This is a genomic window from Kitasatospora xanthocidica (genome assembly GCF_014656195.1).
Lineage (GTDB): Bacteria > Actinomycetota > Actinomycetes > Streptomycetales > Streptomycetaceae > Kitasatospora > Kitasatospora xanthocidica.
Genome location: NZ_BNBY01000013.1, coordinates 55,566 through 113,236, shown reverse-complemented (window position 1 = coordinate 113,236; position 57,671 = coordinate 55,566). Strand labels below are relative to the sequence as shown.

Annotated in this window: 25 protein-coding genes (2 of these 25 cut by a window edge); 16 read left to right on the top strand and 9 right to left on the bottom strand. The window is 76.3% G+C overall.

Features of this window, described 5'->3' with window-relative positions:
- From IE332_RS23150 to IE332_RS23140, 3 genes are all read left to right on the top strand, one after another.
- Positions 1–1,583, top strand: the 3' portion of a protein-coding gene (locus tag IE332_RS23150; protein WP_189919641.1) for a phosphocholine-specific phospholipase C. The gene continues 478 nt to the left of window position 1, outside the view; 1,583 of the gene's 2,061 nt are visible here — the last part of the coding sequence; the start codon falls outside the window, past its left edge; its stop codon occupies positions 1,581–1,583.
- 325 nt (positions 1,584–1,908) lie between these two features.
- The gene (locus IE332_RS23145; protein ID WP_189919639.1) at positions 1,909–3,120 is read left to right on the top strand and encodes an MFS transporter; all 1,212 of its coding nucleotides are present in this window, start codon (positions 1,909–1,911) and stop codon (positions 3,118–3,120) included.
- Between the two features lie 108 nt (positions 3,121–3,228).
- The gene (locus IE332_RS23140; protein WP_189919637.1) at positions 3,229–3,963 is read left to right on the top strand and encodes a class I SAM-dependent methyltransferase; all 735 of its coding nucleotides are present in this window, start codon (positions 3,229–3,231) and stop codon (positions 3,961–3,963) included.
- 34 nt (positions 3,964–3,997) lie between these two features.
- Here the strand turns inward: IE332_RS23140 and IE332_RS23135 are convergent, their stop codons facing one another.
- The 8 genes from IE332_RS23135 to IE332_RS23100 form a co-directional block, all read right to left on the bottom strand.
- Entirely contained in the window at positions 3,998–4,984 is a 987-nt protein-coding gene (locus tag IE332_RS23135; protein ID WP_189919635.1) for an aKG-HExxH-type peptide beta-hydroxylase, read from the bottom strand.
- Entirely contained in the window at positions 4,984–5,976 is a 993-nt protein-coding gene (locus IE332_RS23130; protein WP_189919633.1) for a JmjC domain-containing protein, read from the bottom strand. The genes IE332_RS23135 and IE332_RS23130 overlap by 1 nt, the downstream gene beginning before the upstream one ends.
- A gap of 1 nt (position 5,977) precedes the next feature.
- On the bottom strand, positions 5,978–7,237 hold the full coding sequence (locus IE332_RS23125; RefSeq protein WP_189919631.1) for an MFS transporter: 1,260 nt from the start codon (positions 7,235–7,237) through the stop codon (positions 5,978–5,980).
- A gap of 2 nt (positions 7,238–7,239) precedes the next feature.
- Positions 7,240–8,364 (bottom strand): 2,5-dihydroxypyridine 5,6-dioxygenase NicX family protein, encoded by a 1,125-nt coding sequence (locus IE332_RS23120; protein ID WP_505744307.1) that lies wholly within the window; start codon positions 8,362–8,364, stop codon positions 7,240–7,242.
- Between the two features lie 101 nt (positions 8,365–8,465).
- Positions 8,466–8,615: a hypothetical protein gene (locus IE332_RS23115; protein ID WP_189919626.1), complete on the bottom strand. Its 150-nt coding sequence runs from the start codon at positions 8,613–8,615 to the stop codon at positions 8,466–8,468.
- A gap of 149 nt (positions 8,616–8,764) precedes the next feature.
- The gene (ddaH, locus tag IE332_RS23110; RefSeq protein WP_189919624.1) at positions 8,765–9,622 is read right to left on the bottom strand and encodes a dimethylargininase; all 858 of its coding nucleotides are present in this window, start codon (positions 9,620–9,622) and stop codon (positions 8,765–8,767) included.
- Between the two features lie 121 nt (positions 9,623–9,743).
- Positions 9,744–10,574 carry an ABC transporter permease gene (locus IE332_RS23105; RefSeq protein WP_189919622.1) on the bottom strand — a complete coding sequence of 277 codons (831 nt, stop codon included), beginning with the start codon at positions 10,572–10,574 and terminating at the stop codon, positions 9,744–9,746.
- Between the two features lie 63 nt (positions 10,575–10,637).
- The gene (locus IE332_RS23100) at positions 10,638–11,549 is read right to left on the bottom strand and encodes an ABC transporter ATP-binding protein (protein ID WP_229928841.1); all 912 of its coding nucleotides are present in this window, start codon (positions 11,547–11,549) and stop codon (positions 10,638–10,640) included.
- A 450-nt stretch (positions 11,550–11,999) separates the two neighbouring features.
- Between IE332_RS23100 and IE332_RS23095 the strand changes: the two genes are divergently transcribed.
- Both IE332_RS23095 and IE332_RS23090 read left to right on the top strand, forming a co-directional pair.
- Positions 12,000–12,476: a GNAT family N-acetyltransferase gene (locus IE332_RS23095; RefSeq protein ID WP_189919620.1), complete on the top strand. Its 477-nt coding sequence runs from the start codon at positions 12,000–12,002 to the stop codon at positions 12,474–12,476.
- Between the two features lie 146 nt (positions 12,477–12,622).
- A complete protein-coding gene (locus IE332_RS23090) occupies positions 12,623–19,831 on the top strand; it encodes a non-ribosomal peptide synthetase (RefSeq protein ID WP_189919618.1) in 7,209 nt (2,402 codons plus the stop codon).
- Between the two features lie 83 nt (positions 19,832–19,914).
- Here the strand turns inward: IE332_RS23090 and IE332_RS23085 are convergent, their stop codons facing one another.
- On the bottom strand, positions 19,915–20,721 hold the full coding sequence (locus tag IE332_RS23085) for a thioesterase II family protein (protein WP_189919616.1): 807 nt from the start codon (positions 20,719–20,721) through the stop codon (positions 19,915–19,917).
- Between the two features lie 327 nt (positions 20,722–21,048).
- Here IE332_RS23085 and asnB point away from each other — a divergent pair, with 327 nt between their 5' ends.
- From asnB to IE332_RS23030, 11 genes are all read left to right on the top strand, one after another.
- On the top strand, positions 21,049–22,932 hold the full coding sequence (asnB, locus tag IE332_RS23080; protein WP_189919613.1) for an asparagine synthase (glutamine-hydrolyzing): 1,884 nt from the start codon (positions 21,049–21,051) through the stop codon (positions 22,930–22,932).
- Between the two features lie 47 nt (positions 22,933–22,979).
- Positions 22,980–23,729 (top strand): aspartate/glutamate racemase family protein, encoded by a 750-nt coding sequence (locus IE332_RS23075; RefSeq protein WP_189919611.1) that lies wholly within the window; start codon positions 22,980–22,982, stop codon positions 23,727–23,729.
- Positions 23,726–25,504 carry a non-ribosomal peptide synthetase gene (locus IE332_RS23070; RefSeq protein WP_189919609.1) on the top strand — a complete coding sequence of 593 codons (1,779 nt, stop codon included), beginning with the start codon at positions 23,726–23,728 and terminating at the stop codon, positions 25,502–25,504. Before IE332_RS23075 ends, IE332_RS23070 begins: the two co-directional genes overlap by 4 nt.
- A complete protein-coding gene (locus tag IE332_RS23065; RefSeq protein ID WP_189919607.1) occupies positions 25,501–32,094 on the top strand; it encodes a non-ribosomal peptide synthetase in 6,594 nt (2,197 codons plus the stop codon). The genes IE332_RS23070 and IE332_RS23065 overlap by 4 nt, the downstream gene beginning before the upstream one ends.
- Positions 32,095–32,098: 4 nt before the next feature.
- Positions 32,099–32,839 carry an aspartyl/asparaginyl beta-hydroxylase domain-containing protein gene (locus IE332_RS23060; RefSeq protein WP_189919605.1) on the top strand — a complete coding sequence of 247 codons (741 nt, stop codon included), beginning with the start codon at positions 32,099–32,101 and terminating at the stop codon, positions 32,837–32,839.
- An 86-nt stretch (positions 32,840–32,925) separates the two neighbouring features.
- Positions 32,926–37,407, top strand: coding sequence for a type I polyketide synthase (locus IE332_RS23055; protein ID WP_189919602.1), 4,482 nt, complete (start codon positions 32,926–32,928; stop codon positions 37,405–37,407).
- On the top strand, positions 37,404–46,067 hold the full coding sequence (locus tag IE332_RS23050) for a non-ribosomal peptide synthetase (protein ID WP_189919601.1): 8,664 nt from the start codon (positions 37,404–37,406) through the stop codon (positions 46,065–46,067). The genes IE332_RS23055 and IE332_RS23050 overlap by 4 nt, the downstream gene beginning before the upstream one ends.
- Before the next feature lie 96 nt (positions 46,068–46,163).
- Positions 46,164–51,722 carry a type I polyketide synthase gene (locus IE332_RS23045; RefSeq protein ID WP_189919599.1) on the top strand — a complete coding sequence of 1,853 codons (5,559 nt, stop codon included), beginning with the start codon at positions 46,164–46,166 and terminating at the stop codon, positions 51,720–51,722.
- Positions 51,719–54,847 carry a non-ribosomal peptide synthetase gene (locus tag IE332_RS23040; RefSeq protein ID WP_189919596.1) on the top strand — a complete coding sequence of 1,043 codons (3,129 nt, stop codon included), beginning with the start codon at positions 51,719–51,721 and terminating at the stop codon, positions 54,845–54,847. Before IE332_RS23045 ends, IE332_RS23040 begins: the two co-directional genes overlap by 4 nt.
- 72 nt (positions 54,848–54,919) lie before the next feature.
- Positions 54,920–56,758 carry a non-ribosomal peptide synthetase gene (locus tag IE332_RS23035; RefSeq protein ID WP_189919594.1) on the top strand — a complete coding sequence of 613 codons (1,839 nt, stop codon included), beginning with the start codon at positions 54,920–54,922 and terminating at the stop codon, positions 56,756–56,758.
- A protein-coding gene (locus IE332_RS23030) for an argininosuccinate synthase-related protein (protein WP_189919592.1) crosses the window boundary here: on the top strand, positions 56,755–57,671 show its 5' portion. 286 nt of this gene lie beyond the right edge of the window; 917 of the gene's 1,203 nt are visible here — the first part of the coding sequence; the start codon lies at positions 56,755–56,757; its stop codon lies beyond the right edge, outside the window. Before IE332_RS23035 ends, IE332_RS23030 begins: the two co-directional genes overlap by 4 nt.

The window sequence follows — 57,671 nt, the reverse complement described above, 5'->3', positions numbered from 1 at the left end:
CCCTCTGCGACGCCTACCACTGCTCGTTCATCGGCTCCACCGACCCCAACCGCTACTACATGTGGACCGGCTTCACCGGCAACGACGGCACCGGCGGCGGCCCCGTCCTCGGCAACCAGGAGGCCGGGTACGGCTGGACGACCTACCCCGAGCGGCTGGAGAAGGCCGGGGTCTCCTGGAAGATCTACCAGGACATCGGCGACGGCCTGGACGCGGCCGGCTCCTGGGGCTGGATAGGCGACGCCTACCGCGGCAACTACGGCGACAACTCGCTGCTCTACTTCAACAACTACCGCAACGCCAAGCCCGGCGACCCGCTCTACGACAAGGCCCGCACCGGCACGAACGCCAAGGCCGGCGACGGCCTGTTCGACGGCCTGCGCCGCGACGTCCAGGCCGGCACCCTGCCGCAGATCTCCTGGATCGCCGCCCCCGAGGCCTTCACCGAGCACCCCAACTGGCCCGCCAACTACGGCGCCTGGTACGTCTCGCAGGTCCTGGACGCGCTCACCTCCAACCCCGACGTGTGGGCCCGCACCGCGCTGTTCATCACCTACGACGAGAACGACGGCTTCTTCGACCACGTCGTGCCGCCGTTCCCGCCCTCCTCCGCCTCCCAGGGCCTGTCCACCGTCGCCACCACGGCCGACCACTTCGCCGGGAACGCCTCCAACGCGGCCGGCCCCTACGGCCTCGGCCAGCGGGTGCCGATGCTGGTCGTCTCGCCCTGGAGCACCGGCGGCTACACCTGCTCGGAGACCTTCGACCACACCTCGATCATCCGCTTCATGGAGCGGCGCTTCGGCGTGCTGGAGACCAACATCTCGCCGTGGCGGCGCGCCGTCTGCGGCGACCTGACCTCCGCCTTCGACTTCACCGCCTCCAACCCCGCCCCGGCCTCGCTGCCCTCCACCGCCGGCTACCTCCCGCCGGACCGCAACCGGCACCCCGACTACGTGCCCACCCCGCCCGCCACCGGCACCATGCCCAAGCAGGAGCCGGGCGCCAAGCCCACCCGCCCGCTCAAGTACGCCCCGTACACGGACGGCGCGGCCGACACCGCCGCCGGCAAGTACCGGCTCACCTTCAGCGGCGGCGCGGCGGCCGGCGGCCAGTTCCTGGTGACCTCCGCCAACCGCACCGACGGCCCGTGGACGTACACGGCCGAGGCGGGCAAGTCGATCTCCGACACCTGGAACACCACCTACTCCAAGGGCGTCACCGACCTCACCGTGCACGGCCCCAACGGCTTCCTGCGCCGCTTCCGCAACCCCGGCAAGACGGCCGGCCCCGAGGTCACCGCGCGCCACAACCCGACCACCGGCAACCTCGACCTCACCCTCACCAACGCGGGCACCGCGGACGCCGTCCTCACCGTCACCAACGCCTACGGCGGCGCCCCGCAGACCGTCACCGTCCGCCGGGGCGCGACGGTCACGTGCACCGTCGACCTGAGCGGCTGCCGTCGCTGGTACGACGTCAGCGTCACCTCCACGGCGACGGCCGACTTCGTCCGCCGCCTGGCCGGGCACGTCGAGACCGGCGCCCCGGGCCTGTCGGACCCGGGCCTCCTCACCTACTGACGCCGCCCGCCCCGGCACCGGCGGCACCGACACCGGCGACCCGCCCCTGGCCCCCTCACCGGCCCGGGGCGGGTCCCCGGGCCGGTACTGGCCCGCTCGCCTCCGGGCGCTCGGACCCGGCGCCGACACCCGTCGCTCCGGCGCTCCCTCCTCCGTCGGTCGCCGGTCGCTCCTCACTTTCGGCACCGGCGCGCCCTTCGGCTCGGGGCGGAGGGCGGCCGGCCGGGTCCACACCGCCCGCGGCGCCGGCCCGCCGACCGCCATTCGGCCCAGCGCCCGTCGCGCGGTGCCCGGCCCGGCCGGGCGGGGTGCCTATCGTGGGCGGATGACCGACCGTCGGACCGCCCGGCCGACCACGGGCCGCTTCCACTACCTGGTGGCCGCCGCCGCCTTCGCCGTCTGCATGGCCGGCACCACCCTGCCCACGCCGCTCTACGGGCTCTACCAGGACGAGATCGGCTTCTCCGAGCTGACCGTGACGGTCGTCTTCGCCGTCTACGCCCTCGGCGTCATCGGCGTCCTGCTGCTCGTCGGCAACGTCTCCGACACCGTCGGGCGCCGGCCCGTGCTGCTCTGCGGGCTGGGCTTCGCCGCCTGCAGCGCCGGCGTCTTCCTCGCCGCGGACGACGTGCCGCTGCTCCTGATCGGCCGGCTGCTCTCCGGCTTCTCGGCGGGCCTGTTCACCGGCACCGGCACCGCGTACGTGCTGGAGCTCGCCCCGCCCGGGCGGCGGGCCCGGGCGGGCTTCGTCGCGACCGCCGCCAACATGGGCGGGCTCGGCTGCGGGACGCTGCTGTCCGGCGTGCTCGCCGAGTACGCGCCCGACCCGCTGGTGCTGCCGTTCGTGGTGCACCTGGTGCTGGTCGCCGGGTCCTTCGCCCTCACCCTGCGCCTGCCCGAGACGGTCGCCGGGGCCCGCCCGCTGCGCACCGCGCGGCCCGACCGGCCGTCGCTGCCGCCGGAGGTCCGCCGGGTGTTCGTCCCGGCCGGGATCGCCGCGTTCGCGGGCTTCGCCCTGCTGGGCGTCTTCACCTCGGTCAGCCCCGCGTTCCTCGGCACCGACCTGGGCGTCCACAACCACGCGGTGGTCGGCCTGATCGTCTTCACGGCGTTCTTCGCCTCCACCCTGGGCCAGCTGCTGGTGCCCCGGCTGGGCACCGCGCGGGCGATCCCGCTGGGCTGCCTGGTGCTGATCGCCGGACTGGCCCTGCTGGCCGTCTCGCTCGCCTGGACGGTCCTCGCGCCGCTGGTGCTCAGCGCCCTGGTGGGCGGCGCGGGCCAGGGCATGGCGCTGCGCGGCGCGGTCGGCGAGGTCGCCGCCGCGAGCCCGGCCGAGCACCGCGGCGGCGCCCTCTCGGCGCTGTTCGTGGTCGCCTACTTCGGCATCTCCGTCCCGGTGATCGGGGTGGGCCTGCTGACCGGTCCGGTCGGCCTGGCCCACGCCGGCCTGGTCTTCGCCGCCTGCATGGCCGTCCTGGCCGCCGCCTCCGGCGCGTACCTGCTGCGCCTGGCCCGGGCCGGGGCCGCCGGGGCCTGAGACCTGGGGCCGTGTTGCGCCGAACGGTGCTTGCCGCCGGGGCCCGGGACCGATAGACACGGTCCCGGCACTGTGAGTGACGACGCGTGACAGCTGGAGGTCTCCGCCATGAGCGTGACGAATCGGTACCGGGACGCCTGGGAGGGGTTCTGGCGGGACGCGCCGGAGGAGCCGGGCGGGGTGATCTGGGACGCGTCGCCCGCCCTGACGGCGGAGCGCCACCTCGCGCTGTTCGACCCCCACCTGGCCGACCCGGAGCTGCCCGTCGTCGACCTGGGCTGCGGCAACGGCACCCAGACCGGCTTCCTGGCCGAGCGGTTCGCCCGGGTCCTCGGCGTCGACCTGTCCGCCGCCGCGCTCGACAAGGCCAGGCGCCGGGATCCCGCCGGGCGGGCCGAGTTCGCCCCGCTGGACGCCACCGACGCGGAGGCCGTCCGGGCGCTCCACGACCGCATCGGCGACGCCAACGTCTACCTGCGCGGGGTGATCCACCAGAGCGAGCCGGCCGACCGCCGCCCGGTCGCCGAGGCCGTCGCCGCCCTGGTCGGCGGGAGCGGCCGGGCCTTCGTGGTCGAGCTCCGCGCGGCCGCGAAGCAGGTCCTGTCGGACCTCGCCCAGGGGCCCGCCGGGCCGCCGCCGAAGCTGCGCCCGGTCTTCGCCCACGGCCTCGCCCCCGGCGAGGTCGCCGACGAGGCCTTCGCCGAGCTCTTCCGGGCGGCGGGCCTCACCGTCCTCGCCTCCGGGGACCTTCCGCTGGCCACCACCGAGTCCGCCCCCGACGGCCGGCGGATCGACCTCCCGGCCCAGTGGCTCGTCGTGGGCGCGCGTCCGGCCCGCCCCTGATCCCGGGGCGGGCCGGGCCACAGGTGCGCCGGCGTCAGAGCGGGTGCGCCGCCGTCAGTTCCTTCTCCCAGCGGAGCAGGTCGTCGAACCAGGCGCGGCCCCGGTCCGTCCACTCGGCGGCCGGCTCCAGCGCCTCGACCGTCCCCCGGAGCCGCCGCAGGGCGTCGTCGCGGCGCGCGGCGGCCTCCGGCGGCGCGTCCGGCTCGGCCGACCAGCGGGCGAGCCCGTGGGCCATCCGGGCGAGCACGTGCGCGGCGTGGACGGCCCCGCTGACCGGCCGCGGGTCGGGGCGCAGCGGGTGGCTGACCAGGACGTCGCCGTTGGTCACGTACGTCTCGAAGAAGTTCCGCAGGTAGAGCGCGTGGTGGCCGGTCTCGTGCAGCAGCGCCTCGAAGGCGGCGGCGGGGCTCTCGACGCTGGAGGTGCCGAGGTAGACGGCGCCGAAGGTCGGGCGGAGCGTGGCGGAGCGGAAGGCGCCGCCGCGCACGTACACGATGACGCGGATCAGCAGGTCCGTCTCCAGGGCGGCCTCCGGCCAGACCCTGCGCAGGGTCTGGCGGGCGGCTTCCAGGGTGGCGATGCCCTCGGTGGGGTCGAGCGTGCCGAAGTCGGCGTCGCCGGTGCCGCCGGTCCGCCGGATGTCGGCCTGGAGCTGTCCGGTGCCCCAGCGGCACCAGTCGGGGTCGGCCGCCGTGCCGTCCGGGGTGAGGTGGCGCAGCGGGGGCATCAGACCGGCGGTGGAGAGTTCCCGCACCAGCTCGGCGGTGCGGGCGGGGTCCGGGGCGGGTCCGTCCGCGGGGTCCTCCGGCCTGCCGTCCCCGGCGGCGGGCCCGGCGGCGTCCCCGGCGGCGGGCCGGGTGGCGGCCCAGACCAGGCCGGGGTGCAGGCAGGTGGGCGCCGGTCCGTCGCCCAGCAGCGGTTCGAGGCGCCGGAGGACCTCCCGGTGGTAGCTGCGGACCAGGGTCATGGTGCCGTCCGGGGTCATGCCGACCCGGACGGCCTCGTCCCGTCCGGTGCCCATCAGGCCGCGCCGGAGGACGGTCCGGCGCCGCCCGCGCCGCCGACGCCCGTGCCCCCGACCCCGAGGATCTCGGTGAGCGAGGACTCCTCCGCCTTCTTGAGCTGCTGCTCGCGGGCCTGGAGCCGGCGCACGATCAGGGCCGAGATCACCTCGTCGCCCAGGTTCTCCAGGGTGTGGAAGACGTCCTTGCGGACCTCCTGCCAGATCTCCTTCGACTGTCCGCTCAGCGCCTCGGCCTTGCTGGGCAGCCGTCCGCGCAGCGCCGCGCTGCGCTCGACCGCCAGGTCCAGCACGTCGTGCAGGATCTGGGTCCAGGTGTCCTCGACGCCGTCGGAGAACGCGATGTGCACGGAGCCCTCGTCCGCCGTGGTGCCCTCGTGGTAGAAGCCGCGCGGCAGGTAGAGGCAGTCCCCGGCGTGCAGGGTGACCTCCAGGGCCAGCGGGGTCTTCGGGGTGACGCCCGGCTTGGAGCGGTTCACCGGCCACTGCATCGGCGGCTCGTGCAGCCGCCAGGTCTTGGAGCCGGCCAGCTGCCGGAGGAAGATGCTGGCCAGGTCGTAGTGCGCCTCGGCGCCCTTGGAGTGCGGCGGGGTCAGGAAGGCGTTGGCGGCGACGGGGACGCCGATCTCGCCGGACAGTTCGGTGCAGAAGGCCTCCACCTCGGGGCAGTAGGTGGACATCGCCTGGAAGACCAGGGTCGCGCCCTGCCCCATCTGCGCCACGGCGTACCGCGGGTCGACGAGCCCGGACAGCACCCGGCGCTCGTCGGAGCCGTCGTCCCCGGGTTTGGCGGCGTTGCGGACGCCGATGTCCTGGCCGTGGCGCCACAGCCGGATGTACGGGGTGCGCAGTCCGCGTTCGAAGAGCAGCCGCTGCGCGAGCTCCGTCGAGAACACGTCGTCCAGTGCGCCCATGTCCCTGCTGACGTAGGGCTCGGTGTCCCGTATGGACGCCAGCTTCGACGGGTCGTCGAGGAGCTTCTCCACCGCCATGTCATACCTCCGCGTCTTCGAGAACGGGCTCATCTTCCTGGTGGAAATCGCGCACGCCGGGCACGGTCAGGGCCAGCAGTGCGGTGCCGAGCTGGACGACCGCGGCGGTGACGAGCACGGTCGTGCGGCCCACCGCGTCGGCCAGCGGCCCGATCAGGGCCAGGCCGAGCGGCAGCAGGGCGAGGCTGCACAGCCAGTCGACCGAGCTGACCCGGCCGAGGATCGACGGGGCGAACTGGCGCTGGAGCGCGGTGTGCAGAAGGGTGTTGAAGGGCATCATCGCGAAGCCCGCGATCATGTAGCCGGCCACCACCCACCAGAGCGAGAACGGGCTGAGCAGCACCAGCGGCACGGTGGTGAAGAGCGCGTTGAAGACCATCGCGCTCGTTCCCGGCCGCTTCAGCTTCACCCGCCCGACGACGATCGTGCCGACGAAGCCGCTCAGGCTGAACAGGGCGATGACCAGGCCGTAGGTGGAGGGCCCGGCGAACCTCTCCTGGGTGATGACCGGCAGCAGGACCATGTGCGGGGCGACGACCAGCATGGTCTGCACCGCGGTCATCGCCAGCAGGGCCGAGGTCCAGCGGACCCGGCGCACCGCCGCCAGCCCCTCCTTGGCCTCCCGGAGGATCGAGGAGCGGGCCTCCGGCCGCCGCAGCGGCGGCTCGGTGACGGCGAGGACGCAGAGCAGGCTCACCGCGAAGGTGGCCGCGTTGGCGGCGAAGGCCACCCGGGTGCCGACGGTGGCCACCAGCACGCCGCCGAGCGCCGGCCCGATCACGGCCGCCGCGCTCTCCGTGCTGCCGCGCCAGACGTTGGCGCTGAGCAGCCGGTCCTCGGGGACGAGGGAGGGCACCAGCCCGCCGTACGCGGGGCGGAAGAACGCCTCACCGCTGCCCACCAGGAAGGTCATCACGGCGAGCGAGAGGGTCGCGGTGTCGAACGCCCCCAGCACCACCACCGTGATGGCCACCAGCCGGAAGCCGTCGGCGAGGATCATCGCCCGCCGGCGGGGCACCCGGTCCGCCCAGACGCCGCCGAGCAGCGCGAACAGCACCGTGGCGAGCATCCGGGCGCCGATCACCAGCCCGACGTCGCCGGCGTCGCCGCCGCGTTCGAGCACCCGCAGCGAGACGGCCACGTTGAACAGCTGGTCACCGACGGCGCTGACCGCCTGGCCGGCCCAGAGGAAGCGGAAGTCGCGCAGTTCCATGGCGCTGCCGGCCAGCCGGCCGGTCAGCGCGGTCTTCAGGTCGGACATGCTCAGCCGATCGCGCTCGCCGCCACCGGGTCCGTCAGCTCCCCGTAGCCGAACCCGCAGCAGTCACCGGTGATGTCCTCGTCCCGCACCAGCGCGGGGTGTTCGTCACCGGTCGGCCGGAGGTCCGCCAGGTCGACGGGTTCGGTGTCGTCGTCGATGAAGAGCTCGGCGCCGTCGGTGATCAGGTCGAGGTGGACCTTCTCCTCGTAGCCGACCACCGCGCGGTCCTGGTTGTGCTGGCCGAACCCGATGTGCACGCCGACCCGTCGCTCGTTGATGTGCGAGTTGGCCGGGATGAACAGGTCGATGCCGGAGTTGGTGCCGAAGCCCAGCTCGCCGACCCGGGTGCCGTGCGGCTGCCTGAAGCAGAGTTCCACCAGTTCGCGGACCTCGTCGGAGCCGCCGGAGAAGCCGGTGGCGCGCCCGTCCGCGATGTCGACGGTCAGCGGCCGCTCGCCCAGCCGGGTGTCGATCCTGGTGATGACGTTGCAGTTGAGCGCGCCGTCCGCGACCAGCCGCCCCTCGATGCCGGCCGGGAAGGTGGCGATCTCCCCCGCCGGGAGGATGGTGAAGCCGCCGGGGCGCCACACCCCGCGGTTGCTGATCCAGTCGTAGCGCTCGGCGTCGAGCCTGATCCGCAGGTCGGTGCCGCCCTTGCTGCGGACCCGGACGCTGCGGGCCTTCGTCAGCCGGGTGAGCAGCGTGGCGTTGCGGGCGCTGAGCTCCTCCGGCCCGAGGTTGAGGGCCTGTTCGAAGAACTCCCGCGAGGCGCTGATGATCCGCACCACCATGCACCGGTCGCTGCCGAACTGCTGCATGACGTGCAGGAGTTGCGCGAAGTGGGACATGGTGTCGCGTTCGAGCGTGAAGATCACGAGCCGGCCGGTGAAGGACTCCGGGTCCGGTACGGCGGCCTTCAGACGGGCGGCGAAGCCGTAGTCCACCAGCGGGCGCATGCCGATGACCTGGGTGCCCAGCCCGCGCTGCTTCAGTCCGGCGACCAGCCAGGCGGCCGCCTCCCGGCTGTCCGGGGAGAAGACGACGACGCAGTGGTCGCGCTCGGAGAGGCCGGCATAGCGGTCGAGGAGCGCGTCGACTCCGTCCCGTACGTCGCGGCTGGACTGCACATCGGTCAAGACTCGCTCCCCTGGCTGTCGGTGGTGTCGGGAGGAGCTCCGGCCGCGGCGAGCTGCCGCGGCCGGAACTCCCGAGGGCTCTGCCGGACCTGTCAGGTCGCGACGAACCAGGCCATCAGCGGGCCCTCGTCACCACTGCCCACCGGCACGAGCACCTCGGCCGACTCGGCCGCGGAGAGCTCCCGCAGCGCGTCCTCGACCAGCGACTCGTAGCTGGGCGCCTCTATCGTGTTTTGCGTCATCCTTGACTCCTCTCAGACAACAGCTTTACCTCGACCCTAGGCGCCATGCTCATGCAAGGTCAACGCGATCGAGATCGCAACTTCCGTTTGTTTTCGCCCACTTGGGGTATAGGCGCGGCGCCGGAATCTCCCGTCTGGGCGCCGGACCGTCAGCGTCCGCGCAGCTCCAGGGTGCAGCACTTGACGCTGCCGCCCGCCTTGAGCAGTTCGGTGAGGTCCACGCCGATCGGCTCGAAGCCGCGCCGGCGCAGTTCGCCGGTCAGGTGGGTGGCCGATTCGGGCAGCAGGACGTGCCGGCCGTCGGAGAACGCGTTGAGGCCGAAGACGGCGGCGTCCTCGGCGGTCGCCAGGACGGCGTCCGGGAACAGCTCGCGCAGCACCGCCCGGCTGCCCGGGGTGAAGGCCTCCGGGTAGTACATGACCTCGTCGTCGGAGAGGACGGCGAGGGCGGTGTCCAGGTGGTAGAACTCCGGGTCGACCAGGGTCAGTCCGGTCACCGGGACGCCGAAGAACTCCTGGGCCTCGGCGTGCGACCGCGGGTCGGTGCGGAAGCCGGTTCCGGCCAGCAGCCTGCGCCCGGCCAGCAGATAGTCGCCCTCGCCCTCGTTGATGTGCTCGGGCCACAGGAGTTCGGTGAAGCCCTGCGCGCGGAACCAGGAGAGGTAGGCCGGGCCCTCGGCCGTGCGCTCGGCGTGGCGGAAGCGCGCGCCGAGGACCTTGCCGTCGATCACGGTGGCCCCGTTGGCGGCGAACACCATGTCGGGCAGGCCGGGCAGCGGGTCTATCTCCTCGACGGTGTGGCCGAGTTCGCGGTAGAGGTCGCGCAGCCGGGTCCACTGGGCGAGCGCCAGCCCGGCGTCGACCGGCTTCTCCGGGTGCATCCAGGGGTTGATGGAGTAGTGGACGTCGAAGTGGCTGGGCCGGCACATCAGGAGGCGGCGCGGGGTCGCGGTGCGGACCGGCGCCCGGTCGCCCGGGCCCGGCCCGGCGGTGTCCGTGTTCGGCATGGTTCTCCTTGGTCGGGGTGGTACCCGGGGCAGGGACGGTGCCCGGGGACGGCGCTCGGGACGGGCGCGAGGGAGCGAGGGAGCGAGGGAGCGAGGGAACGAGGGGTCGCGGCCGGGCGGGTCAGTCGATGAGCCGGCGCCGCATCCCGCGGACGGCCAGGAACCAGGCGAGGACGGCGAACCCGGCCAGCACGGCCCCGTGCAGCGCGTCGCCCGCGCCCAGCGCCCCGAACGCGGCGTGCCGGACCAGCTGCATGCAGTGGTAGATCGGGTTGACGGCGGCGACGCCCTGGACCCAGCCGGGCAGCCCGTCCAGCGGGAAGAACACGCCCGCGGCCATCACCAGCGGCGTCAGCACCCCGGAGACCACCAGCCGCAGCCAGTCGATCGCCGGCACCAGGCAGGACACCCACATGCCGAGCAGCGCGAAGGCGAAGCCGGAGACCAGCGCCACCAGCGGCACCAGCAGCAGCTCCGGCCCCGGCGGGAGGCCGATGGCGAGGGTCACCAGCAGCGGCGCGGTGCCGTACACGGAGGACTTGACGGCGATCCAGGAGGCCTCGGCGGTGGCCAGTTCCCAGACGTCCACGGGCTGGCAGAGCACGGCGTCGTAGATCTTCTGGTACTTGCGGCGGTTGAAGCTCTCGAACATCCCGGCGAAGGCCGAGGCGAAGAGCACCGAGGTGACCACCATGCCGACGCCGACGAACTGGGGGTACGGGTGGCCCTGGACCTGGTCGATCAGCCGGCTGAAGCCGAGGCCGAAGCCGGTCATGTAGACCAGTGGCTCGATCAGCGAGCCGAAGGTGATGGCGGGCCAGTAGCGGCGGAAGAGCAGCAGTTCGCGCAGCCAGACCGCCCGCATGGTCGGCCACAGGGCCGGCGGGCGGCCGGGGGCGGGGGCGGGGCCGGCCCGCTCCTCGGTGCGGGGCGTGGGCGTCGCCGTGGTCATCGGGTGTCCTCTCGGTGGGGGCGAGCCGGCGTGGCTCGGCCGGCGTGGCTCGGCCGGCGGCGCTCAGCCGAACAGCTCTCCGGTCAGCGCGACGAAGACGTCCTCCAGGGAGGTCGGGCGCAGCACGTCCGGCGGCCCGAGGCGCTCGTGCAGCTCCGGGGTGACGGTCTCGGCGCGCAGCACGGAGACGGCCGGCCCGGTGCGCCGGCTGGGCAGTCCGGCCCGGGCGGCCTCGGCCTCGACCAGTTCGCGGCGGGCGGCGTCGCCCCGGTACTCGGCGGCCTGGGCGCCCGCGTGCTCGCGCAGCAGCTCCGCCGGGGTGCCGCGGGCGATCATCCGGCCGCCGAAGACCACGGCCACCTCGTCGGCGAGCCGCTCCGCCTCCTCGATGTAGTGGGTCGACATCACCACCGTGGTGCCGGCCTCGCGCATCCCGTCGATGACGTCCCAGAGGTCCTGGCGGATCTGCGGGTCCAGGCCGACGGTGGGCTCGTCCATGAGCAGCAGCCGCGGGTTGTTGACGATGCCCCGGGCGAGCAGGACCCGGCGGCGCATGCCGCCGGAGAGCGCGTCGGCCCGGGTGTCGGCGCGGTCGGTGAGCCGGACCGCGGCCAGCGCGCGGTCGACGGCGTCCCGGTAGCCGGAGCGCGGCAGGGCGGTGAAGCGGACGAAGACGTCCAGGTTCTGCCGCACCGTCAACTCGGGGTCGACGTTGTCGTGCTGCGGGACGACGCCGACCAGGGAGCGGGCCCGGCGGGAGTCGTCCGGCATCCGGTGCCCGAAGACCTCCACGGTGCCCGCGTCGGCCCTGGTCTGGCCGGTGAGCATCCGCATGGTGGTGGACTTGCCGGCGCCGTTGGGCCCGAGCAGGCCCAGGAACATGCCGGCCGGCACCTCCAGGTCCAGGCCGCCCACCGCCGTGGTGGCGCCGAACGACTTGACCGCACCGCTGATTCGGACGGCAGGGGTGTCCACGCGGGGCCGCTCCTTTCGGGAAGGGTCTGGGAAGTCGCACTGCTCGCCGTCCCGGACGGGTATTCGCGGGACCGGAGAACCGGTCCGGCGCCCGGCCCGGGACGGATCGTGTCCGATCGGAAGGACATCCGTTCGAGCTTATTGACGGCGAACGCCGGGGTGTCGGTTCACGTCCGACCGCACGCACGGCACGCGCTCATCTAACCGCAGAATCGCCTTGTCAGGAACCCGCCCAAGGGGGTTCCCATGGCCATGACCAGGGTGTTAGGTTGACGGAAGATCAGCCACTGGGTCCGCGTCAGGTCGGCCCGTCCGGGGGGACATTCGGCTCGGTCACCCCTTATCCGACCGACTTCCGGGCCGGTGCGCGAGGGGTGCCGATCACGCGAACCGATCTCGGTGACAACGTTCGGCAGCACGGCCCGTGAGGCCCCGATCGAGGAGTTGTGGATGCCATCCGACGCACCGTTCAGCGGGAACGTCCACCTGCGGGCCGCGGAAGCCGGGGACGCCGGAGCCGTCACCGAGGTCTTCCTGGCCTCGCGCACCGCGACCATGCCGTACCTGCCCCGGCTGCACAGTGACGAGGCCACCCTGGGCTGGATCACCCACGTGGTGCTGCCGGACACCCGGGTCTGGCTGGCCGAGGACGCCGGCACCGGGGCCCTGCTGGGCTTCGCCTCGCTCGACGGCACCCTGCTCGACCACCTCTACCTGCGGCCCGACGTGCGCCGCCGCGGCATCGGCACGCTGCTGCTGGAGGCGGTCAGGTCGGCCAGTCCGCGGGAGCTCTCACTGCACGTCTTCCAGAAGAACACCGAGGCCCGCGCCTTCTACGAGCGGCACGGCTTCGTCGTGGTGGAGACGAACGACGGCAGCCGCAACGAGGAGAACGAGCCCGACATGACCTACCGCTGGACCGCGTGACACCCGCCCGCGCCCCACGGTAGTACCCCGCCCGCGCCCCATCGAGCGCGTCGGCGGGCCCCAACGGCCACGAGCCACCGGAAACCACCGCCGGCCCGCCCCGCCCCACCCGGCCGGCGGGGCGGGTCCACCTGGAGGGATGCCCCGTGCTGGGCGAAAACAGCCTGCCCGCGGAAACACCGCTGTCGTACGCGCAGTTGGCGCTCTGGTTCAACGACCGCCTCCAGGGCGGCGACGCCTCCTACAACGTGCCGGTGGCGCTGCGGCTGACCGGCGAGGTGGACCACGAGGCGCTCGGCGCCGCCCTCGCCGACGTGCTGGAGCGGCACGCGGCGCTGCGCACCCTCTTCCCCGAGCGGGACGGCGTGCCGCGCCAGCACGTGCTGCCCGTGGCCGAGGTGCCCCCGGTGCTCACCGTGGTGCCCGCCACCGAGGCGGAGCTGCCCGCCCTGATCGGGGCCGAGTCCGCCCGGGTCTTCGACCTGCGGGCCGAAGTCCCGCTGCGGGTACGGCTGTTCGCGCTCGCGCCGCGGAAGCACGTGGTGCTGATGGTGCTGCACCACATCGCCGGGGACGGCTGGTCGCTGGCCCCGCTGGCCCGCGACCTCAGCACCGCCTACCTGTCCCGGAAGCAGGGCCGGGCGCCGGTCTGGTCCCCGCTGCCCGCCACGTACGCCGAGTACGCGGTGCGCCAGCACCAGAACCTCGGCGACCTCGACGACCCGCAGAGCAGCGGCGGCCGCCAACTCGCCTACTGGCGCCAGGCCCTGGCCGGTCTGCCGGACTTCCTGGAACTGCCCACCGACCACCCCAGGCCGGCCGCGATGTCGCACCGGGGCGAGTTCTTCCCCTGGGACCTCCCGGCCGGGCTGCACCGCGAGCTGCTGGCGCTCGCCCGCTCCTGCCGGGTCAGTATGTTCATGGTGCTGCAGGCCGCGCTGGCCGCGGTGCTGACCCGTTCCGGGGCCGGTACGGACATCCCGATCGCCAGCCCGATCGCGGGCCGCACCGACGAGCGCTACGACGAGGTCGTCGGCTACTTCGTCAACCCGCTGGTCCTGCGCCTGGACACCTCCGGCGACCCGACCTTCCGCGAACTGCTCAAGCGGGTGCGCCGCACCGACCTCCAGGGCTTCGCCCACCAGGAGTTCCCGTTCGAGCGGCTGATCACCGCGCTCAACCCGCACCGCTCGCTGGCCTGGCACCCGCTGTTCCAGGTGATGCTGGCCTTCCAGAACACCCCCGAGGCGACCCTCTCGCTGCCCGGCATCGAGACCGAGATCGCCGAAGCGGGCCCGGGCGGCGCCAAGTTCGACCTGTCCTTCAACATCCGCGAGACGCACGACGCCGACGGCGCCCCGGCCGGGCTCGGCTGCTTCGTCGAGTACAGCACCGACCTGTTCACCCGGGCCGGCGCCGAGGCGCTGACCGCCCGGCTCGGCCGGCTGCTGGCCGCGGCCGCCGCCGACCCGGACCGCCCGATCGGCGGGTACGACCTGCTCTCCGACGAGGAGCGGCGCGAACTGCTCGCCCGGGCGGCCGGGCCCGCGCTGCCCGCCCCCACCGCCACCTACCACGCCGCCTTCGAGGAGCGCGCCGCCCTGGAGGGCGAGGTCACCGCGCTCGTCGCCGAGGACGGCCGGCTGACGTACGCCGAGGTCAACGAGCGGGCCAACCGGCTCGCCCGGGAGCTCGTCCGGCGCGGGGCCGGCCCGGACCGCTTCGTCGTCCTGGCGCTGCCGCGCACCACCGACCTGTTCGTCGCGCTGCTCGCCGTCCTCAAGTCGGGCGCCGCCTACATCCCGGTCAACCCCGCCATGCCGCGCGACCGGCTGGCCGGCATCCTCGCCGACGCCGCCCCGGTCTGCGTGCTCGCCGCGGCCGCCGACGCCGGACGGCTGCCGGCGGACGCGCCCGTGCTGGCCGTGGACGACCCGGCGGTGCGGGCCGCCGTCGCCGCCCACCCCGGCGGGAACCTCACCGACGCCGACCGCACCGGCCCCACCGGCCCGCTCGACCCCGCCTACGTCATCCACACCTCCGGCTCGACCGGCGTACCCAAGGGCGTGGTGATCCCGCACGGCGGCCTCAGCAGCCTGATGCAGCACCACCGCACCCGGATGGTCCGCCCCTCCGGCGGTCCCGAGGGGCGGCGCCTGCAGCTCGGCCTGGTCGCGTCGATCACCTTCGACACCGCCTGGGAGCCGCTGTTCTGGCTGCTGGAGGGCCACCCGCTGCACCTGCTGAGCGACGAGGTGCGGCTGGACCCGAAGGCCCTGGTCGGCTACGTCCGCCGGGAGCGCCTGGACTTCCTCGACCTCACCCCGACCTACGTCCCGGCGCTCACCGCGGCCGGCCTGTTCGCCGAGGGCGAGCACCGCCCGACCGTGCTGATGCTCGGCGGCGAGGCCGTCGGCCCGGCCCTGTGGAGCGAGCTCTCCGCCCTGCCGGACGTCGCCGTGTTCAACTACTACGGCCCGACCGAGTGCACCGTCGACGCGCTCGCCTGCGACCTGACGGACAGCGCCACCCCCGTCATCGGCCGCCCGCTCGACAACACCCGCGCCTACGTGCTGGACGGGCTGCTGCGCCCCGCCCCGCTCGGCGTGCCCGGCGAGCTGTACCTGTCCGGGCCGCACCTCGCCCGCGGCTACCTGCGCCGCCCCGGCCTCACCGCCGAACGCTTCGTCGCCGACCCGTACGGCCCGCCCGGCGCCCGGATGTACCGCACCGGCGACCTCGCCCGGATGCGCCGCGACGGCCAGGTCGAGTACCTCGGCCGGGCCGACGGCCAGATCAAGATCCGCGGCTTCCGGATCGAGCCCGGCGAGATCGAGGCGGTGCTGCTGCGCCACCCCGCCGTGCTGCAGGCCGCGGTGCTGGCCCGGGGCAGCGCCGAGGACCGCCACCTCGCCGCCTACCTGGTGACGGCCGACGGCACCGCCCCCGACCTCGCCGAGGTGCGCGAGCTGCTGGCCGGGCAGCTGCCCGACTACATGATCCCGGCCGCCTACGCCGTGCTCGACCGGCTGCCGCTCAACTCCAGCGGCAAGCTGGACGGTTCGGCCCTGCCCGAGCCCGATCTGCGGGCCGCCACCGGCCCCTCCCGGGCCCCCCGGGACGCCCGCGAGGCCGCGCTCTGCGAACTGCTCGCCGAGGTCCTCGGCGTCGACGGGGTTGGCCCCGACGACGACTTCTTCGCACTCGGCGGCCACTCGCTGCTCGCCACCCGCCTGGTCAGCCGGGTCCGCACCGCCCTGGGCGCCGAACTGCCCATCCGGGCGGTCTTCGAGAGCCCCACCGCGGCCGGCCTGGCCCGCCTGGTGGACACCGACCGATGTCGCCCGGTGCTGACCGCCACCGCCCGCCCCGAGCGGATCCCGCTCTCGCACGCCCAGCGCCGGCTCTGGTTCCTGCAGCAGCTGGACCCGGGCAGCGACGCCTACCACATCCCGCTGGCCCTGCGCCTGACCGGCGCCCTGGACGCCGACGCGCTCGCCGCCGCCCTGCACGACTGCGCCGTCCGCCACGAGGCCCTGCGCACCGTCTTCCCCGCCGACGCGGCCGGCCCCCGGCAGCGGATCCTCGCCCCGGACGACCTCCCCCCGCTGCTGTCCACCGCGGCGGCCACCGAGGACGGCCTCGCCGAGGCGCTGCGCACCGCCGCCGCCGAGCCCTTCGACCTCGCGGCCGAGCCGCCGCTGCGCGCCCGCCTGCTCGCCCTCGCCCCGGACCGGCACGTCCTGCTGCTGACGGTCCACCACATCGCCTGCGACGGCTGGTCGATGGGCCCGCTCGCCCGCGACCTCGGCACCGCCTACCGGGCCCGGACCGACGGCCGCGCCCCCGGCTGGACCGCCCTGCCGGTCCAGTACGCCGACTACTCCCAGTGGCAGCTCGCGCTGCTCGGGGACGACCGGGACCCGGCCGCCCCGGCCGCCCGGCAGTGGGAGTACTGGAGCAAGGCCCTGGACGGCCTGCCCGAGGAGATCGCGCTGCCGGTGGACCGGCGCCGCACCGCCGAGACCGGCCGCCCGGCCGGCCGCGTCCCGCTGCGGCTGACCGGCGAGGACCACCGCGCCCTCGCCGCCCTCGCCCGGGAGCACGGCGCCAGCCTGTTCATGGCCGTCCAGGCCGGCCTCGCGGCGCTGCTCACCCGCCTCGGCGCGGGCACCGACATCCCCGTCGGCACCCCGATCGCCGGGCGCACCGACGAGGCCCTGGACGACCTGGTCGGCTTCTTCGTCAACACCCTGGTGCTGCGCACCGACACCGACGGCGACCCGGGCTTCCGCGAGCTGCTGCTCCGCGTCCGGGACGCCGACCTGGCCGCCTACGCCCACCAGGACCTGCCGTTCGAGCGGATCGTCGAGCTGGTCAACCCGGCCCGCTCCCCCGGCCGGCACCCGCTGTTCCAGGTCGCCCTGGTGATGGACCAGAGCGGCCCGGCCGTGGAGATCCCGGGACTGGAGACCGAGCTGCTCACCGCCGGCCTGGCACCGGCCAAGTTCGACCTGACCGTCACCCTGGGGGCGCCGGACGGGCCGGACGGCGAACTGAGCGGCGAGATCGAGTACCGCACCGACCTGTTCGACCGGACCACCGTCGAGGCGATCGCCCGCCACCTGGCGCGGCTGCTCGGCGCGGCCGCCGCCGACCCCGGACTGCCGATCGGACGCCTCCCGCTGGCCGCGCCCGGCGAGCGGGCCGGCCTGCTCGAAGGCTCCCTCGGCGAGCACCGGGCCCTCGCACCGACCACGCTGGCCGCGCTGGTGCGGGAGCGGCTCGCCGCGCCCTCCGACACCCCGGCGCTGGTCTTCGAGGGCCAGGCGCTCGGCCCGGCCGAACTGGACCGCCGGATCGAGGCGATGGCCCGCCGGCTCGCCGCCGCCGGCGTCCGCCCGGGCAGCCGGGTCGCGGTGGCCGTGCCCCGCTCGGTGGAGCTCGTGGTGGCGCTGTGCGCCGTCCACCGCGCCGGCGGTGCCTACCTGCCGCTCGACCCCGACTACCCGGCCGACCGGCTCGCCCACATGCTGGCGGACGCCCGCCCGGCCGCCGTGATCGCCGCCCCGGAGCAGCTCGCGGCGCTGAACCCGGCCGAGGGCGTGCCCTGCCTGTCACCGGAGGACCTGCCGGCGCCCGAGGGCGTCGCCCCGACCGCCCCCGGCCCCGCGGACCCGGCGTACGTGATCTACACCTCCGGCTCGACCGGACGGCCCAAGGGCGTGCTCGTCCCGCACCGCGCCGTCGTCAACCGGCTGCACTGGGGCCAGGAGGAGTACCGGCTGGCGGCCGGCGACACGGTCCTGCAGAAGACCTCGGCCAGCTTCGACATCTCGGTCTGGGAGGTCTTCTGGCCGCTGATGACCGGCGCCACCCTGCTGGTGGCCAAGCCCGACGGCCACCGCGACCCGGCCTACCTGGCGGAGCTGATCCGCGATCAGGGTGTCACCGTCGCCCAGTTCGTGCCGTCCATGCTGGACGCCTTCCTGCAGGACCCGGCAGCCGCCGGGTGCACCGGGCTGCGCCTGGTCGTGGCCAGTGGCGAGGCGCTGCCGGCGGCCACCGTGCGCCGGTTCCGGCAGGTGCTCCCGGGCGTCCGGCTGGACAACCTCTACGGCCCCACCGAGGCGGCCGTCGAGATCACCGCCTGGGAGTGCGGGCCGGCGGACGAGCGGCCGCGCCCGGTGCCGATCGGACGACCGGTCTGGAACAGCGGCGCCCACGTCCTGGACGCCGCCCTGAACCCCGTACCGGCGGGCGTGCCCGGTGAGCTCTACCTGTCCGGCGACCAGCTCGCGTACGGCTACCTCGGCCGCCCCGCGCTCACCGCCGAACGCTTCGTCGCCGACCCGCACGGCGCGCCCGGCACCCGGATGTACCGCACCGGCGACCTGGCCCGCCGCCGCCCCGACGGCGCGGTGGAGTACCTGGGCCGGGTCGACGGCCAGGTGAAGGTCCGCGGCCACCGGATCGAGCTCGGCGAGATCGAGACCCGCCTTGGCCGGCACCCGGCGGTCGCGGCCTGCGCGGTCACCGTCCGCGAGGACCGGGCCGGCGCCGTCCGGATCGTCGCCTACGTGGTGCCGGCGACGGCGGAGCGGCCGCCCACCGCCGCCGCGCTGCGCGCCCATCTCCGCGGCCACCTGCCCGAGTTCATGGTGCCCACCGCCTACGTGCCGCTCGGCGCGCTGCCGGTGAGCGTCAACGGCAAGCTGGACCGCCGGGCGCTGCCCGAGCCGCAGACCCACGTGGAGAGCCACGCCCGGGAGCCGCGCACACCGGCCGAGCGCACACTCGTCACGATCTTCGCCGAGCTGCTCGGGGTGCCCGCGGTCGGCCCGGAGGACGACTTCTTCCTGCTCGGCGGCCACTCGCTGCTGCTGATCCGGCTGGTCGAGCGGATCCGGGCCGAGTTCGGCGCCGATCTGCCCGTCCGGGCGCTGTTCGAGGCACCGACCCCGGCCGGGCTCGCCCAGCGGCTGACGCGGCGGCCCGACCCGGCCGGGGAAACCGACACGGACTCGGAAACCGACCCGGCCGCCACCGCCTTCGAACCGCTGCTGGCACTGCGCGGCACCGGCGACCGGGCACCGCTGTTCTGCGTGCACCCGGTGACCGGCGACGGCCTCGGCTTCCTCGGCCTGCTGCGCGGTCTCGACCCGGAGCAGCCGGTCTACGCCTTCCAGGGCATCGGCCCGGCCGGCGGCGGGCAGCGGCCGGCCACCCTGGACGGGCTGGCGCGGGAGTACCTGGCGCGGATCCGGGCCGTCCGGCCGCACGGCCCGTACCGGCTGCTCGGCTGGTCCTTCGGCGGGCTGGTCGCCCACCAGATGGGCGTCCTGCTGCGCGCGGCGGGCGAGGAGGTCGACCTGGTCGCGCTGCTGGACAGCCACCCGGCGCCGGCCGACGCCGGGGAGGTCACCGATACCGGTGTGCTGGCCGAGCTGCTGACGGCGATCGGCGTGCCCGGCGCCGAGGCGGCCGCCGTCCGGGAGGGCCGGTGGCACCCGGAACCGTCGGAGCTGCTCGACCGGCTGGCCGTGGCGCTGCGCGAGGCCGCGCCGCGCGACGAGGAGCAGCTGGCGGTGTTCCTCGACTCCTGCCGCTACCACGCCGACCTGATGGCCCGCTGGACCCCGGGGGTGCTGGACGCGCCGCTGGTCCTGTTCACCGCCGCGGCCGACCACCGGCCGGAGGAGTCGGTGGCCACCTGGTCGGCGCACGCCGCCGGGCCGGTGGCGGACCACCCGGTCGCCGCCCGGCACCTGGACCTCGCCGACGCCGGGCCGATCGACGAGATCGCCCGGGTCCTCGCCACCGCCCTGCGGCGGGCCGACGAGGGCCGGCGATGACGGTCCGTCCGGTGCCCTCCGGACGGACCGCCACCGCGCACCGCCCGGCCCCGCGCCACGGGACCGGGCGGCAAGGTGAGCGCTCAGCCGCCCAGCGCCTCCAGGCCCGCCCGGGCCTCCGCCGCGAGCTCCGCGAGCACCTCGCTCCGCCGCTGGTGCGGGAAGAAGTGGTCGCCCGGCAGGATGCGGTGGCGGAAGCGCGCCGCCGTGGTGGAGCGCCAGCCGGTGATCCACTCCGGTCCGGCCATCAGGTCCGCGTCGCCGCCGAGCGCCAGCACCGGGCAGGGCAGCACGGTCGGCCGGGTCCGCTCGTTGTACTCGGCCAGCAGCGTGACGTCGGCCCGGAGCACCGGCAGGGCCATCCGCATCAGGTCCCGGAACTCCAGGACCTCGGCCGGGGTGCCGCCGAGCTCGACCAGCCGCTCCATGAGGTCATCGTCGGTGAGGTCGTGCAGCCGGGCCACGTCCGGCGTGCCGGGCGGCCGGGCGCCGGTGACCACGAGGGAGAGCGGCAGCGGCCGTCCCTCGACGGCGAGCCGGCGGGCCGTCTCGTAGCCGATCCGGGCACCCATGCTGTGGCCGAGCAGGATGAACGGCTCGTCGGCCGGGCGGCTCGCCAGCACGGCGAGCACGCCGTCGACGACCTCGTCCATCGCGGCGGCCGGCGGCTCGGCGAGGCGGGTGCCCCGGCCGGGCAGCTCCACCGGGACGACCGTCAGGTCCGGCTGGCCGGTCTCCCGGGCCCACGGCAGGTAGACGCTCGCGGAGCCGCCGGCGTGCGGCAGGCAGTAGACGCGAACGGGCCCGGACCGCCCGTTCGGCTCGGCGTCCCGGTGCCACGGCGTCCACCGGGCCACCTCGTCGGGCATTGTCGCGGGCCATCCGGTCATGACTGTTCCTCTTCTTTTCCTGGGCAGTTATCCGGGGCCTGATCGGCGGGCCCCACCGAAGACTTTAGGCGGTAATTTTCGGGCTGGTCCAGCCCATATTTCGGCGTACCCGGAAAAAGATTAACCCGGCCGCGCCGAGGCTTTGTCGCGCCCGGAAACAAGTCGACCGAATCCGTCAAATCCCGGCCTTTCCCGGACCACCCGACTCTGTTACGGTGCTATCCGTCCGGGTTTCTTGCGGATATTTCCAGAGTATTTCAGCGCCGCTTCACGAGCGGCGCGCGAACAGCACGCGCGAACAGCACCCGACGGGAGAGGACGGACACCATGTGCGGAATAACCGGCGTATTCGTCCTGGGCGGCGACCGCCCGGCCGACGCCGACGTGGTCCGGGAGATGACGGCCTGCCTGGTGCACCGCGGCCCCGACGACGTCGGCCTGCACGCCGCCGCCGGTGTCGCCCTCGGCTTCCGTCGGCTCGCCTTCAACGACCTCTCCCACGGCAACCAGCCGCACCGCACCGAGGACGGCACCCTGACCTCGGTCTGCAACGGCGAGATCTACAACCACCGCGAGCTGCGCGCCGCGCTCGGCCGGCGCGGCCACCGCTTCCGCACCGAGAACGACACCGAGGTGCTGGTCCACCTGTACCGGGAGTACGGCAAGGACCTGACGGCCCACCTGGACGGCCAGTTCGGCTTCGCCGTGCACGACGCCGCCGAGCGCCGGCTGCTGCTCGCCCGGGACCGCGCCGGGATCGTCCCGCTCTTCTACACCGTCGTGGACGGCCTGCTGGTCTTCGCCTCGGAGATCAAGGCGGTCCTGCGCCACCCCGCCGTCGAGGCCCGGGTCGACCTGCGCGGCCTCGACCAGGTGCTGACCCTGCCCGGGCTGGTCAGCCCGCGCACCATGTTCGAGGGCATCAGCGCCCTGCGCCCCGGCGAGCGGCTGATCGCCGACCGCACCGGGGTGCGCACCGAGCGGTACTGGGACCTCGACTTCCCGCTCGCCGCCGACCTCGACCCGGTCGCCCCCGCGGACCTGGACCGCGAGCTGGACCGGTACGCCGACCGCACCGCCGAGCTCCTGGAGACGGCCGTCCGCAGCCGGCTGCTCGCCGACGTGCCGATCGGCATGTACCTCAGCGGCGGCCTCGACTCCAGTCTGATCGGCGCCCTGATGGCCCGGGCCCGGCCCGGCCACGCCTGGCCCAGCTTCTCGGTCACCTTCCCCGGCCGGGACTTCGACGAGGGCCCGCACCAGCGGCTGGTCGCCGGCAAGCTCGGCACCGACCACCACGAGGTGCCGATCGGCGAGACCGAGGTGGCCGACCGGATCACCGCGATGGTGCGCCACGCCGAGACCCCCGTACGCGAGTCGTACAACGTCTGCTCGCTCGCCCTGTCCGAGGCCGTCCGCGCCGCCGGGACGGTCGGCGCGCTCAGCGGCGAGGGCGCCGACGAGCTGTTCGGCGGCTACCCGGGCTACCGCTTCGACGCCACCGGCCTCGGCGGCAGCCGGCTCACCGGCCTGGACGCCTCGCTGGAGCGGGAGTTCCGCCGGCGGATGTTCGGCGTCGACCTGGCGTACGAGCAGGACCAGCTGCCCGCCCAGGAGTTCCGCCGCGAGCTGTACGCCGAGGACCTCCGGTACGCGCTGGACGAGTTCTCCGTCACCGCCCAGCGCCTGGTCGACCCCGACCGGCTGGCCGGGCGCCACCCGCTGCACCAGCGCTCCTACCTCGACTACCACCTGCGGCTCGCCGACCACCTGCTCGGCGACCACGGCGACCGGATGGCCCTGGCCAACGGCGTCGAACTGCGCTTCCCCTTCCTGGCGAACGCCGTGGTCGACCACGCCACCACGGTGCCGCCGGAGCTGATGCTCGCCCACGGCCGGGAGAAGGCCGTCCTGCGCCGGACCGCCGAGGGGCTCGTCCCCGGCGAGGTGCTCGACCGGCAGAAGTACGGCTTCCGCGGCCAGACCAGCAGCCACCTGCTGAGCACCGGCGCCGAGTGGTTCGAGGAACTGCTCTCCCCCGCGACCGTCCGCCGCCAGGGCTACTTCGACCCGGACACCGTCGCCGCCCTGACCGAGCGCCAGCGGTCGAACGGGCGGCAGGTGCACGCCCACCTGGACACCGACTACCTGATGCTCGTCGCGACCTTCGCCCTCTTCGTCGAGGAGTTCGATCTGCCGTGCCTGGGATGACCGTGTCCGCGACGACCGTGCCCTCAACGACCGTGCCCTCAACGCCCGTGCCCTCAGCGCCCGGGTCCGCAGCCGCACGCACCGCCGACGGCCCCCGCCCGCGCCACCCGCTGATCGGTGTGCTCGGCGGCATGGGGCCGCTGGCCTCCACCGAACTGCTGCGCACCGTCTACCGGGCCTGCCGGCTCCACCCCGAGCAGGACACCCCCCGGCTGCTGCTCTGGTCCGACCCCGCCGTGGTGGACCGCACCCAGGCCATCAGCGACGGCGAACTCGACCTGCTGCGAAGCGCCGTGGAGACCTCGCTGCGCGGGCTGCTGGCGGCCGGCGCCGAGCGCGCGGTGATCGCCTGCATCACCGCCCACCACGTACTCGGCGACCTGCCCGCCGACCTCGCGGCGCGCTGCGTCTCGCTGGTCGACGTGGTGCACGAGGAGCTGGCCGCGGCGGGCGAACCCCACCTGCTGCTCTGCTCCTCCGGGACCGCCCGGGCCGGCGTCCTCACCTCGGGCCCGGCCGGCGCCCGCGCCGCCGAACTGCTGGTCGCGCTGCGCCCGGCCGACCAGGAGGCGCTGCACCGGGAGATCCACCGCCTCAAGCGCGGCGAGGACCCGGCCCGCACCATCGACTTCCTGCGCGAGACCCTGCCCCGCTACGGCGTGCGGGCCTTCGTCGCCGCCTGCACCGAGCTGCACCTGGTCACCAGGGCGATCGAGGACGCCGGCCTGAGCGGGGCCCTCCCCTCCCTCGACCCGCTGACGGTCGTGGCCCACCGGATCATGAACGGAGAGTTGTGAGCCACACGAGCATCCTCGACCGCTGGGCCGACCAGGTCGAGCGCCGAGCCGCCGCCCCCGCCCTCGCCACCGCCGAGCGGGACTGGAGCCACCGCGAGCTGGCCGACCTGGCCACCGGGCTGCGGGCCCGGCTCGCCGACGGCACCGGCCCGGTCCTGGTGGCCTGCGCCGACCCCGTCCCGGTGGTGGCCGCGGTCCTCGCCTGCGCCGCCACCGGCCGTCCGTTCGCCCCGGTGGACACCCGTCAGCCCGCCGCCCGCTGGACGGCCGTGCTGGAGGACCTGGACCCGGGCACCGTGCTCGCCGACGCGCCCGGCCGCGCCGCGCTGGCCGCCGCCGGCCACGGCGAACTGCCGCTGCTCGACGCCGAGTCGGTCACCCCGCTGCCCTGGGCGGCCGGGGACTGGCGCGGCCTGACCGGCCCCGACGCCGGCTACGTCTACTTCACCTCGGGCACCACCGGCCGCCCCAAGGGCATCCGGGGCGGCTTCGAGGCGGTCGCGCACTTCCTGGACTGGGAGCTCGCCGAGTTCGCCGTCGCCCCCGGCACACGGGTCTCGATGCTCACCTCCCCCGGCTTCGACGCCTTCCTGCGCGACGCCCTGGTCCCGCTCTGCGCCGGCGGCACCGCCGTCCTCCCCGGGCCCGGCCCGATCCCGGTCGGCGCGGCCCTCGGCCGCTGGCTGGCCGAGCAGCGGATCGAACTGCTGCACTGCGTGCCCACCGTGTTCCGCACCCTGCGCGCCGCCGGGCTCACCACCGGCTCCCTGCCCGGCCTGCGCGCCGCGCTGCTCGCCGGGGAGCCGGTCCGCCCCGCCGACATCACCTGGTGGCGCGGCCTGTTCGGCTCCGACAAGGAGCTGGTCAACCTCTACGGGCCGTCCGAGACCACCATGACCAAGGTCTTCCGCCGGCTCACCGCCGAGGACGCCGAGGCCGAGACCGTCCCGGCCGGCACGCCGATGCCCGGCGTCGAGGTGGCCGTGCTGGCCGCCGGACGCCCCGTCACGGAGGCCATCGGCGAGATCGAGATCCGCACCCCGTTCCCGCTCCGCGGCTACCTGGCCGGGCCCGGCGGCGGCTTCGTCGGGACGGACCGCTACCGCACCGGCGACCTCGGCCGGCTGCGCGCCGACGGCACCCTGGAGGTCCTCGGCCGCCGCGACCAGCAGGTCAAGGTGAACGGCGCCCGGGTCGAACTCGGCGAGATCGAGGACCTGCTGCGCCGCCACCCCGGCGTCGCGGACCTCTGCGCCGCCCTGGTCGAGGAGGACGACGGCGAGCCGGTGCTCTGCGCCTACCTGGTCGCCGCGGCCGCCACCACGGCCGGCACCGCCGCCGTCACCGACGAGGAGCTGCGCGAGTACGCCGCCGAGGGCCTGCCCGCCGCCGCCCGCCCCGCCCGCTACCTCCGGCTCGCCGCGATCCCGCGCACCCTCAGCGGCAAGGCCGACCGGCGCGCGCTGCCCAGCCCCGCCGCCCTGGCCGGCCGCACCGGCGAGCAGCCGCTGGACGGCCTGGAGGCCGGGATCGCCGAACTCTGGTGCGAGCTGCTGCACCTGCCCGCCGTCGGCCGCCACGACGACTTCGCCCTGCTCGGCGGGGACTCCCTGGGCATCGCCCGGCTGCTGGACGGGCTGCGCACCCGCTTCGGCGTCGAGGTCCCGCTGCGGGTGTACGTCGGCGCCCCCACCGTGGCCGGGCTGGCCGCTGCCGTCGCGGCCGGCCGCGACGGCAGCGGTGACGGCGCCTCGCCGGCGGGAGAGCGCCGATGAGCCGCGACACCTCCCTGCCGCTGCGTGCCGACCTCGGCCGCGCCCCGCTCTCCTACGCCCAGCGCGCCATCTGGCGGGCCGAGCAGGTGCTGCCCGGCACCGCCCTGCACAACGAGAGCGCCGCCTTCCGGGTCAGCGGCCCGCTGGACGAGGCCGCCCTGGAGCGGGCGCTGGCCGCCGTCGCGGAGCGGCACGAGATGATGCGCTGCTCCGTCGCCGCGGACGGCGACCGCGCCGGTGCCGACGACGGTGACCGCGCCGGCGCCGGCGAGCCGTGGCAGCTGTTCGCCGAGCGGGTCCGGCCCACCGTCGAGACCGTCGACCTGTCCGGCGTGGCCGAGGCCGACCGCGAGGAGCGGCTGGCCGGGCTGGTCGCGGGCGCCGTCGCCACGCCCTTCGACCTCGCCCGGCCGCCGCTGATGCGCACCCACCTGTTCCGGCTCGGCGCGGACCGCTCGCTGCTGCTGTTCACCGCCCATCACATCGTGGTCGACGCCTGGGGCTTCGGCGTCTTCCTGGAGTCCCTGGCCGCCGGGTACGCCGCCGCACTCGACGGCTCGCCGGACGACTCACTCGACGCCGCACTCGACGCCGCACCCGACCGCGGGCCCGACTTCGGCGACTACGCCGCCTGGCAGCGCGCCGAAGCCGGCACCGAAGCCGGCACCGAAACCGGCGGCGGCTCCGGAACCGGCCCCGGACTCGACCACTGGACCACCCGGCTGGCCGGTGAACTGCCCACCGCCGGCCTGCCCGCCGACCCCGGCCTCGACCCCGACCCGGCCGCCGGCGCCCTGCACCACTTCACCGTCCCCGCCGAACTGGCCGCCCGGCTCAGCGCCTTCGGCCGGGCCGAGCTGGCCAGCCCGTCCACCGTGCTGCTCACCGCCTACTGCGCCACCGCCGCCCGCTGGACCGGCCAGGACGAGCTGCTGGTCGGCATGCCGGTGGCGACCCGCAACCGCTCCGCGCTGGCCGGCGTGGTCGGCCCGCTGCTCAACATCGTGGCCCACCGAGGCGACCTCGGCGGCGACCCGAGCTTCCGGCAGGCCCTCGCCCGCACCCGGCAGCACCTCAAGGCCGACCTCCGGCACCGGGACACCCCCTTCGACCTGGTGCTGGAGCGCCTCGGCCGGGCCGCCGGCGGGCGCACCCCGCTGTTCCAGCTGATGTACTCCTTCCACAGCGGCCCCACCACCACCCTGGAGCTGCCCGGCGTCCTGACCACCCCGGCGCCCTCGCACAGCGGCACCGCCAAGTACGACCTGACCCTCTTCCTCCGGCCGCGCCCCTCCGGCGCGCTGGACGCCACGCTGGAGTACCGCACCGCGCTGCTCGCCCCCGAGACGGTGGCCGACTTCGCCGACTCGCTGCTGTGCCTGCTGGAGGCCGCAGTCGACGGCCCGGACCGGCCGCTGGCCGAACTGCCGGTGCTCTCCGGGCCCCGCCGCCGCCAGGTCCTGACGGACTTCAACCGGGCGCCGGACGGCGACCGCGCCTGGGCCACCGTCCCCGAGGCGCTGCGCGACCTCGCCCGGCTGGACGGCGCCGCGCCGGCCGTCGAGTCGCCCGGCACCGCCTTCACCCGGGCCGCCGCCGACGCGGCCGCCGACCGGGTCGCCCACCGGCTGGCCACCCGGTACGGCGTGGCCCCCGGCGACCGGGTGGCGCTGCGGGTCGAGCGGGACGCCGCGCTGGTGCCGCTGATCGTCGGCATCTGGCGGGCCGGCGCCGTCCTGGTCCCGCTGGACGAGGCGCTGCCCGCCGCGCGGGCCGAGCACGTGCTCACCGACAGCGGCGCCCTGCTGCTGGTCGGCGACGGCCTCCCGGGTCTACCCACTGCCGACCCGGCCGCCCTGCTGGCCGAGGCCGCGGAGGCCGAGGAGGGCGTACGGACCGTCACGCCCGCCCCCGGGGACCTCGCGTACCTGATGTACACCTCGGGCTCCACCGGGCTGCCCAAGGGCGTCGCGGTGCCGCACGGCTGCGTGGCCAACCTGCTGCACAGCGTCGTCCGCGCCGAGCCGGGCCTCGGCCCCGACGACACCCTGCTCGCGGTCACCTCGATCACCTTCGACATCTCCGTGCTGGAGCTGTTCGCCCCGCTGCTGGCCGGCGGCCGGGTCGTGGTCGCCCCGCGCGCGAGCGTCCGCGACGCCGAGGCGCTGGGCGCGCTGCTGGACGACTGCGGCGCCACCGCGATGCAGGCCACCCCCTCGCTCTGGCGCGGACTGCTGGACGGCGGCTGGCCGGGCCGGCCGGGGCTGCGCGCGCTCTGCGGCGGCGAGGCCCTGGACGCCGACCTCGCCGACCGGCTGCTGGCGCGCTGCGCCGAGCTGTGGAACCTGTACGGCCCCACCGAGACCACCATCTGGTCCACCGTCGCCCGGATCCTGCCCGGCGAGCCCGTCACGGTCGGGCGCCCGGTGGCCGGCACGGTCTGCTACGTCCTCGACCGGCACCTGCGGCCGGTGCCGCGCGGCGCCGTCGGCGAGCTGGTGATCGGCGGGGCCGGGGTGAGCGCCGGGTACCGCGACCGCCCCGAACTGACCGCCGCCGCCTTCGTGCCCGACCCGGTCGACCCGGCCGGCGGCACCGTCTACCGCACCGGCGACCTGGCCCGGCACCTGCCGGACGGCCGGATCGTGGTGCTGGGCCGCGCCGACCAGCAGGTGAAGATCCTCGGCCACCGGATCGAGGTCGGTGAGGTGGAGTCCCTGCTGGCCGCCCACCCCGGCGTCCGGCAGGCGGCCGTGGTGGTCGACCGGGAGCAGCCGGCCGGCCCCCGGCTGGTCGCCTTCGTCACCGCCCGCACCGGAGACGGCACCCGCACCGAGGACGACGCCCCGGCCGAGGCGGACGCGCTGCCCGAGGCGGACGCGCTGCCCGAACTGCTCCGCCGTCACCTGCGCGAGCGGCTGCCCGCGGCCGCCGTACCCGGTGTGATCGCCGTCCTGCCCGAGCTGCCGCTGAACACCAGCGGCAAGGTGGACCGGCCCGCGCTGGCCCGCCGGACCGGGGAGTTCGCCGGCGCGCGCCGCACCGAACCGGCCACCGCGGCCGAGCGGTCCGCCGTCGCACTCTGGGCGGAGGTGCTCGGACTGCCGGCCGAACGGGTCGGCACCACGGACGACTTCTTCGCCGCCGGCGGCAACTCCATCGCCGCCACCCGGCTGCTCGGCCGGGTCCGGGACCGGTTCGGCGCCGCGCCCTCGCTCGCCGAGTTCTACACCGACCCCACCCCGGCCGCGCTGGCCCGGACCCGGACGGCCGCACCCGCCCCCGCGGGTCCCCGCGCCTCGGGCACCACCCCCGACACGGTGCCGATGACCGACCAGCAGCGCCAGCTGTGGCTGCTGCACCGGCTCGCCCCGGACTCGCCCGCCTATCACCTGCCCGCCGCGCTGGAGCTGACCGGCCCGGTGGACCCGGCCGCCCTGCGGGGGGCGTTCGCCGACCTGGTGGCCCGTCACCCGGTGCTCGCCGCCCGCTGCGAACTGCGCGAGGAGGGCCCGGTCCTGGTCCTCCCGCCGGCCGCCGCCCCGGACCTCGCCGTCCTCGACGCGACGCCCGGCGAGGTGGACGCGCTCGCCCGGGCGGAGGCCGTCCGCCCCTTCGACCTGGCCGCCGGGCCGCTGCTGCGGCTCACCCTGGTCCGGACCGGCCCGGAGCGCTCGGTGCTGCTGTGCACCGCGCACCACCTCGCGGTGGACGGCTGGTCCATCGGCGTGGCCGTGCGCGAGCTGGCCGCCCTGTACGCCGCGCGCCTCGGCCTGGCCGAGCCGCCGCCCGCGCTCGCCCTGGGCTTCGCCGACCACGCGGTCGACCACGCCGCCGAGGCGCGGGTGGCGGACCGCCAGGAGCAGCTGGAGTACTGGCTGAAGCGGCTCGACGGGCACCCCGGGGTGCTCGACCTGCCGACCGACGTCCCGGCGCTGACCCGCCCGGCCGGATCCGGCGAGACCCTGCCGGTGGCGCTGCCGGCGGAGCTGACCGCCGAGCTGCGGCGGGGCGCCGCCCGGCTGCGCACCACCCCGTTCACCCTGCTGCTCGCCGTGTACGCCGCCCTGCTGGGCCGCTACGCGGGCAGCGAGGACGTGGTCGTGGGCGTGCCGGCGGCCAACCGGGACCGGCCCGAACTGGAGCCGCTGGTCGGCTCCCTGGTGAACACCCTGCCGGTCCGGGTGGACCTGGCCGGCGCGCCGTCCTTCGCCGGGCTGGTCGCCCGCACCGGCCGGGCACTGGCGGCCGACCTCGGCCGTCCGCTGGTCGCCTTCGACCGGCTGGTGGCCGGCCTCGGCCTGCCCCGCGAACCGGGCCGGCCGAGCCTGGCGCAGGCCTCACTGGTCTTCCAGGACGCGCCGCCGACCGCCGTCCGGCTGGGCGCGGCCACCGGCGTCCTGCGGCAACTGCCCACCGGCACGGCCAAGTACGACCTGACGCTGGCCCTGGACGAGCACCCCGACCGGATCGCCGGCGGCCTGGAGTACGCGGCGGACCGGTTCGGCCCGGACTTCGCCGCCCGGTTCGCCCGGCACTTCCACACCCTGCTGCGGGCCGCGCTGGCCGCGCCCGGGGCGCCCCTGGACGCGGTCGAGCTCGCCGACCCCGGGCTGCCCTCCCCGCGGCCGGCCCGCCCGGCGGGCGAGGTGCGCGCCGGGTACGCCGTCCCGGTGGCCGAGCGGTTCCGCGCCCAGGCGGCCGCCCGCCCGGACGCCCCGGCGATCCGCGCGTACGGCCTGACGGTCGGCTACCGGCAGCTCGACGCCTGGAGCGACGCCGTCGCGGCCCGGCTGCTGGCGCGCGGCGCCGCACCCGGCCGGTTCGTCTCGGTACTGCTGCCGGCCGGCCCGGTGGGGACGGCCGCGATCCTCGGCGTCGCCAAGACCGGTGCCGCCTTCGCGGTGCTCGACCCGGCCGACCCGGACGCCCGGCTGACCGCCCTGCTGGCCGACGCCGAACCGGTCTGCCTGCTGGCCGCCGAGAGCACCCTGGCCGGGCACCGCGCGCTGCGCGGGGACGACGGGAGCTTCGCCGGCGTCCCGGTCGAACTCCTCGACCCGCAGGTGCCGAATGCCGCCCCGCAGGCTCCCGTCCCGGCTCCCGTCCCGGCCCCCGGCGACCCGCTCTGCCTGGTGTACACCTCCGGCTCCACCGGCACCCCCAAGGGCATCGCCCTGCCGCAGGCCGCGCTCGCCCAGTTCGCCGACTGGCAGCGCGAGCGCTTCGGCATCCGGCCGGACAGCCGGATCGCCCAGTGGGCGCCGTTCACCTACGACGCCGCGTACACCGAGGTGTTCGCCGCGCTCTGCTCCGGCGCGGTGCTCTGCCTGCCGCCGGAGGGGCTGCGCCGCGACCCGCTGGCGGTCGCCGAGTGGCTGCGGGCCGAGCGGATCACCCAGATCCAGACCGTCCCGGCCTTCTTCCAGCTGGTCACCGAGGCGCTGGACGCCACCGGCGCCGGACTGCCCGACCTGGAGCACGTGCTGATGGCCGGCGAAGTGCTCCCGGTGGCGCTGGCCGCCGCCTGGGCGCACCGCCCCGGCCGGCCCCGGCTGCACAACCTCTACGGGCCCACCGAGTGCGTGCTGGCCACCCACCGGGAGCTGGCACCGGGCGAGGAGTTCCCCGCCGGGGTGCCGATCGGCAGCCCGATTCCGGGCCGGGAGGCCGTCGTCCTGGACCAGCGCGGCCGGCTCTGCCCGGTCGGCGTGGTCGGCGAGATCCACCTGCGCAGCGACCTGCTGGCCGGGTCGTACCACCGCCGCCCCGAGGAGAGCGCCCGGGCGTACGTCGCCGACCCGTGGGAGGAGGGCGGCCGGCTGTACCGCACCGGGGACCTCGGCCGCCGCCTGCCGGACGGCGAGCTGGCGTTCACCGGCCGGATCGGCAGCCAGCTGAAGATCCGCGGCAACCGGATCGAGCTGGAGGAGATCGAGGCCCTGCTGGAGCTGCACCCGGGGGTCCGCGAGGCCGCCGCGGCCGCGCACGGCGAGGGCCCGTCCCGCCGCCTGGTGGGCTACGCGGTCGCCGCGCCCGGGGTCACCGGCGCCGAGCTGCGGACGCACCTGGCCGAGCGGCTGCCGGCGGCGGTCGTCCCGGACACCGTGGTGCTGCTGGACGCGCTGCCCAGGACCCGGACCAACAAGCGGGACCGGGCCCGGCTGCCGCGGCCCGAGGCCGCCGCGCGGCCCGCCGACGCCGCGCCGCTGGCGGGTGTCGAGCAGGTCGTCGCCGACGCCTGGCGGCAGCTGCTGGGCGGCGGTCCGGTGGGCCGGCACACCAACTTCTTCGAGGCCGGCGGCGACTCGCTGCTCGCGGCCCGGCTCCAGCTGGAGCTGGCCCGCCGACTGGAGCGGCCGGTCCGGCTGGTGGACGTCTTCGGCCGGCCGACCATCGCCGAGTTCGCGGCCGGCCTCACCGCCGACCCCGGCACCCCGGCGGGCACCGCCCCGGCCGGGGCCGCCGAACCGCGCGGCGAACGGCGCCAGAACGCCGTCCGGGCCCGGGCCAGGGCCCGCCGCGAGGCCCGCGACCGGACCGGGGGCACGGCCGCCGGCGACCCGCACACACCGACAGGGAGGGACTGAATCCATGGACGTCCAGAGCGTGATGACGGAGCTGCACGGCCACCTCGGCGACACCGGGGGCCTGGAGCGGGTCGAGGAGTGCCTGCGCATCCTCACCGGGGAGCAGGCCCCGGAGTACCTGCACGACGACCAGGAGCCGACCCGGCTGTTCTTCCCCGGGATCAGCGCCCTGCCCTGGCACGACACCGCCGAACTGCCCTGGGTGGCCCGGGTGGAGGGGGCGTACGAGGCGATCAAGGCGGAGTTCCTGGCGCTGCGCGAGGAGCAGGCCCGGTTCGCCCCGTACGAGGACCTCTACACCAAGGAGCTCGGCTGGCAGGGCTGGGACACCTACCAGCTCTACCGCAACGGCAGCTGGCGCGAGGAGGTCCCGGAGCGCTGCCCGGAGACCCACGCCGCCGTGTCCGCGACCCCGCACGGGCCGCGCGACGGCATGTTCACCGTCCTCAACCCCGGTGTGCACATCACCCCGCACACCGGCGGCGTGAACCTGCTGCTCACCGCGCACCTGCCGCTGGTCGTCCCGCCCGGCTGCCGCATCAAGGTCGCCGACGACGAGCGCGGCTGGGAGGAGGGCAAGGTGATCCTCTTCGACGACAGCTTCATCCACGAGGCCTGGAACAAGGGCACCCAGCAGCGCGCCGTCCTGCTCTGGGACGTCTGGCACCCGGAGCTGACGCCCGTCGAGGTCCGCGCCCTGGAGTTCCTGATGCCCCGTTTCCAGCGCTACCTGATGGCGGTCTGAGCCCCGGTCCTCCCCCGGCCGCACCCGGTCGACCCCGCTCCCGCCCGCCCGCCGCCGGCGGAGCCCACCACACCACGGAGAACACCTTGAACGCACAGCCGGACCTTCCCGACGCGGCCGAGACCGACGGCCGGGTCGCCGTCGTCGGCCTCGCGGGCCGCTTCCCCGGAGCCGATTCCGTCGACGCGCTGTGGGAGCTGCTGGCAGCCGGCACCGAGGCGATCAGCCGGTTCGGCCCCGAGGAGCTGCGGGCCGCCGGCGTGCCGCAGGCCGAGGCCGGCAAGCCCGGGTACGTGGCCGCCAAGGGCGTGCTGGCGGACGTCGCCGGCTTCGACTCCCAGCTGTTCGGCTACAACGCGCTGGAGGCCTCGGTCATCGACCCCCAGCAGCGGCTGTTCCTGGAGTGCGCCTGGGAGGCGCTGGAGGACGCCGGCTGCGACCCCGACCGGGCGCCCGGGCCGATCGCGGTCTACGCCGGCTCGCTGCTGAGCACCTATCTGATCCACAACCTGCTGCCGCGCACCGACCTGCGGGACTCGCTCGGCGTGCCGATGCTCTTCCAGGGCAACCAGCCCGACCAGCTGGCCGCCCGGGCCGCGTACAAGCTCAACCTGCGCGGCCCGGCGGTCAGCGTGCAGACCGCCTGCTCGACCTCGCTGGTGGCGGTGCACCTCGCGGTGCAGAGCCTGCTGTCCGAGGAGTGCGACCTGGCGCTGGCCGGCGGCGTCACCGTCACCGTGCCGCACCGCTCGGGCTACCTGCCGGTGCCCGGCGGCATCGAGTCGCCGGACGGGCACTGCCGGCCCTTCGGCGCCGAGGCGGCCGGCACGGTCTTCGGCAACGGCGCGGGCGTCGTGGTGCTCAAGCGGCTCGCCGACGCGCTCGCCGACGGCGACCGGGTGCACGCCGTCGTCCTCGGCTCGGCCGTCAACAACGACGGTGCCAACAAGGCCGGTTACACCGCTCCCGGGGTGGCCGGGCAGACCGCCGTGATCCGCGAGGCGCTCTCCGTCGCGGGTGTCGCCCCGGACAGCATCGGCTACGTCGAGGCGCACGGCACCGGCACCCCGATCGGCGACCCGATCGAGGTCGAGGCGCTCACCGCCGCCTTCCGCGCCGAGCAGGACGCCGAACCGCCCACCACTGCCGGCTGGTGCGGCCTCGGCTCGGTCAAGTCCAACCTCGGCCACCTGGACACCGCCGCCGGCGTCACCGGCCTGATCAAGACCATCCTCACCGTCCGCGAGGGCCGGATCCCGGCCAGCCTGCACGCCGAGTCCGTCAACCCCGGACTCGGCCTGGCCGACAGCCCGTTCTTCGTCCCCTCCGCCCTCACCGACTGGCCGGTCGCCGGGGGCCCGCGCCGGGCCGCCGTCAGCGCCTTCGGCATCGGCGGGACCAACGCGCACGTCGTCCTGGAGCAGGCCCCCGACCCGGCCGCCCGCGCGAGCGCCGACGCGCCCGCCGCCCTGCCCGTCGCGCTCCCCCTCTCCGCCCGGACCGGCAGCGCGCTGGACACCGCCGCCGAGCGGCTCGCCGACGACCTCGCCGCCCACCCCGACCGCCCGCTGGCCGACGTCGCCCGGACGCTGCGCACCGGCCGCCGCCAGCTGGTCCAGCGCCGGGTCGTGGTCGCGAAGTCCACCGCCGAGGCCGTGGCCGCGCTGCGCGGCGGCGGCCGCCGGGAGTCCGTCCGCGCCCGCGCCGGACAGGGCGCCGCCCCCGTCGCCTTCCTGCTGCCCGGTCAGGGCGCCCAGTACCCCGGCATGGCCCTCGGCCTGCACCGGTCGCACCCGGTGTTCCGGACCGCCCTGGACGAGGCCGCCGAGCTGCTGCGCCCGCACCTGGGCCTGGACCTGGTCGACCTGCTCCGCGACGGCGACACCGACCTGCTGCGCCGCAGCTCGATCACCCAGCCCGCCGTGCTGGCCGTCGGCCACGCCACGGCCGCCCTCTGGCGGCACTGGGGCGTCCGCCCGGCCGCGCTGCTCGGCCACAGCCTCGGCGAGTACACCGCCGCGCTGCTCTCCGGCGTCCTCGACCTGCCCGAGGCGCTCGCCCTGGTCGCCGCCCGCGGCCGGCTGATGGAGGAGACCGCGCCCGGCGCGATGCTGGCCGTCCCGCTGGACGAGCCCGCGGCCGCCGAACTCGCCGCCCGGCACGGCCTGGACCTGGCCGCCGTCAACGGACCGGCCGCCGCCGTGCTCTCCGGCACCGCCGAGGCCGCCGGACGCGCCGCCGCCGAACTCGGCGAGCGCGGCCTGCGCGGCCTGCCGCTGCCGGTCGACCGCGCCTTCCACAGCGCCCTGTGCGCCCCGGCCGCCGAGCGGTTCGCCGCCGAGCTGGCCGGGGTGACGCTGCGCGAGCCCACCGTGCCGTTCCTCTCCAACCTCACCGGCGACTGGATCACCCCGGAGCAGGCCACCGACCCCGGCTACTGGACGCGCCAGATGCTCTCCCCGGTGCGCTTCCACAACGGGCTCACCCGGCTCGCCGCGCTCGACGAGCGGCTGGTGCTGGTGGAGACCGGCCCCGGCAGCGTGCTCACCGACCTGGTCCGCTCGGCCGCCGAGGGCGACGGACTCCGGCTCGCCCAGCCCCCGCTGCCGACCCGCGGCCGCCGCGGCCCCGAGGACGAGCCGGCCAGTGCCGTGCTGGCCCTCGGCAGCCTGTGGACGCACGGCGTCCCGGTCGACTGGGAGCCGCCGGCGGCCACCGCCCGCCCCGCCACCCTGCCCGGCTACCCCTTCGAGCGGCTGCCGCACTGGATCGAGCCGACCCCGCCCGGCCACGCCCCCGCCACCGCGCTGCCCGTCGCGGAGCTCGACGCGGTGCACGCCACCATCGCCTGGCGCCCGCTCGCCGAACCGGCCGGGGAGGACCCGCTGGCCGGCCGCCGCCAGACCTGGCTGGTCCTGCTGGACCGGGCCGCCACCGCCCAGCCCCTGGTGGACCTGCTGACCGCGCGCGGACAGATCGTCACCACCGTCCAGCCCGGGCCCGGCTACCGGCGGGTGCGCCGCGGCGTCTACGAGCTCGACCCCGCCGACCCGGCCCAGTACGCCAAGCTGCTCGCCGACCTGCGCGCCCTGGTCCGTACGCCCACCGCCGTCCTGTACGGCTGGGGGCTGGACGAGACCGCGGACGAGACCGACGGCTACTTCGGCCTGGTCAACCTCGCCCGGGCGATGTCCGCCGAGAGCGTCGTGCACGAGGTGCGGCTCGGCGTGCTGACCGCCGGGGCCTTCCCGGCCGCCCCCGGCGAACGGCCCCGGCCCGCCGCGGCCCTGCTCAGCGGCCCGGTCCAGGTGCTCGGCGAGGAGTACCGCAACCTGCGCTGCACCCAGGTCGACCTCGCCCCCGGGACGGCGCTCGACGAGGCCGCCGCCACCGCCGTGGTGCGCGCCGCGCTCACCGGCCCGGCCCGGCTGCTCGCCCTGCGCGGCTCCACCCTGCTCACCCGCACCGTGGAGCGCGCCGAGCGCCCCGTCCCGGCCTCCCCCGCCCGGGTGCGGGCCGGCAGCACCTGGCTGATCACCGGCGGCCTCGGCGGCATCGGCCTGACCCTCGCCCGCTCGCTGGCCCGGGCCGGCGCCGCCCGGCTCGTCCTGATCGGCCGCGGCGCCGGCGACCAGAGCGCCGCCACCGCCCTGGACGCCCTGCGCGAGGCCGGCGCCGAGGTACTGGCCGTCCGGGCCGACGTCACCGACGCCGAATCGCTGAACCGGGCGCTGGACCAGGCCCGTTCGGCCTTCGGCCGGATCGACGGCGTGATCCACGCGGCCGGCGTGCCCGGCGGCGGCTCGGTCGAACTGCGCTCCGACGACAGCATGCGCGCCGTGCTCGCCCCGAAGACCGCCGGCCTGCGCCACCTGCTCGACGCGCTGCAGCCCGGCGAGGCCGAGGTACTGGTGCTCTGCTCCTCGCTCGCCACCCTGATCCCGACCTACGGGCAGGCCGACTACGCGGCCGCCAACGCCTACCTCGGCGCCGTCGCGGAGGCCGAGGCGGCCCGCGGCGAGCGCCACGCGGTGGCGGTCGACTGGGACATGTGGGCCCAGGTCGGCATGGCCAGCCAGGCCGAGGTGCCCGAGGCCCTGCGCGCCTTCCAGGCCGACATGCTGGCCGGCGCGCTCACCCCCGAGCAGGGCGCCCGCGCCTTCGCCGCCCTGCTGGACGGCCCGCCCGGACGGGCCGTGGTGGCCCGGGTCGGCGCCGCCGTCGTGGACGGCGCGCTGCGCACCTCCACCGCCCCGGGCGCCGACCAGCCCCGGACCGCGGCCCTGCCCCGCCCCGAACTCGCCACGCCGTACACCGCCCCGGCCACCCCGACCGAGGAGCGGCTGGCCGAGATCTACGCCGAACTGCTCGGCCTCGACCGGGTCGGGGTGGAGGACGACTTCCTGGAGCTCGGCGGCCACTCGCTGCTGGCCGCCCAGGTCGCGGCCCGGCTCCGGGCCGAGTTCGAGGTCGACGTCCCCGCCCGGGTGTTCTTCGAGGGCGGCCGCATCGCCGACCTCGCCGTCGAGATCGAAGACCGCATCATCGCCGAACTGGAGCAGCAGTGACCAACCCCGCAGACCGGAACCCCCGGGGCCGCGAGGACCGCCTCGCCCGGCTCACCCCCGAGCAGCGCGCCGCCTTCGAGGCCCGCGCCCGGGGCCGCGCCGGCGCGGCCCCGGCCACCGCCACCGGCTCCGCCACCGGTTCCGCCACCGCCGCGCCCGCGCTGCCGCCGCGCGACCGGGCCCTGCCCGCGCCGCTGTCCTTCGGCCAGGAGCGGCTCTGGTTCGTGGAGCAGCTCTCCCCCGGCCTCGGCGTCTTCAACGAGTACGTCGGGCTGCGGCTGACCGGACCGCTGGACGTCGCCGCCCTGGAGGCCGCGCTGACCGGCCTGGTGGAACGGCACGAGGCGCTGCGCACCGTCGTCGCCGCCGGCCAGGACGGCCCGGTGCAGCGGGTGCTGGAGCACACCGGCCCGGTGCTCCGGGTGGTCGAGCCCGGGCAGGGCGAGGCCGGCTGGAGCGAGGAGCGGGAGCGCGAGCTGGCCGAACGGGAGGCGGCCCTGCCGTTCGACCCGGAGCACGGCCCGCTGCTGCGCGCCCTGCTGATCCGCTCCGCGCCCGAGCGCGCCCTGCTGGTCGTGGTCAACCACCACCTGGTCGGCGACGCCTGGTCCCGCGCGGTGCTGGTGGAGGAGCTCTGCTCCCGCTACCGGGCCTTCCGCGACGGCGGCCCGGCGCCCGAGCCGCTCACCGTGCAGTACGCCGACTGGGCGCAGTGGCAGCGCGACGAACTCACCGACGCCGCGCTGGCCGAGCCGCTCGGCTACTGGCGCGAGCGGCTGGACGGCGCCCCGCACGTCCTGGAGCTCGCCACCGACCGGCCCCGGCCGGCCGTGCCCAGCCACCGGGGCGGCCGGGTGCACTTCACCCTGGACGCGGCCACCACCGAGGCCGTGGAGCAGGCGGCCCGCGTCGCCCGGGCCACCCCGTTCATGGTCACCCTGGCGGCCTGGCAGGCCGTCCTGATGCGCCACTCCGGTCAGCAGGACGTCGTGGTCGGAGTGCCCACCGCGGGCCGCGACCGGCCCGAACTCGCCGGTCTCGTGGGCATGTTCGTCAACAGCCTGGTGCTGCGCTCGGACCTCTCCGGCGACCCGACCTTCGGCGAGCTGCTCGACCGGGTGCGGGAGACCGCGCTCGGCGCGCTCGCCCACGCCCAGGTGCCCTTCGAACGCCTCGTCCGCGAGCTGCGCCCGGACCGCGACCTCAGCCACGCCCCGCTCTACCAGGTGCAGTTCGGCTACCGGAACGTGCCCGCCCCCGACATCGCCCTGCCCGGCGTGACGGTCGAGCTCGTCGAGCTGGACAACGGCCTCTGTCGCACCGACCTGAGCCTGGAGCTCGCCCGCGACGGCGGACTCACCACCGGCGTCTGCGAGTTCAGCCGGGACCTGTTCGACGACGGCACCGTGCTCGACCTGACCGAGGCGCTGCGCCGGGTGCTCGCCTGCGGCGCCGCCGACCCCGGCCTGCACCTGTCCGACCTGCTCGCGCTCACCCCCGTCGAGCAGGCCCTGCTGGCCTCCGCCGGGGACGGCGGCCCGCTGCCCGAGGACGCGCCGGACGTCGTGACCGCCTTCGCCGAGGCCGTCCGCACCCGCCCCGACGCCGAGGCCGTGCTGCCCGGCGGCCGCCCCGACCAGGCCCTCACCTTCGCCCGGCTGGACGCCCGCGTCGACGAACTGCTCGCCCGGCTGCGCGCCGCCGGGGTCCGCCCCGGCGACCGGGTCGGCCTCTGCCTGCGCCGCGGCACCGACCTGCCCGCCGCCATGCTCGCCGTGCTCCGGGCCGGCGCCGCCTACCTGCCGCTCGACCCCGACTACCCGGCGGCCCGGCTCGCCCACGTGGTCGAGGACGCCAGGCCCGCCGTGGTCCTGGTGCACGGCGCGACCCTGGACGCCGCACCCGACGGCGCCCCGCTGCTGGACCTCGACGCCCCGGCGGCCGAGGCCCTGGAAGCGAACGTCGAGGCGGCGCCGGTGGACCCGGACGCCCCCGCGTACGTCATCCACACCTCCGGCTCGACCGGCCGCCCCAAGGGCGTCGTGGTGCTGCGCCGCAACCTCACCGCCTTCCTGGCGGCGATGGACCGGGTGCTCGCGGACGGCGCCGACAGCGCGGAGCCCGCGACCTGGCTGGCCGTCACCAGCGTCTCCTTCGACATCTCCGTCCTGGAGCTGCTCTGGACGCTCAGCCGGGGCCACCGCGTCGTGGTCAACCCCGACCCCGGCACCGCGCTGCCCGCCGTCACCACGACGGCGGCCACCCCGGCCGTCCCGGCCGTCCCGGCCGTCCCCGAGTTCAGCCTCTTCTCCTTCGCCAGCGACAGCGCCGGCGCCGAGCCCGGCCCGGACCAGTACCGGCTGCTGCTGGAGGGCGCCCGCTTCGCCGACGCGAACGGCTTCGCCGCCGTCTGGCTGCCGGAGCGCCACTTCCACGCCTTCGGCGGGGCGTTCCCGGCCCCCTCGGTGCTGGCCGCCGCGATCGCCCAGGCCACCGAGCGGATCGGCATCCGGGCCGGCAGCGTGGTGCTGCCGCTGCACCACCCCGTCCGGGTGGCCGAGGAGTGGTCGGTCGTCGACAACCTGTCCGGCGGGCGGGTCGGGCTCTCCTTCGCCTCGGGCTGGCACGCCGACGACTTCGTCCTCGCCAAGGACTCCTACCAGGACCGCCAGGCGCTCACCGTGAGCGGGATCGAGCAGGTCCGGCGGCTGTGGCGCGGCGAGCGGCTCCCCTTCGAGGGGCCCGGCGGCCGTACCGTCGACGTGGCGGTGCTGCCCCGCCCGGTCCAGGCCGAACTGCCGTACTGGCTCACCTCCTCGGGCAACCCGGAGACCTGCCGTACGGCCGGCCGGGTCGGCGCCCGGCTGCTGACCCACCTGCTGGGCCAGAGCGTCGAGGAGCTCGGCCAGAAGATCGCCCTCTACCGCGAGGCCTGGCGCGAGGCCGGCCACCCGGGCGACCCGCACGTCACCCTGATGCTGCACAGCTACGTCGGCACGGACGCGGCCGACGTCCGGGCGCACGCCTGGCAGCCGTTCCGCGACTACCTGCGCAGCTCGGTCGGGCTGATCGAGAACCTGGCCCGCGGCCTCGGCATGGACGTCCGCAGCAGCGACTTCACCGCCGAGGACCAGGAGGCGCTGCTCGACCACGCCTGCGCCCGCTACCTGGGCCACGGTTCGCTGATCGGCACCGCCGAGGAGTGCCTGCCGCTGCTGCGACGGCTCACGGAGATCGGGGTCGACGAGATCGGCTGCCTGGTCGACTTCGGCGTCGACACCGACGTCGCGCTGGCCGGCCTGCCCCGGCTGGCCGAGCTGCGCCGCACCGCGGCCACCACCCCGGCCGCCCCGGCCGCCGCGGCTCCCGCCGAGGAACTGACCGCGCTGATCCGCGCCCACGGCGTCACCCACCTGCAGTGCACCCCCTCGCGGGCCCGCACCCTGCTGGACGAGGCCGACCCGGCGGCCCTGCGCGGCCTGCGGCAGCTGCTGCTCGGCGGCGAGGCCCTCGACGCCGAACTGGTGCGCCGCCTGGCCGGGCACCTCGACGGCCGGATCCGCAACATGTACGGACCGACCGAGACCACCGTCTGGTCCACCACCGCCGAGGTCGACCCGGCCGAGGGCCTGGTCACCATCGGCCGCCCGATCGCCGGCACCACCGTCCGCGTGCTCGACCCGTACGGGCGGCGGGTGCCGGTCGGCGTGCCCGGCGAACTCCTCGTCGGCGGCGCCGGGGTGACGGCCGGCTACCTCGGCCGGCCCGAGCTGACCGACGAACGCTTCGTCCCCGACCCCGAGTCCGCCGACCCCCAGTCCGCCGACCCGGAGTCCACCGGCCCGACGTCCGCCGCCCAGGCCGCCCGGCTGTACCGGACCGGCGACCTGGTCCGCACCCTGGCCGACGGCCGGATCCAGTACCTCTCCCGCAACGACCACCAGGTCAAGATCCGCGGCTTCCGGATCGAGACCGGCGAGGTCGAGGCCGCGCTCACCGCGCTGCCCACGGTCCGCCAGTGCGTGGTCACCGCCTACGGCCTGGGCACCGCCCGGGCCGCGCTCGCCGCCTACCTGGTGCCGGCCGACCCGGCCGCGCCGCCGGCCCCGGCCGAGCTGCGGGCCGCGCTGGCCGGGCAGCTGCCGGGCTTCCTGATCCCGTCCCGGTTCGTCCCGCTCGACGCGCTGCCGCTCACCTCCAACGGCAAGGTCGACCGCTCGGCGCTGCCCGCGCCGGAGTCCGTCCCCGCCGCCGGCCGCGACCGCACCCCGCCCGCCACGCCCACCGAGGAGCGGATCGCCGCGATCTGGCGCGAGGCCCTGGGCGTCGAGGAGGTCGGCACCGGGGAGGACTTCTTCGAGCTCGGCGGCCACTCCCTGCTGGCCGCCCGGATGGTCGCCGGCATCCGCGACGAACTGAACGTGCGGCTGCCGCTGCGCACCCTGTTCGACTCGCCGACCGTGGCCGCCCTGGCCCGGGCCGTGGACGCGCTGGGCACCGGCGGGGCCGCCGAGGCCCCCGCCGAGCGCACCGAACTGCTCCCCGACCCGGCCCGCCGCCACGAGCCCTTCCCGCTCACCGACGTGCAGCGCGCCTACTGGATCGGCCGCAGCGGCGCCGTCGGCGGCGACGTCGCCTGCCACCTCTACCTGGAGGTGGACGTCGCCGACGTCGACCCGCTGAGGCTGCAGGACGCCTGGCGGGCCATGGTCCGCCGGCACGACGCGCTGCGCCTGGTCTTCGGCGAGGACGGCACCCAGCGCGTCCTGCCCGAGGTGCCGGCGTACCCGCTGGCCGTCGACGACCTGCGCGAACTGCCGGAGCCGGAGCGGGCCGAGCGGCTCACCGGCACCCGCGCCCGGATGTCGCACCAGGTGCTGCCCGCCGACACCTGGCCGCTGTTCGAGCTGCGCGCCAGCCGGACCGAGGGCTCGGACGTCCGGCTGCACCTGAGCATCGACACCCTGATCGCCGACGGCGGCAGCGTGCAGATCCTGCTGCGCGAACTGCTCGCCGTCTACCAGGGCTCGCTCGACCCCCGCCCGCTCGAACTCTCCTTCCGCGACTACGTGCTGGCCGAACAGGCCCGCCGCGAGGGCCCCGCCCTGCAGCGCGACCTGGACTACTGGCACGGCCGCCTGGAGACCCTGGCGCCCGCCCCCGCGCTGCCGCTGGCGCGGCGCGCCGAGGAGCTGACGCAGACCAGGTTCCGCCGCCGCGAGGCGCACCTGCCCGCCGAGCTGTGGGAGCGGCTGAAGAGCCGGGCCGCGACCGGCCGGGTCACCCCCTCGGCGCTCGCCCTGGCCGCCTACGCCACCGTGATCGGCACCTGGGCGGCGGCCGACCGCTTCACCCTCAACCTCACCCTGTTCAACCGGGTCGGCGACCACCCCGACCTGGCCGCCATGGTCGGCGACTTCACCGCGCTCAGCCTGTTCGAGGTGGACGGCGCGACCGCCGGCCCCTTCGCCGACCGGGCCCGCCGACTCCAGGACCGGCTCTGGGAGGACCTGGACCACCAGTTGGTCAGCGGCGTCCGGGTCGGCGGCGAACTCGCCCGCCGGCGCGGGGTGGCCGAGGCCGCCATGCCGGTCGTCTTCACCAGCGAGCTCGGCGCCGACGGCGTCGGCGGCGGCGAGGTGCTGCGGGAGCTGGGCGCCGAGGTCGCCCACACCATCACCCAGACCCCGCAGGTCTGGCTGGACCACCAGATCTCCGAGGACGAGGGCCGGCTGCGGCTGACCTGGGACGCCGTCGAGGACCTCTTCCCCGAGGGCATGCTCGACGCCATGTTCGCGGCCTACACCGGGCTGCTCACCACGCTCGCCGAGCGGCCCGAGGCCTGGACGGACCCGCACCTGCCCGTGCTGCCCGCCGACCACGCCGAGGCCTACCGCGCGCTCAACGCCACCACCGGCCCGCTGCCCGAGGGGCTGCTGCACGAGCCGTTCCTCGACCGGGCCCGGACCGCGCCCGAGCGCACCGCCGTGGTCTCGGCCACCGGCACGGTGACCTACGACGAGCTGGAGCGGGCCTCCGCGGCCGTCGCCCACGCGCTCCGCGCGGCCGGCGTCGCCCCCGGCGAGCTGGTCGGCGTGCGCGCCGACCGGGGCTGGGAGCAGGTCGCCGCCGCGATCGGCGTGATCCGGGCCGGCGGCGCCTACCTGCCGCTGGACGCCGGCCTCCCGGCCGCCCGGGTCGCCCGCTCGCTGGAGCACGCCGGGGCCACCGCGCTGCTCGCCCGGGAGTCCTGGACCCCGGAGGACGCCGTACCCGCCGGGGTCACCCTGCTGACCTTCGAGCAGGCCCTGGCCACCCCGGCCGACACCCCGCCGCCCGCGGTGCCGACCACCCCGGCGGACCTCGCGTACGTCATCTACACCTCGGGCTCCACCGGCGACCCCAAGGGCGTGATGATCGACCACCGGGGTGCGCTGAACACCGTGGTGGACGTCAACGACCGCTTCCGGGTCGGCCCGTCCGACCGGGTGCTCGGGATCTCCTCGCTCGGCTTCGACCTCTCGGTGTACGACCTCTTCGGCACCCTCGCCGCCGGGGCCGCCCTGGTGCTGGTCGGCGGCGGCGAGGAGCGCGACCCCGCGCGCTGGTCCCGGCTGGTCGCCGAGCAGCGGGTCACCGTCTGGAACTCCGTCCCCGCGCTGATGGAGATGCTGCTGGCGTACGCCGACGGCAACCCGGCCGCCGACCTGGAGTCGCTGCGCCTGGTCATGCTCAGTGGGGACTGGATCCCGGTCGGCATGCCCGACAACGTCCGCGCGCTCGCCCCCAAGGCCGAGGTGATCAGCCTGGGCGGCGCCACCGAGGCGTCGATCTGGTCGGTGCTGCACCCGGTCGGCGCGGTCGAGCCGGGCCGCCCGAGCATCCCGTACGGCCGTCCGATGCGGAACCAGGGCATGGTCGTGCTGGACGAGGCCTTCCGGCCGCGTCCGGTCGGGGTGGCCGGCGCCCTGTTCATCACCGGCGCGGGCCTGGCCGTCGGCTACCGCAACGCCCCCGAGATCACCGCCCGGGCCTTCCCCCGCCACCCGGTCACCGGCGAGCGGCTCTACCGCACCGGCGACCTGGCCCGGCTGCTGCCCGACGGCGACCTGGAGTTCCTCGGCCGCGAGGACTCCCAGGTCAAGGTGCGCGGGATGCGGATCGAGCTGGGCGAGATCGAGTCGGCGCTGGTCCGGATGGACGGCGTGCGGGAGGCGGCCGCGCTGGTCGAGGGCGACGGGCTCGGTGCCCGGCTCGCGGCCTACGTGGTCCGCGAGGCGGCCCGCCCGCAGCCGGCCTCCCCGGCTCTTGCGGCGACCCCGGCGGCCCCGGCCCTGGACGCCGAGCGGGTCCGCCGGCTGGAGGCGCGACTGCGCCAGCCCGGCCGCCGCGCCGACCTGGCGGGCCGTGAGGTGCTGCCCTTCGCCCTGCCGGCCGACACCCTCGACCTGCGCCGGGCCGCCGCCCTGCGCGGCGCCGCTAGCGGCTTCGCCGACGGCCCGGTCCGGCTGACCGACCTGCACGCCCTGCTGACCGTGCTCGCCCGCCAGGACGAGGACGGCGTGCCCCGGTACGCCTACGGCTCGGCCGGCGGCCTGTACCCGGTGCAGACCTACCTGGCCGTCGCCCCGGGCGGGGTCGAGGGCCTGGCCGCCGGCACCTACTACGTCGACCCGGCCGGACCGGCGCTGGTCGCCCTGAACGGTGCGCCGGGCGCGGCGCTGGCACTCGACCCGGCGCTCTACAGCGAGGCCAACCGGCCGCTGATCGACCGGGCCGGCTTCGCGATCCACCTGGTCGCCCGGAACACCGCGATCACCCCGGTCTACGGCGAACTCGCCGACCGCTTCTGCCTGCTGGAGGCCGGGGCGATGGCGCAGCTGCTGCGCCACCGGGCCGCCGACTGCGCGGTCGCGCTCTGCCCGATCGGCGACGTGTTCGCCGAGCCGCTGCGCGGGGCGCTGCTGCTGGAGGACGGCCAGAGCGTGCTGCACACCCTGGTCGGCGGCCGGCCGGCGGGCGCGGCGGCCGAGGAGCCGGAGGCCGGTGCCGACTGGACGCTCGGGCTGCGCGAGGCGCTCGCCGCGCGGCTGCCCGGCTACATGGTGCCGCAGCGGGTGGGGGTGGTCGACGCGCTGCCGCTGTCCGCCAACGGCAAGGTCGACCGGGGGGCGCTGGCCCGGCTGGGCGGCTCCGCCGGGGCACGGGCCGCTTCGGCTCCGTCGGCTCCGCGGGTCGTCCCGGCTCCGACTCCGGCACCCGCGCCGGCCGCACCGCGACCGGTGGCGCTGCCCGCCGGGCTCGGCACGGTGGAGCGGCTCACCGCGCTGTGGCGGGAGGTGATGGACGGCGCGGAGGTCGACCTCGACACCAACTTCTTCGAGGCCGGCGCCAACTCCATCCACCTGGTCCGGGTCCAGCGGCGGATCACCGAGGAGTTCGGACGGGAGCTGTCGGTGGTCGAGATGTTCGACCGGCCGACCATCCGTCACCTCGCCGAGCTGCTGGACCGGCCGGCCCCCGCGCCCGTTCCGGAAGCCACGGAAGCCCCGGCGGCCGCAGCGCCCGTCGCACCGCCCGTCGGCGGCGACCGCGGCCGGCACCACGAGCGGCGCCGCGCCGCCCGCCGCGGTGGCACCGGCACCGGCCCGACCGGCTGACCCGGACGGCCGGTGGCCGGGCCCGGCACCCCGTGCCCGGCCCGGCCCCCGGCCCCCGCGCCGCGTCGTCTCACCACCCCGTAAGGAGAAAGCCCGATGTCCACCCACGCCCCCGGGGCCCCGGCCGCCGCGCCGCCGGACCTGCCGGACGCGATCGCCGTCACCGGCCTCGCCTGCCGGTTCCCCGGCGCCCCCGACGCCGGGACGTTCTGGGCCAACCTGGTCGCGGGCCGGGAGAGCATCACCTTCCGCGGTCCCGAGGAGCTGGCCGCCCTGGGCGTGCCGGCCGAGCGGCTGGCCGACCCCCGGTTCGTCGGGGCGGGCGGCGTGCTGGAGGGCCTGGCCGAGTTCGACGCCGAGTACTTCGGCATCCCGCCCCGGGACGCCGAACTGATGGACCCCCAGCACCGGCTGTTCCTGCAGTGCGCGGTGACCGCGCTCGAGGACGCCGGGCAGGCCACCGACCGGGTCGAGGGCGGGGTGGGCGTCTACGCCTCGGCCGGCTTCAACTCCTACCTGTCGCACCACCTGCTGCCCCGCGCGGCGCACCTGGCCGACCGGGCCGAGGTCCAGTGGCTGGCCGCGGGCGACAAGGACTACCTCGCCACCCAGACCTCGTACCGGCTCGGCCTGACCGGCCCGAGCCTGAGCGTGCAGAGCGCCTGCTCCTCCGCCCTGGTCGCGGTCCACCTGGCCGCCGAGGCGCTGCTGAGCGGCGAGTGCGACGTGGCGCTGGCCGGCGCCGTCTCCGCCGGGGTCGGCCAGGGGCTGGGCTACCTGCACGCCGAGGGCGGGATCCTCTCCGCCGACGGGCACTGCCGTCCGTTCGACGCCTCGGCGACCGGCACGGTGTTCGGCAGCGGTGTCGGCGTGGTGGTGCTGAAGCGGCTGGCCGACGCGGTCGCCGACGGCGACACCGTCCGGGCCGTGCTGCTCGGTTCGGCGGTCAACAACGACGGAAACCGCAAGGTCGGCTTCACCGCGCCGAGCCTGGACGGCCAGGTCCGGGTCATCGCGGCGGCCCAGTCGGTGGCCGGGGTCACCCCCGGCGAGGTGTCCTGCCTGGAGGCGCACGGCACCGGCACCGCGCTCGGCGACCGGATCGAACTCGCCGCGCTGGCCCGGGTGTTCGGCGAGGCGCCGGACTCCCGCCGGGTGCTCGGCGCGGTCAAGTCGAACGTCGGCCACCTGGACACCTGCGCCGGGATGGCCGGACTGATCAAGACGGTCCTCGCACTGCAGCACCGCACGCTGCTGCCGACCGTCCACTTCGAGACCCCCAGCCCCGAGCTGGACCCGGGCCTGTTCCGGGTGCTGACCGCGGCCGAGCCGTGGCCCGGCCACGACGGCGCCCGGATCGCCGGGGTCAGCTCCTTCGGCATCGGCGGCACCAACGCCCACCTGGTCCTCCAGGACGCCCCGCCGCTGCCGGCCGCGCCCGCCGGACCGGCGGACGGCTGGGAGCTGCTGCCGGTGTCCGCCCGCACCGAACCGGCCCTCGACCGGGCCACCGAACGGCTCGGCGCGGCGCTGGCCGCACCCGGGGCGCCCGCGGCGGCCGACGCCGCGTTCACCCTGCAGACCGGCCGCCGGCCCCACCCCTGGCGGCGCACCGTCCTGGCCGGGCCCGGGCGGCAGGACGTGCGCTCCCGGCCCGTCCGGGCCGCCGCCACCGGCCACGGGGTCGCCTTCCTCTACCCCGGGCAGGGCGCCGGCCGCCCGGGCATGGCCGCCGAGCCGTACCGCGCCGAGCCGGTCTTCCGGGCCGCGCTGGACCGCTGCCTGGACGCCCTGTCCCGGTGGACGGCCGCGCCGCTGCGCGCGCTGCTGCTCGACCCGGCCCACCCGGACCTGTTCGACCGGACCGAGGTCGCCCAGCCCGCCCTGTTCGCCGTGGAGCACGCGCTCACCGCGTGGTGGACGGCGCTCGGCGTCCGGCCGCTCGCGCTGGCCGGGCACAGCGTCGGCGAGTTCGCGGCCGCCTGCGCCGCCGGGGTCTTCGAACTGGACGGCGCCGCCCGGCTGGTGGCCGAACGCGGCCGGCTGATGGGCACCATGGCGCCCGGCGCGATGCTCGCCGTCCCGCTGCCCGAGCAGGAGCTGCGCGCACTGCTGGACGACCCGGACGGCCCGGAGCTGGCAGCCGTGAACGCGCCCGACCGCTGCGTCGTGGCCGGCGCCCCCGAGGCGGTGGCGCGGCTGGCCGAGCGGCTGACCGCGCGCGGCGTCGCGGCCCGGCCGCTGGCGGTCCGGCACGCCTTCCACTCCCGGGACGCCGAGCCGCTGCTGGCGGAGTTCGCCCGACTGGTGGCCACCGTGCCGGTCCAGGCGCCCGCGCTGCCGGTCGTCTCCGGCCTGACCGGGCGTGAACTGACCGCCGAGGAGGCAAGGTCGCCGGAGTACTGGGCGCGCCAGCTGCGGCACACCGTCCGGTTCGCCGACGCGCTGGCCGCGCTGCCGGGGGACGGCCCGCTGCTGGAGCTCGGCCCCGGCCGGGGCCTGACCGGGTTCGCGGTCCGGACCCTGGGCACCGGCCGGGCGGCCCTGCCGTCGTTGGCCCTGCCGTCGTTGGCCCTGCCGTCGTTGGCCCTGCCGTCGCCCGGCCTGCCCTCGCCCGGCCTGCTCTCGGCGGACGGCGCCGAGGCCGGCCAGCCGCCGGCCCGGCTCACCGCGCTGGCCCGGCTGTGGGAGCGGGGCACCGAGGTCGACTGGTCCGCCCTCGGCGAGCGGGCCGGGCGCCGGCACGTCTCGCTGCCGGGCTACCCGTTCGAGCCGGTCCGGCACTGGTTCGAGCCCACCGAGCCCGCCGAGCCCGCCGTCTCCACCCCGCCCGTCGCGCCGGTCGCCTCCGCCGTCCCGGCCCCGGCCGACGCCGACGACGTGGACCCCTGGCTGCACGTGCTGAACTGGACCGCCGCCCTCCCGCCGGCCGGCACCGGGCCCGTCCCCCGCTCGGTGCTGCTGCTCGCCGACCGCGCCGGGCTCGCCGCGCCGGTCGCCGAGCGGCTCACCGCCGCCGGTGCCGAGGTCACGCTGGTCCATGCGGGCCGTCCGGACGGCACCGGGTTCACCCTCGACCCCGACGACCCCGACCACCCCGACGCCTTCCCCGCGCTGGCCGCCGCCCTGGCCGGTCGCGGCACCCCGCCGGACGCCGTGGTCTCCTGCTGGGCCCTGGACGACCCGCCGCTGGAGCGGGCCACCCCGGCCGAGGCGGCCGACGGCGCCCTGCGCTCGCTGACCGTCCCGGTCCGGCTGGCCCGGGCCCTGGGCGAGGCGTTCCCCGGCCGACCGCTGCGGATGCTGCTGGTCACCGACGCCGCGCACGGGGTGCACGGGCAGCCCGCCCGCACCCCGCAGGCCGCTGTCGGGCTCGGCGCGGTCCGGGTGCTGCCGCAGGAGGTGCCCGGTCTCACCGCGCAGGCGCTCGACCTCGACTGCCCGTCCCGGGAGCCCGCCGAACTGGCGCTCGCCGCCGAGGCCGTGGTGGCGCAGCTGTGCTCCGAGTACGCCCCGGCGCCGCTGACGGCGGTCCGCGGCCGGGCGCACCTGGTGCCCGCCCCGGACCGGCCGGTGCTCACCGACCCGTCCGCGCCGCCGTCCGCCCCGCCGTCCGGCGTGTGGCTGGTCACCGGCGGCCTCGGCGGCATCGGCCTGGCCGTGGCCGGCCGGCTCGCCGGGGACCCGGAGCGGACCCTGGTCCTGCTCACCCGGCGCCAGATCCCGGACGGGGACGGCTGGCGGAGCCTGCGCCCCTCCGGCGCCGCGCCCGCCGCGAGCTGCCCGCCGGAGCTGGCCGAGGCCCTCGCCGGGCTGACTGCGCACGGCGCCCGGCTCTGCCTCGTCCAGGCCGACGTCACCGACGAGGCGGCGCTGGCCGCCGCGCTCGGGGAGGTCCGGGCCGCGTACGGTCCGGTCGCCGGGGTGGTGCACGCCGCCGGGGTGCCCGGTGGCGGGGTCACCGCCCTGCGGGACGCCGCCGAGATGGCCCGGGTGCTCGCCCCCAAGGTGCTGGGCACCGTCCTGCTGGAGCGGCTGACCGCCGCCGACCGGCCGGTGCTGGTGCTCTGCTCCTCGGCGCTGGCGGTCACCGGCGCGGTCGGCCAGGCCGACTACACCGGGGCCAACGCCTTCCTGGACAGCTTCGCCACCGGCACCCGGGCGGCGGTGTCGATCGGCTGGGACCGCTGGTCGCAGACCGGCATGGCCGTCCGCTCCGGCCTGCACGACTGGCTCGACGGCGGCGAGGTGCTCGACCACCCGCTGTTCGACGCCCGCCGCACCGAGCCGGACGGCACGGTGGAGCTGCGGCTGCGCGGCACGGAGCAGACCCGCTGGCCGGCCGAGGAGCACCGGATCGGCGACGTCCCGGTCCTGCCCGGCACCGCGCTGCTCGAACTCGCCGTCGCCGGGCACCGGTTGGCCGTCGGGGACGGTCCGGTCGAGCTGGACGCGGTCTTCACCCACCCGCTGCGGATGCCCGCCGACCGGCCGCCGCTGGTCACCCTGCGGCTGCGTCCGGCGCCCGACGGCGGGCACCTGTGGGAGGTCCGCTCCAGCGCCGCGCCCGCCCGGCCGCACGCCCAGGGCCGGATCGCGCCCCACCGCGGCGACGCCCCCGAGCTCCTCGACGCGGACGGGCTGGCGGCCCGCTGCGCGCCGGTCGCCCCGGCCACCGGGGACCAGCCCGGCGGAGCCAGCGGGCTGCGCACCGGGCCGCGCTGGGAGAGCGTCACCGAGGTCCGCGAGAACGAGGCCGACGGCGAGGCGATGCTGCGGCTGCGCCTGCCCGAGCCGTTCCACGGCGACCTGGCCGCGCACCCGCTGCACCCCGCGCTGCTGGACACCGCCACCGGCGCCGTCACCGCCCGTACCGGCAGCCACCTGCCGGTGGCCTACCGCCGCCTGGTGGTGCTCGGCCCGCTCGGGCCCGACGCCACCGTCCGGGTCCGGCGCCGCCCCGGTGCGGCCGGCGGCACGCTGGTCGTCGACGTGGTCGTCGCCGGTCCGGACGGCACGCCGAGCGTGCTCGTCGAAGGCTTCGTCCTGCGCCCGGCCCCGGCGCACGGCCCGGACAGCGCGGGGGCACCGGCCGGCGGGGCCGAGCAGGGCGGGATCCCGACCCGCGAGGGCCTGCTGGCGTTCGACCGGATCCTGGCCAACCGTCACCTCCCGCACGTCCTGGTCAGCCCCCGCGCGGCCGGGCACACCCCGCCAACCTCCGCCACCGTGGCCGCGCCGCCGGAGGCCGGACCGGCCGGCCTCGAGGAGCTGGAGGAGCGGATCGCCGCGGTCTGGTCCCGCCTGCTGGGCGTCCCGGACATCGGCCCCGAGGACAGCCTCTTCGAGCTCGGCGGCGACTCGCTGCTGATCGTCCAGATCACCGGCGAGCTCCAGCGGCTCGGACTGGCCGTCTCCCCCGGCGACCTCTTCGCCCACCCCACCGTCGGGCAGCTCGCCGCCCGGCTCCGCGCGGACCGCGAACCGGCCGCCGGGCCCGCGCCCGACACCACCGCCCCGCCCACCGCACCCGCCGGCCCCGACCCGGCCCCGCCGCAGGAGCCGCGCGAGGCCTTTGCGGACGCCGACCTCGGCGCAGACGACCTGGCCCGGGTACTCGCCCTGTTCCGGTCAGGAGAGGACAGCAAAAAGTGAACGACATCGAGGACATCTACCCCCTCTCGCCCACCCAGGAGGGGATGCTCTACCACAGCACCACCTCCCCCGAGCACGGCCTGTACGTCGAGCTGACCACCTTCCGGGTGCGCGGCGAGCTGGACCGGGCCCTGCTGGGCGCGGCCTGGCAGCGGGCGATCGCCCGGCACCCGGTGCTGCGCACGGCCTTCGTCCGGGAGCGGATCCGCACCCCGCACCAGGTGGTGCTGCCGAAGGCCGAGCTGCCGATCGAGTTCCGCGACCTGACCGGCCTGGACGAGGCGGCCCGCGAGGCGGCCGTCGCCGAGGAGCTGGAGCGGCGCGCCCGCGAGCGCTTCGACCTGACCCGGCCGCCGCTGATGCGGCTGCTGGTGCTGCGCCTGCCCGGGGAGCACCTGGTGGTGTGGACGTACCACCACCTGCTGCTGGACGGCTGGTCCGCCGCGCTGCTGCTGGCCGAGGTGACCGCCGGGCTCTCGGCCGGCACCGCCGAGCTGCCCGCGCCGCCCGCCTTCCGCGACTACATCGCCTGGCTGGGCCGTCAGGAGCCGGAGCGCGACCGGGCGTTCTGGACGGGCTACCTGGCCGGCTACCGCGAGCCGGCGGCGCTGAGCCTGCCCGGGACGCGTCCGGGTGCCAAGCCGTCCGGCGGGTTCCACACCGTACGGGCCGAGCTGCCCGCCGCGGCCCTCGGCGCGCTCCGGCGGCTGGCGGCCGCCGGCGCCACCACGCTCAGCGGCCTGGTCGAGGCCGCCTGGGCGGGCACGGTCGCCCGCCACTCCGGCCGCGACGACGTGGTGGTCGGGGTGACCGTCTCCGGGCGTCCGGTCGGCCTGGACCGGGTCGAGCAGATGCTCGGGATGTTCATCAACACGGTCCCGGTGCGGGTGCGGATCGACCGGGAGCTGCCCGGCGACGCCTGGCTGGCCCGGCACGCCGCCACCCGCCACCCGGTGCTGGACCACCAGCACACCGCGCTGACCGACATCCAGCGCTGGGCCGAGACGGCCCCCGGCGTACCGCTCTTCGACACCGTCGTGGTGGTCGAGAACTACCCGGACCGGACCGAGGCGGTGCTCTCCCACGGCGCGGTCACGGTGGACGACGTCCGCTACGAGACCCGGACCAACTACCCGGTCACCCTGGTCGTCCGGGCCGCCGCCGAGATGCAGCTGCAGGCCGTGGTGGACACCGGCCGGATCACCCCGGACGAGGCCCGGGCGCTGCTCGACCACGTCGTCGCGGTGCTCACCCGCTTCGCCGCCGAGCCGGGCCGCCCGGTCGGGGAGCTGCTGGCCGTGCCCGAGGAGGTCCGCGCCCGACAGCTCGACACCTGGAACGGCAGCGAAATCGACCGCACCGAGCCGGCCGCGCTGCTGGCCGCTCTGATCGACGGGGCGGTCCGTACCCGGCCCGATCACCCGGCCGTGGTCGACCAGCAGAACCGGTACGGCTACCGGGAGTTGGACCTGCGCGCCGACGCGCTGGCCCGCCGGCTGGCCGAGCACGGGGTGCGCCCGGGCGACCGGGTGGGCATCTGCCTGGCTCGGGGCGCCGACCTGGTCACCGCGATGCTGGCGGTCGCCCGGGCCGGGGCCGCGTTCGTCCCGCTCGACCCGGCCCACCCGGCGGAGCGGATCGCCCTGGTCCTGGCGGACGCCGAACCGGCCGTGGTGCTGGTCGACGCCACCGGCGCGCCCGCGACGGCCGGCTGGGCGGGCACCGTCCTCGACCTCACCGTCCTCGACCTCACCGGCACCGCCGACGGCACCGAAGCCGCCACCGAACTCCCCGGCGCCCAGCCGGACGGCCTCGCCTACCTGATGTTCACCTCCGGCTCCACCGGCCGCCCCAAGGGCGTCGCCGTCGGCCACCGGGCGCTGGCGAACCTGGTGGACAGCCTGGCCCGCCGCCACCCGGGCCTGGACGCCGACACCCGCTTCCTCGCCCTCACCACGCTCGGCTTCGACACCTCGCTGGCCGAGCTGCTGGTGCCGCTCGCGGTCGGCGGCACCGTCCACGTCGGCGGCCAGGCCCTCGGGCTGAGCGGCCGCGAGCTGGACCGCTACACCGTCGAACACGGCATCACCGCGCTCCAGGCCACCCCCTCCCGCTACCGGGCGCTGCTGGACTCCGGCTGGCAGGGCGCCGGCCGGCCCCGGCTCTACAGCTGCGGCGAGGCCTTCCCGGCGGACCTGGCCGCTCCGCTGGCCGAGCGCGGCTCCTCGGTGTGGAACATGTACGGCCCGACCGAGACCACGGTGTACTCCAGCGTCGAGCCGATCACCGCCGGCACCACCCGGGTCACCGTCGGCCGGCCGATCTCCAACACCGTGCTGCACGTGCTGGACACCGTCGACGGCGCCCTGCTGCCGGTCGGCTGCGTCGGCGAGCTGTGCATCGGCGGCGACGGCGTGGCCCAGGGCTACTGGCGCCGCCCCGGACTGACGGCGGAGCGGTTCGTCACCGACCCGTTCACCGGCGGCCGGATGTACCGCACCGGCGACCACGCCCGCCGCCTGCCCGACGGCAGGGTCGAACTGCTCGGCCGGATGGACCGTCAGCTCAAGCTGCGCGGCTACCGGATCGAGCCCGGCGAGATCGAGCAGGTGCTGCTCGCCCTGCCCGCGGTGGCCGGCGCCGCGGTCGCCGTCCGGGAGGGCCGGCTGGTCGCCTGGGTGGTGCCCGCCGACCGGGACGCCGCGCCGGACGCCCCCGGGCTCCAGGCCGAGCTGCGCCGCACGCTGCCCTCGTACATGGTCCCCGAGGCGGTCGCCGTCCTCGCCGAGCTGCCGCTCACCCCGGCCGGCAAGACCGACCTGCTCGCCCTGCCCACCCCGGCGCAGTTCGCCGCCGAGGCCGCGCCGGCCGCCCGGCCCGCCGGCGCCGCGGACCACGAGGCGCTGGTGACCCGGCTGTTCCGCGAGGTCCTGGCCCTGCCGGAGGTCGGTCCGGACGACGACTTCTTCGAGCTGGGCGGCGACTCGCTGCGCGCCCTGCGGCTGGTCTCCCGGCTGGAGGCGGAACTCGCGTGCGAGCTCGACATCGAGCTGCTCTTCGACGCCGCCACCGTCCGCGAGCTGACCGCGGCCCTCGGCGAGGCCCTCGGCGCCACCGGCCAGTGACCCGACCGGCGTCCCGGCCGGCCCCGGCCGGGACGCCCCCGCACCAACCACACCGATTGGACATGAACCGCCATGGCTAGCACAACGGCCACCCTCCTCGACGACGGCGCACGCCGCCTCGACACCCTGCTGCTGTCCCGGTGGGACGCCGACCCGGCGCACCCCGCCCTGGTCGACGGCGACCGGGTGCTGCTCGCGGGCGAGCTCAGGGACCGGACCGTACGGGTCGCCTCGCTGCTGCGGGAGCGGGGCGTGCGCCCGGGCGAGCGGGTCGCGGTCTACCTGGAGCGCTCGGCCGACTTCGTGATCGGCGTGACCGGCGTCGTCCTGGCCGGCGCCGCCCAGGTCGCCTTCGACGTCAACGACCCGGTGGCCCGCACCCTCGACATGCTGGCCGACTGCGAGCCCCGGCTGCTCATCACCACCCCCGAGCTGCGCGCCCGCTTCCCCGAGGACCTCGCCACCGAGGTGGTCACCGTCGCCGAGTGCGCGGCCGCCGAACCGGCCGTCCCCTTCGAGCCCGCGGCCGACCTCGCCGAGCAGCCCGCCGTGGTCATCTACACCTCCGGCTCCACCGGCCGCCCCAAGGCCTCGCTGATCCCGCACCGCGCGGTGACCACCCGGCTGCGGGCCCTGCAGCGCGGCCACGGGCTCGGCCCGGACGACCGGATGCTGCACCACACCGCCTGCAGCTTCGACATGTTCCTGATCGAGGTGTACTGGCCGCTGATCACCGGCACCACCGTGGTCGTCGCCACCCCGGGCCGCCAGCGCGACGCCGACTACCTCGCCGAGACCATCCGCTCGGAGCGGATCAGCGTCTTCTACTGCGTGGTCTCGCTGCTGGAGCTGTTCCTGCTGGCCCGCGGCCCCGAGGAGCGCTTCGACGGCCTGCGGCGCGTCCTCACCGGCGGCGAGCCGCTCGCCCCCGAGCTGGTCCGCCGCTTCCACGCGCAGTCCACCGCGCCGCTCACCAACCTGTACGGGCCGAGCGAGTGCACCATCTACTGCACCGCCTGGGTGCCCCCGCGCGACCCGGACCTCGACACCGTCTACATCGGCCCGGCGATCGAGGACACCACGCTGTGGATCCTGGACGAGGACGGCAGGCCCGTCCCGGACGGCGAGCCCGGCGAGCTCTACATCGGCGGCGCGGGCCTGGCCCTCGGCTACCTCAACCGCCCCGAGCTCACCGCCGAACGCTTCGTCCCGGACCACCTCGGCGACGGCTCCGGCCCGCTCTACCGCTCGGGCGACCTGGTGCGCACCCACCCGGTCGGCGGCCTGGAGTTCCTCGGCCGGGTCGACCTCCAGGTGAAGATCCGCGGCTACCGGATCGAACTCGGCGAGATCGAGTCGGCCGCCCTGCGCGTCCCCGGGGTCCGGCAGGCGGCCGCGGTCGCCCACGGCCGGGGCAGCGACGCCCGGCTGGTCGGCTTCCTGGTGCTCGACGAGGGCGCCGAGCCGGCCGCCGTCACCGCCGCCGTGCGCGAGACGCTGCGCGCCGCGCTGCCCTCGTACATGGTCCCGGCGGCCTTCACCACCCTGGCGGCCATGCCGCTGACCGCCAACGGCAAGCTGGACCGCGCCCTGCTGACCGAGCGGGCCGGGGAGGTGCTGCCCACCGCCGGCACCTCCGCCGCGAGCAGCGACACCGCGAGCACCAGCGGCGACAGCCTGGCCGAGGTGGTCACCGGGGTGTGGTGCGAGGTCCTCGGACTGCCCGCGATCGACCCCGACGACGACTTCTTCGACATCGGCGGCGACTCCTTCAAGGTGGTGCGCGCCGTCCGGAAGCTGGAGGCGCTGCTCGGCGCCGAGGTCCCGATGGACCTCGCCTTCGACGAGCCCACGGTGGCGGGCTTCACCGCCGCCCTGGCCGGGCACGGGGTGGAGGTGGCGGCGCGATGACCGCCCAGGTCCTGCGTTCCTTCGGCGAGCTCGACGCCATCGCCCGCGACCCGTCCGCCCCGATCGTCACCCTGTTCAGCGGCGGGCTGGACAGCAGCTACCTGCTGCACCGGCTCGTCCGCTCCGGCGCCCGCGAGGTCCACGCGGTCAGCGTCGACCTCGGCGAGGACGAGAGCAGCGAGCACAAGCAGCGGATCGCCGACCGGCTCGGCATCCGGCTCCACCTGGTCGACGCCAGACGGGAGTTCGCCGAGGACTTCGTCCGCCCGGCCATCGCCGCGCACGCCGTCTACCTCGACACCCACCCCGTCAGCTCCACGCTCAGCCGCCCGCTGATCGCCGAGGTCGCCGTCCGCACCGCCCGCGAGCTCGGCGCCACCACGGTCCTGCACACCGCCAACCGCTCCCAGAACACCCTGCGCCGGCTCAACGGCGCGCTGGAGCTGCTCGGCTTCGCCGGGCGCTACGGCAGCCCGTACGACCTGGACCCGGTGGACCGGGACCAGAAGATGCGCGAGCTCAAGGAGGCCGGGCTGGAGCAGCTGAGCGAACGGCTGGTCAGCGGCGACTCCAACCTGTGGTGCCGGGAGTTCGAGTCGGGGATCCTCGACGACCCCGAGGACCACGCCGTGCCCGAGGAGCTCTACCGGTGGAGCTCGCTGCGCCCCGCCGAGGCCCCGGAGGCCGTCGAGGTCGCCTTCGAGGCCGGCCGCCCGGTCGCGGTGGACGGCCGGGCGCTGCCGCTCACCGAGCTGATCGGCACCCTGAACCACCTGGTCGGCGCCCACGGACTGGGCCGCTACAGCGGGCTCGAACACCTGGGCCACGGGCCGAAGGTGCTGGAGATCCGCGAGATGCCCGCCGCCTGGCTGCTGCTGCGCTCCTGCCGCCACCTGGAGACGGCCACCCTCTC

Bases quoted from the DNA above. Each gene is read 5' to 3' on its own strand.
- ddaH (WP_189919624.1), bottom strand. From the start codon at position 9,622: ATGCCGAACACGGACACCGCCGGGCCGGGCCCGGGCGACCGGGCGCCG.
- IE332_RS23105 (WP_189919622.1), bottom strand. From the start codon at position 10,574: ATGACCACGGCGACGCCCACGCCCCGCACCGAGGAGCGGGCCGGCCCC.
- IE332_RS23045 (WP_189919599.1), top strand. From the start codon at position 46,164: ATGTCCACCCACGCCCCCGGGGCCCCGGCCGCCGCGCCGCCGGACCTG.
- IE332_RS23135 (WP_189919635.1), bottom strand. From the start codon at position 4,984: ATGGGCACCGGACGGGACGAGGCCGTCCGGGTCGGCATGACCCCGGAC.
- IE332_RS23095 (WP_189919620.1), top strand. From the start codon at position 12,000: ATGCCATCCGACGCACCGTTCAGCGGGAACGTCCACCTGCGGGCCGCG.
- IE332_RS23035 (WP_189919594.1), top strand. From the start codon at position 54,920: ATGGCTAGCACAACGGCCACCCTCCTCGACGACGGCGCACGCCGCCTC.
- IE332_RS23060 (WP_189919605.1), top strand. From the start codon at position 32,099: ATGGACGTCCAGAGCGTGATGACGGAGCTGCACGGCCACCTCGGCGAC.
- IE332_RS23115 (WP_189919626.1), bottom strand. From the start codon at position 8,615: ATGACGCAAAACACGATAGAGGCGCCCAGCTACGAGTCGCTGGTCGAG.
- IE332_RS23145 (WP_189919639.1), top strand. From the start codon at position 1,909: ATGACCGACCGTCGGACCGCCCGGCCGACCACGGGCCGCTTCCACTAC.
- asnB (WP_189919613.1), top strand. From the start codon at position 21,049: ATGTGCGGAATAACCGGCGTATTCGTCCTGGGCGGCGACCGCCCGGCC.
- IE332_RS23125 (WP_189919631.1), bottom strand. From the start codon at position 7,237: ATGTCCGACCTGAAGACCGCGCTGACCGGCCGGCTGGCCGGCAGCGCC.
- IE332_RS23065 (WP_189919607.1), top strand. From the start codon at position 25,501: ATGAGCCGCGACACCTCCCTGCCGCTGCGTGCCGACCTCGGCCGCGCC.
- IE332_RS23140 (WP_189919637.1), top strand. From the start codon at position 3,229: ATGAGCGTGACGAATCGGTACCGGGACGCCTGGGAGGGGTTCTGGCGG.
- IE332_RS23130 (WP_189919633.1), bottom strand. From the start codon at position 5,976: ATGGCGGTGGAGAAGCTCCTCGACGACCCGTCGAAGCTGGCGTCCATA.
- IE332_RS23085 (WP_189919616.1), bottom strand. From the start codon at position 20,721: ATGACCGGATGGCCCGCGACAATGCCCGACGAGGTGGCCCGGTGGACG.